Genomic DNA, 40901 nt, shown 5'->3' with positions numbered 1-40901 from the left:
AGCTGTTCCGTTCCTACGCTGCCCGTCGCTAGCTTACCGCTCGTTACGCTGCCTGCCGCCAGCTTATCGCTCGTTACGCTGCCGTCCGACAGCTGCTTGCTTCCGATTGCGCCTGGCTTAAGCTTGCTGCCTGTCATGCTTTCTTCACCGATTCGGTCGAAAGCAAGCACATCGGCGGCCAAATGGGCTAACGTAATCGAGCCTTTCCGAAGATGATAGCCCTGCAAGGTCTCAGGCTTCAGATGTTTGCCGGATAACGATTCGATCTGTACATGCTCGCTCGAAACGGAATCCATTGCCAGCTTTGATCTTGTTACCGATTCATTCTGGAGCGCAAGCTCGCTAACGCTGTTCTTCTTCAAGTGGGTCTCGCTGATTGAATCCGGCTTTAATTGTTTGGAGCCAATCGCCAGATCGGCAACTTTATCGGATGTAATTGCCCCTTCCGCTACATGGTCCGTGCTCACAGCGCCGAATTGAAGCTTTTCTCCGCTAACCGAATCTTGCTGCAAATGCTGCTCTCCAACAGCCTCTGCGGCCAGCTTCTCCGAAGTGATCGACTCATCCGCCAGATGAAAGCCGTGTATGCTGCCTTCGTTCAAATGGGTTCCGAATACGGAGTTATTCGCCAAGTGGCGTCCTTGCACCGCTTCATCCGCAATTTGCTTCGATTGAACGGAGCCGCCGCTTAGCTTGGATGAAGTGACCGCGCCGTCCTGCAGCGCCACTTCGCCTACGGATTGACTGGACAAATGACCGGCTCCGATTGCGTTTGCTTGAATATGAAGCGCCTGTATTTCCCCCTGCGGGATATGCCGGCCCGTAATGGATTGTTCGGCTATATGAAGCGCCGTTACCGAATTAGGCGCCAGCTTCTCGCTGCTGACGCTGCTGTCGGCAAGCTTGGAGGCGGATACGCTCAGATCGGCAAGCTTATCCTCCGTCACCGATTCCGGAGAAAGCTTAAGGGAATTTACGACGTGATCGGCCAAATGGTGCGTGAAGACGGCGCCCGCTCCGATATATCGCTCAGTTACAGCGCCATATTCGAGCTTGTTGCTTGTTACGGCACCGTTTTGCAGTTTATCCGTATCGATGATGCCATCCTTCAGATGGCGGTTCTCAAGGCTTTCTGACTGCAAATGATCACCGTTAACGGCATCGGCCGAAATCGCTTCCCCCGTCACGGAGCCAGCGGTGAGGTGATAGGCTCGCAGCGAACCCGGCGCAATTTTTTGAAACGTTACGGCTTCATCTTTCAAATGTTTGGTCGCTACGGCTTCAGCCGCAAGAATATGATCGTCCACCGCGCCTTCCGTCAGCTTGTATCGCGATACGGACTGATCTGCCAACTGGGCCATATTAACGGCATTAACCCCTATATGCTCTTCACGTACCGACAAAGGCGCCAGCTTATCTTCATTAATAATCCCATCCGCCAAATGCTCTCTCTCGACGGCTAGCGGGATGATTTGCTTGGATGATACGGAATTTGCCGACAAATGCGACAGAAGCACCTGCCCGTCGGCAATTTTGACAGAGGTCACGCTTCCTCTGCTGAGATGGCGATTATGCACGGAATCGTTTGTCAGCTTCTGTGCGTTAACGCTTTGGTCGGAAAGCTTCGATAGCGTAATGGAGTGATCGACCAGCTTGATTGTCGATACGGATTGATCGGCGAGCTGGGTCGAGGTTACGGCTTGATCAGCGAGATGTTCGCTTGTTATTTGCCCGGCTCCTACGTGTCCGCTTTGGACGGAGCTTTTCTGCAAATGTGAGGAAGACACCGCGCCGTCCGCCAATTGCTCGGACTTTATGGATTTTGCCCTTAGCTCCCTTGTGCCAACCGCTCCTTCCGCCAGATGCTCAGCCGTTACTTCTCCCGGGGCCAAATGCTTACCCATAATATTGCCTAGGGCAACATGCTCGGCAAGCAATATCCCTGCTTTCAAATGATTCGCGTCAATGGCTCCATCCGCAATCTTCTCGCTTGAAACAGCGCCGTCCCGCAGCTTCGACCGGGTTATGGCCCCTTCGGCCAGCTTAGAGCCGTCTATCGCTTCGTTTGCCAAATTCTCCGGTCGGATCGCGCCGCTCTTAATTTTCTCGGATACGACCGATTGGTCGGCCAGCAGCTCCGAGGTGATAAGAAGCGATCTTAGATGCCTCGAATCGATCGAACCGTCCGCAATTTTGCTGGCATGAATCGTACGGTCGGCAAGCTTCTCAGAAGTGATGCTGTTATCTTGAAGCTTACTGCCTGGAACCGAATAATCCTGGAGTTTTGCACCTGTGATTGAATTATTAATTAAATGTTCGCTGCCGACCGATTCGGGAGCTATCTTCGCCGCATGTACAGCCTCGTCGGCAATATGGATGCTTTCAATAGCGTAGTCGGCGATCGTGCTCCCCTGCACGCTGCCAGCAGCCAGCTTGCTCCCCGTGACAGCCCCTGGCGCAATTTTCTCCGAGGTAATGGACAAATCGGTCAAATCATCCGTGTAGATAAATGAAATCGGCGCAGCCGGATTTTTTCTTTCCTCTACCTTAGCAAGCTTTTCTGCAAGACTAGGCTCTTTTGCTTGTACTGCCGCCTCAATCGCTTCCTGCGGCTCTGCCTTCGGAATCGTCGCATCTTCAGCAGTAATTCTGATTGGCGGCGTCAATACAGTCGTTACAGTGTTTATACTCGCCTTTTCCTCTGTTGCTTCCTCTGCTTTTATGGATGTTTTGGCCGCCAACCTTTCGGCAGCATTTTTCTTCTTCCCTTCATCCAGCCACTTTAATTCGGAAGTATTCGGATTATCGACATAAAAAAGCGGTTTCTGCCCCTTGGAGGCCTTCCTTCTTCTGCTTTTTGCCATTGTCCTCTCCTTCTCCCACCTGAAATGTCATAGGTAATATATGCACTAACCCATGGGCTCGCTACTTGCCCAAAATAAAAAACCGCGGAAGCTTCGAACGCTTCCCGCGGTTTATCCCATTGTTATTCGATTATTTCGATTTGGACAGCAAATACAAGAAATAGGGCGCCCCGACAACGGCCACGACGATTCCCGCCGGGATCTCATTCGGCTGAAAGGCCGACCGGCCAATCGTGTCGGACACGATAACCAGAAGAGCGCCCACGAAAGCCGATGCCGGAAGCAGAAACTGATGGTGAGGACCGACCAGCCTTCTTGCCAGGTGGGGAGAGATTAATCCGACAAAACCGATTCCTCCGCCGACCGCAACGCAAGATCCGGCCAAACCGACCGCCGCGATCAACAGCCATGCCCTTTCCTTGTTCACCCGGGCACCCAGGCCAATCGCGAGCTGATCGCCAAGATGAAGCGCATTTAGCACCTTCGCCTTATAGAGGACGAATGGCAGGATTACGAGAATCCAAGGAACAAGGGCCAACACGAACTTCCAATTCGTTCCCCAAATACTGCCGGCCATCCATACCGCAAAATATTGATATTTCTCCGGACTAATCCGCAGCGTCAATATTTGCATGACAGCGTTTATACCCGCAGCTACCGCAATCCCCGCCAGTATCATCCGGTTCGGCAGCAGTCCCCGGTTCTTTTTGTAAGAGAGCATGTAGATAAGCAGCGCCGCCAAGGCCGCCCCGAGCAGGGCTAGCAATGGCATCATATAGATAGAGCCCTTCTCCGTGGTCGGATAATAAATAATAAATAAGATAACAGCTAATCCGGCTCCCGCGTTAATCCCAAGCAAACCCGGGTCAGCGAGCGGATTGCGGGACAGCCCTTGAATGATGCAGCCCGACACGGCGAAGCCCGCTCCTATTAATAGGGAGATGATGATGCGCGGCAGCCGGAAATCGAACAGAATCAGCTCCTGCTTAGCCGTACCTGCGCCGAACAGCGTCCTAAATACATCGAGGGGCGACAGCCGGATAACACCCGTGTTCATGCTTATAATAAAAGAAACCGCGATGAGCGCGAAAAGCACAGTCATTACGATAAGCGCACGTTTTATTCTGCGCTGCTCGACAGCCGAAATAGAGGTCGTATTCATGGCTATTCCTCCCTCATCTTCGTAATGAGATACAGGAAGAAGGGCACGCCGATGACGGCAATAATGATGCCGATTGAGGTCTCGGCCGGAGGATTAACGAGCCGGCCGCCAATGTCCGCCAGCACCATCAGCAAGCTGCCCATGATCGCTGAGCACGGGATAATCCACCTGTAATCCACGCCAACGAAATAACGGGCGATATGCGGAATGATCAGCCCGACAAAGCCGATTGAGCCTACAGCCGAGACGGCCGTTCCGGCAAGCAATAAGACGATAATAACGCCGATGCCTTTGATTAGGCCCGTCCGCTGCCCAAGTCCGGCAGCGACATCGTCGCCTAAGCTCAGCACCGTAATGGAACGGGAGAGCGCCAGTGCCGCAAGCAATCCGATAATGATCCATGGCGATACCGTCTGAATCTGCAGCCACTTCGTTCCCGACAAACCCCCGGCATACCAGAAAGCCAAATCTTGTCCGATATTATAGTAAATCGCGATTCCTTCCGTAATCGCAAGCAGGAGCGCGCCAACCGCCGCTCCGGCTAAAGTCAGCCGGACAGGGGTTAAGCCTCCCTTTGCCAGCGAGCCGATCCCGTAGACGAGGCCCAATCCGACGGACGCGCCTGCAAAACAAACGAGCATAAGCCCCATATACGACATAGAAGGGAAAAAAGCGAAGCAGACAGCCAGCATGAAAGCCGCTCCCGCATTAACGCCAAGCAGGCTGGAATCGGCAAGCGGGTTGCGGGTCATTCCCTGCATGATCGCGCCGGCCACGGCAAAGGCCGCTCCGACCAGAGCGCCGGCCAGAGCGCGGGGCATGCGGAGCTCCTTGATAATTTGATGATGGGACAGCTCAGGATTGAATTGAAAAACCGCCTCCCATACCGTTCGCAAATCAATATCTGCAGCTCCGACGGATATGGATAAGGCAAGCGAGAGAATTAATGCGCCAAGCCCTCCGAACAAAATCATAATGGCCAGAAACGGACGCGCGTGCAGCTTCTCGGCGGCCTGTTCCTTCGTACTGGATGGAGAATACATGTCCTAACTACCCTTCTGTATGTAAACTTAGCATGAATAACCATGATGATAAAGAATGAAGGAGCACAGATCAATCAGTCTTAATCAAGCAGAAACGCCTATCGGCGTCCTTATCTAAGGACGCAACCGTTTACTCCGTATTTTCTGAAGCAGCTCTTGAAGCAAGCTCACCCTAAAAACGGTAACGCTGTGAAATATAAGTCCATTTATGAATGCTACACTCTTAAAGTCTTATAGTATAAAAAAAATCCGCTGTAATGATAACGATTCTCGTTTTCAATATAGCAGATTTTATATTATTTTTCAATGCTGGAATTACAGAAACAAGCTTCATGCAGCCCGGGTTATCCCCATGTTCCTATCATGAGCCGTTTCAGCTCCTGGCAATATTAACCGCCGCCGTAAAGCGGCCCGGAGCAAAAGATTGAATCGGCAGCGCCGTTACCTTCTCCTCCAGCAGATCCGCGACGATCGATGCCGTAATGGGGCTTAATAAAATGCCGTTCCGGTAATGCCCCGACGCCATAATGACCGCGGGATTCCCTTCAACGTGGCCAATCAGCGGCAAGCCGTCACGGGTCGCCGGCCGCAGCCCCGCCCACCGGTGCTTCGTGTCCCGTGCTTGCAAGAACGGAAAAACACGGCTGCTGCTGCGAATCAGACGGTCGATGCCGCGGTCCGTCACCGTTGTGTCGAAGCCGGCGACATCCTCGGAAGCTCCGCATACCAGTCTCCCGTTTCTTTTGCCCACCCAATAAGCTTGACTGGAGAACACCATATGCCTGACTTCGTCCGGACCGTGATCAAACGAGCATATCTGTCCGCGAATCGGGTGTACCGGTATTGATAATCCGAACCAGCGCTCATACGAGCCTGCCCAGGCTCCGGCGCATACGACCAGTCGATCCGCAAATACGGGATGGTCTAATGCTTGAGTGCGGATGGCCGCTCCGCCGCCGGCTAAGGAACTTATCTCCTCAATAAAACCTGCATGATCCAAAATAACAACGCCTAACGTGCGGCACGCCTCTTCGAGCGCCGCCACCAGCTTCGGCGCGTACACATGGCACTCGCCGGGCGTGTATACGCCGGCGATGGCCGATGCGGACAGCATCGGCTCCAGCTTCCGAAGCCGGGCTGCGTCTACGAGCTCGGCTTTCGCTCCCCAATTATTTTGCCACTGCAGCCTGGATTCGATCGGCAGCAAATCCGCTTCATGCATGAAGACGTTGATGCTGCCGCTTTGGATGTATTCCGTCGGCATTCCCGACAGCTCCTCCACGGCAGCGATCCATTCCGGATAACGGCTCAAGCTGCTTAAGCATAGCTGAAAGAAGCTGTCCGGCTGCTCGGTATTTTCCGAGAACGGCGCCAGCATTCCCGCGGCTGCTCCGGACGCTTGACCGCCTGACCTCCCCGGCTCGACAAGCGTCACCTTCATCCCTCTGCGCGCCGCTTCGAAGGCGCAGGACAAACCAATGATACCGCCGCCCAATACCACGATTTGAGCCGGCATTACTGCTTGCCTCCCATGCCCGCAGCCGCTTCGAACAACGAACCTGCCCAATCGCTGCTCGCGGAGGCATATTTTTTCTTCGGAATTCGGCCGGCCAGCCGCGAAAGCCTTCCCGCTTCAATCGCAAGACGGAATGCGCGCGCCATCATGACGGGGTCCTGCGCTTTCGCGATCGGCGTATTCGCCAGAATACCGTCCGCTCCAAGCTCCATGGCCTGCGCCGCATCCTTCGCCGAGCCGATCCCGGCGTCTATGATGACAGGGACGCGGGCCTGCTCGACGATTAGTCCCAAATTATACGGATTTAACAATCCAAGCCCCGTTCCGATCGGCGAGCCTCCCGGCATGACGGCCGCAGCGCCGGCTTCCTCCAGCCGCTTGCACAGGATCGGATCATCCGACGTATAAGGCAGAACGGTAAAGCCTTCGCCCGCAAGCTGCTCCGTCGCGCGCAGCGTCTCGATCGGATCGGGCAGCAGCGTCCTCGCGTCGCCGCTGATTTCAACCTTGATCCATTTCCCTAAGCCTGCCTCTCTTGCGAGCCGGGCGATTCTGACTGCTTCTGCGGCCGTGCTTGCGCCGGAAGTGTTAGGCAAATAAAACGTCTGCCGGTCTTCCACATGCTGCAGCACCGAATCATCCTCTACGCTCTCCAGGTTAACCCGCCGGACAGCGAACGTAATCACTTGGGCTCCCGATTCTTCAAGCGCCATCTGAAGCACGGCGGGACTGGGAAATCGGCCCGTTCCAAACAAGAAACGCGATTTCAACGTATGACCCGCGATGACGAAAGGGTCTCTCTCCATCGATTCTCCCAACCTGCTCAACCCCCTCCGACAAATTGTACGAGCTCTACGGCGGCACCGCTCCGAAGCTCGGTCTCCGCCCAAAGCGCGCGCTGTACGATTACGCCGTCCAGCTCAACGACGAGCCTCTTATTCTGCTGTCCCAGCTGCCTGACAAGTTCCTCGATCGTTCTTGCGTTTGTTTGCTCCGCGCGTCCGTTCACCGTCAGCTGCTTCTGCCGTCCGGCTTCCTTGCCTTCAGCCGCTTCGATCCGCTGAAGGAAGGCCCGGCACGTCGCTGCCGGATCAGGGCTGCCCACGATGGCCGATACGGAACAAATACGCTTCGCGCCGGCTGCCAGCACTTCATCCACGTTAGCCGGCGTGATGCCTCCAATGGCGACGAACGGGATCGAAATACTACGCGCCGCCTCCGCCACATAGCTGGTCGATACGGCAGCGCGTCCCGGCTTCGTATCGGTCGGAAAGACGGGACCGACGCCGATATAATCGGCACCATCCCGCTCGGCGGCCAATGCCTGCCCGATATTATGCGTCGATATGCCGATGATCCGGTCCGGTCCCAGCAGGCGCCGCGCTTCGGCGATCGGCAGATCGTCCTGGCCCAAATGCACTCCGTCGGCATCCGTCTCCAGCACAATATCCGGATAATCATTGATAATAAGAGGCACGTTGTATTTTCGCGTTAATAACCGCAAAGCTTTCGCTTGCTCCAATACCTCTGCGCGCGAGCCCGTCTTATTGCGAAGCTGCACGATGTGGGCGCCGCCAATTAACGTTTGCTCCATCACATCGGCTAGCGTTTTGCCGGGATGATTAGCTTCCGCCGTAATGACGTACAATCGAAATTGATTCCAATTTGGCTTATCCATCTGCCAGCGCTCCTATTTTAGATTTTGGTCTTCCCGTACTCTGACCGGCCAAGTAGAACCTGCACAGCTGAACCGCCCGGTCCTTGTCGGCCGTCCCCTGCACAAGCGCCCTTCCGTCAGGGAACAGAACAAGCGATTCTCCGCTTGAAAGCTGGGCCCGAACCAAGTACTTGTTGACCGTCACCGCGCAATCCGATTGTTCCAGCTGTTCCGCCAGCCTCTCCAGCTCGAACGGCCTTCCCAAGGTCACCTGCACCGTATCTCTCCCGCACAAAATCGACGATTCGAGTTCCTCGGCTTCCGGCTTGATTTCCCCATCTTCCCGCGTCGCTCCCCTGCCGCTTTGCTGATCGCCGCAATAAACGCATCCCGCCTGCCCTGAAGGTATTGCCGATTCACGCATCCGGAACGGCCACAGACTAACGCTAAGCCAGGTTCTCCTTATCGCGCTCGCATTGCCGGTAAGCCATTTGACCGCTTCGACCGCCTGCATTGAAGCAATCAGCTCTATAATCGGCGACAGAACCCCGAGCGTATCGCAGGTATCCCCCCCTCCCGCCGCTTCCTGGCCGCCGATCAAGCAGCGCAGGCATGCGGTATGGCCGGGCAGGAGAACCGCGCTCATTCCTTCGGCCCCTGCGGCTCCGCCGTATATGAACGGAATGCGCTGCCGGAAACAGACGGCGCTCAGCAGCAGCCTTGTCGCGGCATTATCGGTACCGTCCAGCACAAGCTGCACGCCTTCTGCCAGCTTGCTGACATTCGCTGCGTTAACATCGGCTACCTCAGCGGTAATCATCACTTCGTTATTGATGCCGCGCAGCTTATTCGCGGCCGCGACGGCTTTCGGCAGCATGGCCAGCGCATCCGCTTCATCGAAGAGCACCTGGCGCTGCAGATTGCTCGGCTCGACGAAATCGCGGTCGACGAGTCGAACCTCGCCAACCCCGGCCCGCACCATGTGCTGGGCAAGCGAGGCGCCCAGCGCGCCAACTCCGACGATTAGCACGGAGGACCCGGCCAGCTTCCGCTGACCGGCTTCCCCGATCGGCGCGAATCTGGTCTGCCTGGAATAGCGGTCCGCCCAGATCGTTTCGTCTTGCCTAGCCATAAATCATGTTCCCGGATGCCTTGAACGCTTCCGACTTCTCCTTCATCCCGGCTTCAATCGCCTCGGTTGTCTCCATACCGTTCTGCTCCGCATATTCCCTGATATCCTGCGTAATCCGCATGCTGCAAAATTTCGGGCCGCACATCGAACAGAAATGAGCCGATTTCGCCGCTTCGGCAGGGAGCGTCTCGTCATGGTAGGACATCGCCCGCTCCGGATCCAGCGATAAATGAAATTGGTCGCGCCAGCGGAATTCGAACCGCGCCTTCGACAAAGCGTCGTCGCGCTGCTTCGCCCTCGGATGGCCTTTCGCCAAATCGGCCGCATGCGCCGCGATTTTATACGTGATAACTCCTTCCTTCACATCCTCCTTGTTCGGCAGGCCAAGATGCTCCTTCGGCGTTACATAACAAAGCATGGCCGTTCCGAACCAGCCGATCATCGCGGCGCCGATCGCCGAAGTAATATGGTCGTAGCCCGGAGCAATATCGGTCGTAAGCGGTCCAAGCGTGTAGAACGGGGCCTCGTCGCAAACCTCCAGCTGACGGTCCATGTTCTCCTTGATCAGATGCATCGGCACATGTCCCGGGCCTTCAATCATGACCTGCACGTCATGCTTCCAGGCGATCTTCGTCAATTCGCCCAGCGTATCGAGCTCGGCGAACTGCGCAGCGTCATTCGCATCGGCGATCGAGCCGGGACGCAATCCGTCGCCAAGGGAGAACGATACGTCATACGCCTTCATGATTTCGCATATTTCTTCGAAATGCGTGTACAGGAAATTTTCCTTGTGATGGGCGAGACACCAAGCGGCCATAATCGAGCCGCCCCGGGACACGATTCCCGTTACCCGCTTCGCCGTGAGCGGTATGTATCGCAGCAGCACGCCGGCATGGATCGTGAAATAATCAACGCCCTGCTCCGCCTGTTCGATAAGCGTGTCGCGGAATACTTCCCAGCTGAGCTCCTCCGCTTTGCCGTTTACTTTCTCCAGCGCCTGGTAGATCGGCACCGTTCCGACAGGCACGGGCGAGTTGCGGACAATCCACTCGCGGGTGGTGTGAATGTTTTTGCCGGTCGACAAATCCATGATCGTATCCGCGCCCCAGCGCGTCGCCCAGGTCATTTTCTCCACTTCCTCCTCGATCGAAGAGGCTACGGCGGAGTTGCCGATATTCGCATTGATTTTGACGTGAAAGTGACGGCCGATAATCATCGGCTCGCTTTCCGGATGGTTGATGTTTGCCAGAATGATGGCACGGCCTGCCGCAACCTCGCTGCGTACGAACTCCGGTGTCATCCCTTCTCGAATCGCAATATATTCCATTTCCGGCGTAATGATGCCCTTGCGCGCGTAATGAAGCTGCGTTACATTTTGTCCCGCCTTCGCCCGCAGCGGCTGCCGCATGTAGCCCGGAAATCGTTCCGCGCCCCGCTCCTGCGCCTTCTCCGCAGACAGGAAGCCGTTATCCTCGGGCTTTATCTCGCGGCCCTCGTAATGCTCCGCATCTCCCCGTTCCTGAATCCATTCGCTGCGAATGGCGGCCAAGCCGCGCTTAACGTCTGCCGTATAGCTTTCGTCCGTGTAGGGACCGCTCGAATCATAGACCCTTACCGCTTCGTTCGGGAGCACCTCTCCATTCCTGCCCGTGCTTGGTTCCAAAGCAATTTCTCTCATCGGCACCCGAATGCTGTCCTTCGATCCTTCTACATACACTTTGCGGCTGCCCGGCAGCGGCGTCGTTAAAATCGGCATAAACAAAAAACCTCCCAATGGAATAGTTAGAATTCCTCCTGGAGGCATGCAAGCGGCGTATAAGAAAAGTTCTGGAACAGCTCCTCCCCGGTTCTCGATGCTGTCGCTATCGAAAACCGGGCTCGCCTCGGCGGCATTCATCGCGTAATCGCAACAAAAAAACCGCCCCGGCGAGGGAGCGGTTGAAGTGTGTCGTTACGCGCGGGCACCCGGACACGGGCTGGCCCGTACCGATCGGCATTTCGTTCGCCTTCAAGCCGACCAAGCAGCTGTAAACGGCGGAGCAGCCTTCTCGCGCAATTGCATAAACGCACAATCCCACTTTCCTACGCTGGCATAACCCAGATCAGGTTCGAAGGGACCAAAGCTCTCGCTTTATCTCAGCCGTGAAGGCGCCCCTAGTGGATTTCCTTGTTAGACTATAACGCGCGCTCTAAAGAAGTGTCAACCCTTTTATTGCCGCCGCCGTGCAGAAAGGCATCTGCTTCCGGCCGCGCTACAGCTTAATTTTCATTTGGAACAAGCCTGCTTTGCGTGCCGCCATATATACGATGACGACAAGCGGGCCGATGAACACCCCGATCACTCCGACAAGCTTGAAGCCGACATATAGGCTGATCAGCGCGGACAAAGACCCGATACCGACCGAGTCGCCGAGAATTTTCGGCTCAACAATCCGGCGGAACACGGTAATAAACAGGAATAAGATAATAAGTCCTACACCGGCGTAAAGATCCCCTGTTACCAGCAGATAAGTACCCCAAGGCACGAGGACCGACCCCGTTCCGAGAATCGGCATAATATCAACGATAATAATAAGCAGCGCGATCGCCAGCGGATATTTCACGTCGAGCACGAGCAGGCCGATCAACGAGATGATGTATGTAAGGGCGCTCAAGATAAACTGGGAACGTAAAAATCCGAAAATCGATTTTTTCAAATTGTTTAAAACATCATCGACCTGCGGCTGCGATTTCTCGTCGAACATCGACAAGACGGTGGCCTTCATCGTATTCAGGCTGAAGCTGAACATATAGACCGCAACCAGAAATACGATAAAGAAAATGAACATGCCCGGAATGCTCGAAGCGAATGAGATAACGGTATTCGAGAGCGATCCGACCATCTTCGTAATCGTGCTCGTCAGACCTTGCAGCCACCCTTCAAGCGTCTCGACCGCGTCGGGCGGAAAATTCTGATAGAGCGATTGGGCCCTTAACATCAGATCGTCGACGAAGCCGTTGGCATTCTCGAAGTAATTCGGAACTTTTTTGAAAAAGGCGATAAGCTCGGCGGCAACCTTCACCCCTAGAAGAGCGATCAATCCAATGAGGATAATCGTGAAAATACTGCTTGACACCGTAGCCGCAACGAGCCTGTTCATTCGGAATTTCCTCATAAAAAGCTGATTGAGCGGCTCAAGAAAAATCGCCACGACGAGTGCAAGCAGGAAAGGCGCGCCGACGGTAAACAACAAATAGATCATCAATAGCCCTAATGCAATAAATACGATTGTCTTAATAGACACAAAATTGGCCTCCCTTCTCTATTTCTATATGCGTTTGCTGCCGCTGTTAAGCCTATTGACCCCGTCCTGTCCCGAACTAGTCAAGTACGGCGCGGCGCCGATGGAAATCAACGTCCTTGTAATACATATCCTTCACCAGCAAATTCGGTCCGCAGCACGCTGCCGCCGGACAATGGCAATTGACGCTGCCGGCGAGCGGATGCTCCAGCCATTTATCGAACACGTCGTCCAGCTTCGAGGACGTGATATTCCCGAAAGCCGCCACATCGGAGAAGTCGGTCACGAATACGTCGCCGGAGAACAAATTGACGTTCAATCTGTTCCGTCCGTCCGGATCGTTGCGCACCGTTACGTTCGGCTCGCCCGCTAGCCTTCTTAGCAGCTTGCGTTCATCCGCATTATCGCTGCAGTGATAGAAAGGGAGCGTTCCGAACAGCATCCATACGGACGAATCCCTCGCTCCCAGCAGACGCTCAATCGCCTGCAGCATATGCCCGCGCGGCAGCACAGGCAGATCCTTCGCGAATGCGCTCGGATACATCGGATGCACCTCATGGCGTTTGCAGCCCATCTCCACGATGAGGCGGTGAATCTCGTCGATCTTGTCATAGGTTCTGTAATTGATCATCGACTCCGCGGATACAAGCACGCCGGTCTCGCTGAGCCTTCGCGCGTTGTCGATCATTCGTTCGTAAAGCTTGGCGGCCGTATCGTACGAAACGTTGTGGCCGGCCTTGGCAAAGCCGATCTGATGAAAATCTTCGGCAGAGGTATAGTTGAATGAAATATGCATGACGTCCAAATAAGGGGCCAGCTGCTCATATCTGCTGTACGGCAGGGTAATATTGGAATTGATTTGGGAGTAAATGCCCCGGCTGCGGGCATATTGAAGCAGCGGAACCATGTACTCGCGTACCGTCCGGTCGGAGAAGGTCGGTTCTCCTCCCGTTATGCTGATCGTCCGCAGCTTCTCGACCTCGTCCAGCCGGTTCAGCATCCGCTTGAGAGGCAGCTTCGCGGGCTCTGACAACACAAGAGTATCTCCTACCGCGCAATGCTCGCATCGCATATTGCAAAGGTTGGAAACCGTCATTTCTACGCTGGTCAACCGGTGTCTCCCGTTCATCTGCAGCGAGCGGAGCGGATCCCAGGGATCATTCGCCGGCGATAGGGCTGTCATCGGTTTATCGGATTGCCGTAAATCTATCATACTCATTTTTCAACACCTGACTTCATATTCTGGGATAAAACATTATCTATTATTGTACTGTCCGACCCCGCTGGAAGCAAATCAATCTCACTCTTATTTATATTTCCAATTTGAAGCGGGATGAACCTTGAAAAAAGGAGCCTTATCGGCTCCCCTGCTCCAGTCCGTTACACACCCGCGACTTGCTGCGCTTCTCTTATATCGTCATTGACGCCGACGATCATCATAGTCAGCCGCTTGGACAAGTCGATTTCATAAGGCGTCCTCAGCTCTTCACCAGCTTCATTGTACAAAACCCGCACAACAGGCCGATGCGGATAAGAATGATTGATGTCCGATACGACGCCTTCTTCACCGGTCTGCAGCTTCACCGAAATGCCGATCGGATAGATCGCGACCTTATCGCGGAACAGCTGAAGCATCCGCTGCTCATATAAGGTACCGCTCCCGGCATAGAGCCTCTCGATGGCATGATGCGGCAGAATGGGATCGCTGTATATGCGATTTGTCGTCATCGCGTCATAGGAATCGACAAGTCCGACCCATTTCGCATAATCATGGATTTCATTTCCTTTGATTCCCCGAGGGTATCCGCTTCCGTCTATTCGTTCGTGATGCTGCAGGGCGCAGTGCGCAACGAGCAGCGGCATATTCGGTTCGTCCTTCAGCAGCTCGTAGCCGATCCGGGTATGGAGCTTCATCGACTCGAACTCCTCCCTTGAGAGGGAGCCGGGCTTCTTCAGCACATCGATTGAAATTTGTGTTTTGCCGATATCATGCAGAAGCGCCCCCATCCCGAGCGTCGCAAGCTCATCCCGGGAATAGCCGTAAGCCATGCCCAGCAGCATCGTGTACACGCAGACGTTCAATGAATGCTGGTACAAATAATGGTCGACGGAGCCCATGTCAAGCAGCATAATCATCGCATCCTGATGCCCGGATAGGTCATCTATAATCTGGTTCATCAACTGTTTAAAGGGCTGGGCGATGTACGGGTAAGTTATGCCCTTCTCGCGCTTTGGACGATCCATCATGGCGCGGAAGTTTTTTCTCACATCCTTCAACGCATGCTGCATCGTTTCCTCGGATATTAAAGACGGCAGGACAATATCCTCCGTTCTTGAATCCGCTATGTACACATACTGAATGCCGCACTGTTCCAGCCTCGAAAGAAGGCGTTCCGTCAGTTCAATATTTTCACCGAGGAGGACGAGCCCGTCCTGAGAAAATATTTTTTTGGCCAGCTTCATACCAGGCCTGCATTTCACAATCGGCAGCAATCGCATTTTCTCGATCCTCCCTATACGGTCAGTTACTTATTACATCGGAAAAAGCCGATCGTAATGTTAATGTAAGGGAAAATCGACAAAACCGCAATGATTTTCTGCTATATTTCGACATATATTCCGTGTGTTCTACAGTTAAATTGCTAAACAGACCGATCATTCCAGCGGCTTTGCCTGCATTCTTGGAGATTCGTCGAATTTTGAAGTTGGGAGGCAATGACATCCCGAATAAACTCCGGCAAATAAAAATTCATGCTTTCCGCATTGGCGAGCGTCTCGTAGCCTGCCTTGAAGCTGAACATATCGATCGTTCCTACCGTATATAGGCGATCGTCCTCGAGCATAACGCCATTCACTTCCGCCGCGGTAATTTTGTCCATCGCCGGACGCAAGGAATCATATTCGATCCTCATGCCGTCAATCGCAAGCGAGCCGAGCACTTCGCCTCGAAAGCCGAAGCCCTTGATCGGCTTATGAATGAATTCGGGGAGCAGCGACTGCTCCAGCGCTGTCTTGATGTGCCTGCCGGCAATGATCATCCGGCAAGGGTTGATCGGCGACGGACAGAGGGCGTGCAGTTCGCCCGCTGTCACGTCCCCCTGCCCGAGGCCGCCAAGCAGCTGTCCGGCGTTGACGATGCCGATCTCGGCATCGGCCCAGCCGCGCAGGCCGGCGGCCAGCAGGTTGCCGAGCGGCGATTCCCGCTCGGCCAGGGCGGGCAGCGGCGCATCGAGCCGGGCGATGACCCGGCTCAGGCGGCGCTGTCCCGCCTCGAGATAGCCGCCGATGATTGCGGCGGCTTCGGGATGCTCCGCCATTGCGGCTGTCGGCACGCAGGCTGCGCGGAACACGGGGCGGGCGGTCATCGGATCGATCCCGATTTCGACCCGCCCGACATACTCGCCGAATTTTCCGGCTGCGCAGATGGTAGTGCCGCTGATGACAAGCGGCTCCTCCAATAAATGATGGGTATGCGCACCCAGGATGAGGTCGACGCCTTCCACATTTTCCGCGATCCGCCGATCCGCCGAAATGCCGAGGTGAGACATGACAACGATCACATCCGCATGGTCCCGCAGCAAGGCCGCTTGTTCCCTTATCGCTTCGACGGGATCCGATACCTCCCACCCCAGCAAGGAATAAAAATCGTTGAACGCCGCCGTTACCCCGATTAAGCCGATGCGAAGGCCGTTCTTACGGATAACGGTGCAGGGCACGAGCCAATCCGGCTGCCCGCCGGTTTCGGAATCCCTCATATTCGCGCATACAACGGTAAACCTCGCGCGATTAACATAAGCTTCCTCTATGGTCTGGCGAGTGTAGGTAAGCCCCTCGTTATTGCCCAGCGTGATCGCTTCATAGCCTGCGGCATTCAGCAGCTCCACGTTCACAATGCCGTCGCTTCCTTCCGTCTCGATGCGCATCCGGTCCATATGATCGCCGCAGTCGACGGCAAGCACCCGGTCACATCCGGTTACCATTCGTTCCTTTGCGATGAAGGATGCTATTTTTGCGGCATTCTCCAGCCGGCTGTGGATATCGTTGCTGTGAATAAGCACAACTTGGGTACGTATACGATCCGACAACTTATTGCATGCCTCCTCATCGCTTCGTTCTATGGCGTTTTATTTTTTCATCCGCAGGTCGTCCGCCTTAAACGTCCGTTTAAACCCGTAGGACGCATCGTGGCTCCCGCTTCCGGCATTTTGCCCAATCGTCAGCTTGACGATGCTCTTCACATTCAGGCACTTGCTGCTTCCGTTCGGCACGTATAGCCGGATGGGACCCGCCGCCGTTAACGGCTCTCCGGCAACCGAATACAGCACGGCCGCCTGCTCCAGCTGCTCCCACGGAATCGCCGCCTCGAACGTATCCGCCGCTTCAACGATAAGCTGCGTCGGCGTCTCAGCCGGCGTATGAACCCCGCAGTATCTCAGCCAGGCCTTATACCATCTATGCCAATCGAAAGCCTCTCCGGCCGTCTCAGGGACTCTGTCGGCTATGGGAAAGCTCTCTCCCGCCAGTTCAGCCATCTCTACGGCATTCGTCGTTCGGCGGCCAAGCTCGAAATGCTCAATTATGATTTCACGCATAGGTCTCTATTAACCTCCGATCTGGGACATGCGCCGGTCCGTAGGCACATGCGACAGCCCTTCATTCGCCAACTTGGCGGCCATTTCATGATTCTCCGGTTTAATATCCATCGCACGGAGCAGCACACGCCGCATCGCCTCCGGATTGCCGAGAGCTTCCTTCACGTTCAGCTCATCGACCCAGTACAGGCACGGCTTAATCGAGCCGTCCGCCGTAAGACGAAGCCGGTTGCAGCTGCTGCAGAAGTGGTCGCTGATCGGATGGATAAGCCCGAATGAACCCCGTCCGCCTTCGATCTGATAATCTTCGGAAGGGCCGTTGCCGTGCACGTTCGGACCGCGGTTGAAGGAGTAACCCTCCCGCTCCGCCACTTCCAGCACGCGGGTAAGCGGCAGATAGTGCTTTCTCCAATTCTCATCCGCGTGGCCGATTGGCATATATTCAATAAATCTGACGTGCATCGGCTGCTCGTAAGCCAGCTTTAGAAACGCTGCGATCTCATCTTCATTAACTTCCTTCAGCAGGACGCAGTTCAGTTTGATGGGCTGAAACCCGACCGCCGCCGCAGCTTCAATTCCCTCCAGCACCCGCTTTAGCTCGCCGCGTCTCGCAATAAAACGGAAACGGGCGGAGTCAAGCGTATCCAAGCTTATATTCACCCGGTTAAGGCCGGCTGCACGCAGCGCCTCCGCTTGCTTCGCAAGAAAAATGCCGTTTGTCGTTAAAGCGATATCCCGAATGCCCGGTATGGCGGATAGTCTGCCGATCAGTCCGTCCAAGTCCGGACGGATGAGCGGTTCGCCGCCCGTAATGCGCAGCTTGGATATGCCCAGCTCGGCTCCCGCTTCCACGACTTCTACGATTTGATCGTAGGACAGCAGGTTCTCGGATTCCGTAAACGTCATGCCTTCTTCCGGCATGCAATATAAGCATCGCAAATTACAGCGATCGGTAACAGATATTCGCAGGTAATCGTGTACCCGTCCAAAGCGGTCCGTCAAGGCCGGCATGAGCTCCACTCCCTTTCTATGTACCTACAAGCATAACATTTTTTTACGAATTATGATATTCTATAATCAACCAATGCGAAAAAGATGAGAGGTTTTGTAACATGACATTCAAGTGGACGATTCAACTATTTGCGGGGCTTCCCGAACGGATCGGCGTTCCCTCGCTGCAGCTTCAATCCCATGATGACCATATGACCGCAAAGCAATTAAAGGATGCTGTTTCCGCCGTTTACCCGGACCATAGCCCGCTTATCCGTATTTCCTTTATTGCCTGTAACCATACTTATGCCGCTGATGATACGATTTTACGGGTTAATGACGAGCTGGCCTTGCTCCCGCCCGTTTCCGGCGGCGAAGAACAATCGGTCCCCGCCGCAGGCCGGGATGATCTCTACTTGATTACGGACGAGCCCATAAGCTCCGATGCCGTACTGGCGAAAGTGATCGTTCCCGAGCATGGCGCCGCCATCACCTTCGTAGGGACAACGCGCGAATGGACGCAAGGCAAACGGACGACAAAGCTCGAATATGAAGCCTACGCACCGATGGCCGTAGCGACGATGAGGCAGATCGGGGAGGAGATTGCCGGGAGGTGGCAGGGCGCTTTGTGTGCCATTACTCATCGGATCGGGGTAGTCGGAATTGCCGAGACGAGCGTCGTCATTGCCGTATCCTCGCCGCACCGGGACAGCTGCTATGAAGCCAGCCGGTACGCGATCGAACGTTTAAAGCAGATTGTGCCGATTTGGAAAAAGGAAATATGGGAAGACGGCTCGGAATGGAAGGGGCATCAGCTCGGCCCCTGGAATCCTACCGTCCCGTTGACGGACTTTTAATCCTTTAAAGCGAAAAACTTGAAACGGATAATAGGAGAAGGAAGGAGAATAATATATGAATCATGATAAGCTTGCGGCGAGCGCTATCGAATTAGCCGCTTCCTCCTCTGTCTCTCGTTACGCAAGACAGATTCGATTTGCCCCCGTCGGAGAGAAAGGGCAGCAAGCTCTGGGCGAAAGTCGTGCCGCAGTCGTGGGCATGGGCGCTCTAGGCTCCGTCATTGCCCAGCATCTCGTTCGTTCGGGCGTAGGTTTTGTCCGGGTCATCGACCGCGATATTATCGAGTGGAGCAATCTGCAGCGGCAAATGCTGTATACGGAGCAGGATGTTAGAGCTTTACTTCCAAAGGCCGAAGCCGCTGCCAATCATTTGCGCGAAATGAACAGCTCGGTCACCGTAGAAGCCTGTGTCGCGGACTTAACGGCGGCAAATATCGATGAACTGTTGGACGGCGTTCATGTTATCATTGACGGCAGCGATAATTTCTCCGTCAGATATTTAATAAACGACTACAGCGTCAAGCATCATATTCCATGGATTTACGGCGGGGCGGTCGGCGCTTCCGGCATGACAATGACCGTGATCCCCGGCGAGACCCCCTGCTATCGCTGCTTGTTCAATGAACCGCCGGCGCCCGGAACAACGGATACCTGCGAAACGGCCGGCGTAATATCGCCGATCGTCGATATTATCGCCTCCCTGCAATCGGCCGAAGCCATCAAGCTGTTATCGGGCAATTCGCAAGCGCTGCACCGGACCCTGTTCCAGGTCGATCTTTGGAACCATGCCTGGCTTCCTGTTTCCGTCGCGAATGCCAGACGCAATGACTGCGATTGCTGCGGGCATGCCCGCTTCGAATATTTGAACGGGCAGTCGTCCGGCCCAGCCGCTGCCGCCTTGTGCGGCCGCAATTCCGTACAAATCTCGCCAAGCTATCCCGTGTCGATCCAATTAGATGAGCTCGCGGCAAGGCTGCAGCCTGTCGGCCGCGTTACGGCGAATCGCTTCCTGCTTCGTTTAGTTCTTAAGGACGAGCTGACCTTCGTTTTATTTAGCGATGGCCGCGCTATCATTCAAGGCACGGATCAAATCACGAAAGCAAGATCCATTTATGCTGAAATATTAGGAGATTAGTCGCTTGCGAAATATCCTCTTATTGCCTTCCTATCAATTCATTGTTACTATAGTAGTAAAATTATATAACAATTTGCAATTGAGGTGTCTTGATGAGGGTTCATGTGACAGAATTAATCAATGGGGATCTTTTGAGCCATGACACGTTTAATAACTTCGGGCTTCATGTGCTCTCCAAAGGAACGATCGTAAACGACCAAGAAATATCAAGACTATTTCAACATCAAATCGAGTATGTTGATATTGAAAATAGAGCCAGCGATGAGCCGGCCGCCCGTACGCTCGAGACGACGGTGAATCCGAAATGGCTCCCGAACGTACAGCCTATTTACGAAAACGCTGTCAAGAGCTTCGAGAAATTTTTTAACCATGCGCTTGTCGACGGTAAGGTGGACGATCAGGAAGTAACCGCTGTTATTCAGCCCCTATTGAATAATTTGCAGATGGAACGCGATGTCGTCTCTATGCTTCTTCTGTTAAATACAAACGATGATTATGTCTACCAGCACTCCGTTCAAGTCGGTATGTTATCCTATTATCTTGCCACTTGGACGGGTTATTCGAATGAAGAGTCCGCAACGATCGGTAAAGCCGGCTTCCTGCACGATATCGGGAAGTGCCAAATTCCGGGCGAGGTTCTTAATAGACCGGGCAAGCTTACTGAAAGGGAATTCGAAGAAATCAAGAAGCATACCATCTACGGTCATGAGATCATTTTAAACTCCTTTGATGATCCTTTCCTGGCGATCGGCGCACTCCAGCATCATGAACGGATGAACGGCAGCGGGTATCCGAACGGCCTGGAGGCCGACGATATCCATCCCGTTTCCAAAATCATTGCCGTTGCCGATGTCTACAGCGCAATGATCTCCCAGCGGGTATATCAACAAAAAAGAGACTTGTTATTCGTACTCAAGGAGCTTTACCGGTTAAGCTTCGATGAGCTTGATCCGTTCACGACGCATACCTTCATCAAGCATATGATCCCCAATTTCATCGGCAAACGGGCGGAGCTCGTTTCAGGAGAAGTCGGTATCATCGTCATGACGCATCCGATCGAATTTTTCCAGCCGCTTGTCCAGATCGACGAGCGTTTCATCGACTTAACCATTGAACGTGATTACGAAATCAAACATGTTTATTTATAGACAAGTGCAGCATAAAAATGCCCCGCCCCCCATCCTTATATAACGAAAAAAACCCCGCCGCAGGCGCTTACCAATCGCTTGCAGGCGGGGTTTTGTTATTTTAATTAACCGATGCTGCCTTCCATCTCGAACTTGATCAGACGGTTCATCTCCACCGCATACTCCATCGGCAGTTCTTTCGTGAACGGCTCGATGAAGCCCATAACGATCATCTGCGTTGCTTCCGCTTCGCTAAGGCCGCGGCTCATCAGATAGAACAATTGATCCTCTGAAACCTTCGATACTGTCGCTTCATGCTCAAGCGTAATGTTATCGTTCAAAATCTCGTTGTAAGGAATCGTATCCGATGTCGATTCGTTATCAAGGATGAGCGTATCGCATTTGATGTTCGCTTTCGCGCCATCGGAGTTGCGTCCGAACGATGCAAGGCCGCGATACGTTACTTTACCGCCGTGCTTGCTGATCGATTTGGAAATAATCGTCGAGCTTGTATCCGGAGCAAGATGAGTCATTTTCGCGCCTGCATCCTGATGCTGCCCTTTGCCTGCAACCGCGATCGACAATACCATACCCTTCGCTCCGCGGCCGCGCAATACGACTGCCGGATATTTCATCGTCAGCTTGGAGCCGATATTCCCGTCTACCCATTCCATCGTTGCGTTCTCATCTGCAACCGCGCGTTTGGTCACGAGGTTATAAATGTTCGGCGCCCAGTTTTGAATGGTCGTGTAACGAACGCGTGCGTTCTTTTTGCATAAAATCTCAACGACCGCGCTGTGAAGCGAGTTCGTGCTGTATACCGGCGCCGTACAGCCTTCAACATAGTGAACAGAGCTGTCTTCGTCGGCGATAATAAGCGTACGCTCGAATTGTCCCATGTTCTCGGAGTTAATCCGGAAGTAGGCTTGGAGCGGAATATCGCATTTCACGCCTTTTGGAACGTAGATAAAGCTTCCACCCGACCATACCGCGCTGTTCAATGCCGCGAACTTGTTATCGTTCGGAGGAATGATCGTACCGAAATATTCCCGAAGCAGCTCCGGATGCTCGCGAAGCGCCGTATCCGTATCCGTGAAGATAACGCCTTGCTTCTCCAAGTCCTCCTGCATGCTGTGATAGACAACCTCGGATTCGTATTGAGCCGATACGCCCGCTAGAAACTTTTGCTCCGCTTCAGGGATGCCGAGCTTATCGAACGTTTCTTTAATTTCGGAAGGAACCTCTTCCCACGTCTTGCCCTGCTTCTCGGATGGCTTGACATAGTATTGAATATCCTCGAAATCGAGATCGTCCATATTGCCGCCCCAACGAGGCATAGGCATTTTGTTGAACTGTTCAAGCGACTTCAGACGGAACTCAAGCATCCATTCCGGTTCGTTTTTCATTTCTGAAATGGTCCGAACGATTTCAGGTGTCAAGCCTTTGCCCGATTGAAAAATCGACTTGTGCTCGTCGCGGAAACCATACTTATACTCTTCCATTTCCGGCATTGATTTTGCCATTTGATTCACGCTCCTTTGTTCGACTTTGAGTTATTCGTGTTGATGCTCGATTCCTTTGCGCAGTGCGTTCCAGGCTAATGTCGCGCATTTGATGCGGGCAGGAAACTTATTAACGCCGGACAATGCTTCAATATCCTCAAGCTCTTCGAACTCGACGGCTTCGCCCTTCATAAGCGAAGAGAAGCGGTCAGCCATGGAGAGAGCCTCGTCGAAACTTCTCCCTTTGACCGCCTCCGTCATCATCGATGCCGAGCTCATGCTGATGGAACAGCCTTCGCCGCTGAACTTGGCATCGGTCACTTTGCCGTCTGCCACTTGGAGCTGCAGCGAAATCCGATCCCCGCAGGTCGGATTATTGAGGTTAATCGTTACGGATTCCTCATTCATCGTCCCGCGGTTACGAGGATTTTTATAATGATCCATTATTACCCTGCGGTATAAATCATCCAATTGCATGACCGAAGAACTCCTTTGTTTGTAGTAAAGCATCGGCTAAGCGGTCAATGTCCTCTTCGGTATTATATAGATAAAAGCTTGCTCTAGCCGTAGCCGATACATTCAACCATCTCATCAGCGGCTGGCAGCAGTGATGGCCTGCCCGAATCGCGACACCTTTCGAATCCAGAACGGTCGCTACATCATGAGGATGCACATCCTCAAGATTAAAGGTGACGAGTCCAACACGGTTTTGCTTGGGTCCGTAAATGGAAATCCCGTCAAGCGATGAGAGCTTCTCGTATGCGTAGGCAGCCAAGCGGCGCTCGTGCTGATCGATCTCGTCAAATCCGATTTCATTAAGGAAATCGATTGCCGCCCCTAAGCCAACCGCACCGGCAATAATTGGAGTTCCCCCTTCGAAGCGGTAAGGAATCTCTTTCCAGGTGGACTCATATAAATCGACGAAGTCAATCATTTCCCCGCCGTATTCAATCGGCTCCATCTTGTTAAGCAGCGCCTTCTTGCCGAATAAAGCTCCGATTCCGGTAGGTCCGCACATCTTGTGACCGGAGAAGGCATAGAAGTCGACATCTAGATCCTGCAAGTCAACCTTCATATGCGGCGTGCTCTGCGCCCCGTCAACAACCATGACCGCTCCGTTCCGATGTGCGATTTGCGCGATATCCTTAATCGGATTAATAACGCCCAGCACGTTCGAAACGAACGTGACCGAAACGACCTTTGTCCGGGGGGTTATCGTTTTCTCAACATCTTCGATTGCGATTGAGCCGTCCGGCTGCAGCGGAATGTACTTGAGCGTGGCCCCTGTTGCCTTCGCGGCCTGCTGCCAAGGAATGAGATTACTGTGATGCTCCATCGGCGTAATAACGATTTCATCGCCTTCGCCGCATTCGGAGCGCGCATAACTCGAAGCAACCAAATTCAAAGCGGTCGTCGTGCCCCTCGTAAAAATAATTTGCTCCGGCGCTCCGGCGTTCAATAATTTGGCTACCTTCTCGCGCGCTCCCTCATAGGCGTCTGTCGCTCTAGAACCTAGCGTATGCACGCCGCGATGAACGTTCGCATTATCCAGCTCATAGTATCGTTTAACCGCATCAATGACGGAACGCGGCTTCTGAGAAGACGCCGCGCTATCCAGATAAACGAGCGGATGCCCGTTTATCTCTTGATGCAATATCGGGAACTGCTCCCGTATCGCATTAGTATTCATCCTTCAAGCTTCCTTTCGAGCAAACGCTGAAGCTGTACGCGGACCGCTTCTACCGGAATTTCCGATACGACCGGTGCCAAGAAGCCGTAAATAATTAAACGTTCAGCGTCCTGCTTAGAAATACCGCGGGACATCAGGTAATAGACCTGCTCCGGGTTTACTTGCCCTACGCTTGCCGCATGGCCGGCCGTTACATCGTCTTCATCGATCAATAAAATCGGATTGGCGTCGCCGCGCGCCTTAGGGCTCAGCATGAGCACCTTCTCGGTTTGCACGCCGTTCGCCTTTGTTGCGCCATGCTCGATTTTCGTTATCCCGTTAATAATCGCCGAAGCGGAATCCTTCATAACCGCACGCGTCACCATGTTGCTGTCCGAGCTCTTGCCGAAATGCACGGCCTGTGTCGTCAAGCTGTTCTGCTGTGCATTCTTGCCTACGCTGATTACCTTCGCATCCGACGTGGAGCCTTGGCCTTTCAGCACGGATTTCGTATCGGACAGCGTGTTGCCGTCGTTCAGATCGCCGATGATCCATTCCATCTGTCCGTCATTCTCGATAACAGCCCGGCGGATCGTCATATCGACGCCTGTCTCTCCCATAGAATGTATCGAACCGAAACGCACATGCGCGCCCGGCTTAACGAATACTTCCACGATGGAAGGATGAACGAACGGAGCCGCCGCTGTACCCTGTTCGGATACGACACAATCTACATAAGTTACGCGGCTGTGGCTGTCAGCTACAATCAGAATATGCGGAGCGAAAGTTGCTTCCGAATTATCGTTGTACAGAATCGCCTGCAAAGGCAGTTCTACTTCAACGTTCTTCGGTACGTATACGAATACGCCTCCGTTCCAAATCGCTGCATTCAGCGCTGTAAGCTTATCCTCATCCATAGCGACGGCCTTGAACAAATATTTTTGAACAAGATCGCCATGCTCCTTGCATGCCGTCTCCAAATCGGTAAAAATAACGCCTTTGCTCGTCAGCTCGCTTGCAATCTGTTTCCATACGGAACCGGAATTGCGCTGAATGAGCAGGTTTTCCGTACCTTCCGATACGAGTTCCCGAACGACTTCGGGAAGCTCGCTGACAGAGCCAGCCGCCGCCGGCTGCTCGTAATTGCCGACAGCCGTCAGATTCCACCGTTCAATGCGCACCTTCTCAGGCTTAGGCCATGCAATCGTTCCGGTAAGATCAGCAGCTTCACCGCGCAGCTCGACAAGCCAGTTCGGCTCTCCTTTGCTGCGGGCCAGCGCTTCTGCAGATTGACGGTTGGCCTGCGTCGATAGTTGTGTACTCATCCGTTATGCCCCCTTCTCCGCTTAAGCCTGGCCGACCGTTTCATCTACGATGCCAAGTTCTTCTTTAACCCAATCGTAACCTTCGTTCTCCAGACGCTCAGCCAGCTCAGGTCCGCCCGATTTGACGATACGTCCTTGCATCATAACATGGACGAAATCCGGCGTAATATAGTTAAGCAACCGCTGGTAGTGCGTGATGATCAGGAAGCCGCGGTCTTCGGAACGCATCGCGTTAACGCCTGTGGAGACGATGCGAAGGGCGTCGATATCAAGACCGGAGTCGATTTCGTCGAGCACGACGATCTTCGGATCAAGCAGCATCATTTGCAAAATCTCATTCCGTTTTTTCTCGCCGCCCGAGAATCCTTCATTCAAATAACGGTGCGCAAATTCAGGGTTCATTTCAAGTTCCTTCATTTTGCTTTCCATTTGGCGGATGAACTTGATCAATGAAATCTCATTGCCTTCGCCGCGGCGGGCATTAAGCGCGCTGCGGAGGAAATCCGAGTTGGTTACGCCGGGAATTTCACTCGGATACTGCATAGCAAGGAACAAACCGGCGCGGGCGCGCTCATCGACATCCATCTCCAGCAGGTCTTCTCCGTTAATCTGAGCCGAGCCTTCCGTTACTTCATATTTAGGATGCCCCATCAATGCGGAAGCAAGCGTACTTTTACCGGTTCCGTTAGGGCCCATGATCGCATGGATTTCTCCGCCTTTGATTTCAAGGTTGATGCCTTTCAAAATTTCTTTTCCTTCGATAGCCGCTTTCAGGCCGTCGATGACAAAATGCGTTGCCATAATATGCTGATCCCTCCAAAGTTGGTTTCATTCACGCAGTCACTTCTATAATAAACAAGCCTGTCTATAACAGAGTGATTCTCAATGATTCTCAATAATCATTTTAATATAGTTTTTGTTATAAATCAATGCGGGATATAGCGGCGATGCGATTTTTACGTACGATTCCGCATGATCATCGACTTAAAGCCTCCTTAATTTGCTGTACCTTCTGCCGGAAAGCCTCCTCGTCCAAAACTGGAATCAATTTCGGAGTCGGCGGCCCCTCCTCCAGTTTTACCCATGATTTGCAGCCGTTATAAGCGGGACGCATCAGAATTTCCACCGGCTCCGCCAGACGGTATACCCGCAAAAGCAAAAGATGGAGCGGCTTCGTCTTTTTCCATCGCAGCCTCTCCTCGACGAACTCATCCGTCCATATATGAAAATCGCGAAGACGGTCGAGCGTCTCCTGGTCCGTGATTTCGATATCCTCCGCCGCTTCGGCATAAGCCTCCAGCTTGATCTTCGTCATTTCCTGCGGCCAACCTGGCGGCACAGCGTCAAGACCGTCCGCAAAACCCGGCTTCAGCAGATGCGCTTTCTGATGCTCGTACGCGGGCATTAAATAAAAAGAAGGGCTTATCAGCTGGAAATCCCTCGTCTCTTCAATAATTCCGCCTTTCCGCAGCACAATGATCTGCTCGCCTTCCTTGAGCGCTTTAACGCTTACCGCCCACTCCTTCAACGCAACGGGTCCGCTCCCGTTCTGTCTTGTCATTGACATAGCCTCCCCTATCTCAATACCCATTCATCGTATTATATCAAATGTGGGTATTCCATGGCGAAATAATATCCTTTATACTATGTTGAGATGAATACTGGGCATTTCAGCCCGCAACAATATACCGGAGGTGGACGGCCATGTCTGCATATCATCCCTTAACCGAACAAGAAGCGATTCAAATAGCAGGCTCACTCGATGAATTTTTTCCTGCGGGAGCAGCGCTGCAATGCCGTGAGATCGGCGACGGCAATTTAAATCTCGTCTTCCATATTACAGATCCCGCAAGCGGCAAGAGCCTCATTATGAAGCAGGCGCTTCCCTATGCGAAGGTCGTTGGGGAGTCGTGGCCGCTGACGCTGGACAGGGCTCGGATTGAGAGCGAGAAGCTCATTTTGGAAAGCCGGTATGCGCCCGGTCTCGTGCCAATCGTCTATAAGTACGATCAGGAGCTGGCGCTGACGGTCATGGAAGATTTAAGCGACCATGTGATCATGCGCCAAGGCTTGGTTGCAGGAACGCGTTATCCGCAATTTGCCGACGATATATCGACTTTTATGGCACGAACTTTATTCTTTACCTCCGATCTCGGAATGAATCAGCAGGACAAAAAAAATCAGGTCAAGGCTTTTATTAATCCTGAATTGTGCAAAATAACGGAAGATCTTATCTTTGACGATCCGTATACGAACTCGCTTAACAACAGCTTTGATCCTGCCATTCAAGATGCCGCGGAAGCGCTCTGGAAGGACGAAGAGCTTCATCTCGAGGTCGCCATACTGCGCGAGAAGTTTCTGACCGACGGGCAGGCGCTGCTGCACGGCGATCTTCACACAGGCAGCGTATTCGTCACGCCCGCATCGACGAAGGTGATTGATCCCGAATTCGCCTTTTATGGTCCGATCGGCTTTGATATCGGAGCCGTTATCGCAAACCTGCTGTTGAACTTTGCAGGTCAGGAGCATTGGGCGGCAGGCGAAGAGCAGCGCAGCAGCTTCCGCCGCTATTTGACGGATACAGTCAGGGATGTCTGGCAGCTATTCGATAAGAAATTCCGCGCACTATGGGAAGAGCATGGGGTTGACCGGATCGCGTCTTCAACGCCCACTTACAAAGAATATTACATGAAACGGTTACTGCAGGATGCGGTCGGGTTCGCAGGATGCAAAATGGTACGCCGCATCGTAGGACTCGCGCATGTCATCGACATCGACCGTATACCGGACGCAGCCGTCCGCGAGAAAGCGCAGCGGCTTGCATTATTGATCGGCACTGCCCTTATTCGCAACAACCGAAAAACGCAATCCATTGAGGAAGTCATCGATACGGCGCTTTCGGCAGCCGAATAAACATTTTTGATTCATTGAGGAGAGATCGCCATGTCAACAGCTTCTACCGGGCTGCAGTCGGTCATATGGAATGAGGACAAGCTCGATTTATTAGATCAGCGGCTATTGCCGGAGGAAATTGTATATTTGCCTTTGAATACATCGGAAGACGTCTGGGAAGCGATACGGCATTTGAAGGTCCGGGGAGCTCCGGCTATCGGAATTTCGGCGGCATATGGCGTAGTGCTGGGCAGCCGAGATGAGGTGACCGTTGACGGTTGGCTCGCACAGGTGAACAAACAGGCCGAATACCTTGCCACGTCGAGGCCGACAGCCGTTAATTTGTTCTGGGCGCTTGACCGCATGAAAGCATCGGCCGCTTCCTATGCGGATAAAGGCCTATCCCTTGAGGACTGCAAAGCCGCGCTTCTCACAGAGGCGATTGCGATCCAAAGCGAAGACGAAGAGACGAACCGGTTGATCGGCGAGCATGCCCTGTCGTTGTTCAAAGACGATATGGGCGTACTGACGCATTGTAATGCCGGCGGCCTCGCTACCGCTAAATACGGTACGGCTCTTGCTCCGTTCTATCTAGCTCTTGAGCGCGGCATTACGCTGCGGGTGTTCGCGGATGAAACAAGGCCGGTACTGCAAGGAGCCAGGCTCACGGCTTTCGAATTGCAGCAAGCCGGCGTGGACGTTACGCTAATATGCGATAATATGGCCGGAATGGTCATGTCCAAGGGATGGATCGACGCCGTTATCGTCGGCACGGACCGCGTGGCTGCAAACGGAGATGTCGCGAATAAGATCGGCACCTACAGCGTAGCCGTTCTCGCGAAAGCTCACGGCATTCCTTTTTATGTGGCTTGTCCGATGTCGACGATCGATCTGAATACGCCGACAGGAGCGGAGATTCCGATTGAGGAGCGCAATGCGGAGGAAATAACGGAAGGGTTCGGCAAACGCACGGCTCCGCGGGGAGTGAAGGTTTACAATCCGGCCTTCGACGTGACTCCGCATGAATACGTGACCGCCATCATTACGGAGAAGGGCATTGTACAAGCGCCTTACGAAGCAAATCTGCGCAGGCTGTTCGAATAAGCGTTTACAATAAACGTTAGCTAAAACAATCAGCCCTAATCCCAGTATAAAGCTGTTCGTTGCAGCAAATACGGATTAGGGCTCTTTAAGTCCAATTACAGCATGAGCCGAAGCGCATCCGAGCCCTTCATTCCTACTGTAATGCCGAGTGATTCTGCCGTAAAAGTTACCGATTCCAGCGGTGCTTCCATCAGTTCCTCCAACGTGCGAACGCCAACCGCGCGGCCGGCTATGATTTCCCGCTCTTTAAGCCTATCATTAAGGAGAGACACATCCAGCGCTCCGCACATGATATATCCTTTGTCCGTCATGATCGCAAGTAAAGTTGTTTTGGGCAGCTTGGCTTCAATCCCAAGCACGGTTTCCCCGTTCTCGAGCGTGAAAGGGACCATTCGCATCATCTAGGATCCACCCCCTTTAGTTGGATAATAAGAGGTATTTAGCTGCAACAACATTATATGCAAAATTTTATTTGCAGTGTTGGACAAATGCTGATTTAATGAATAACATATACAATAGAATTGATGGTATATTAGTACTATAATGTGCCGTACGGAGGTTTTATGAATAAACAACCCTCAGCTTCAGAGCAAGGATCATTTATTTTTAATATCGAGGTTCTTGTCGAAGGAAACAATAACGCAGCGGCGCTAGAGAAGCTTCTTAGCACACTAAATAAGAGTCATTTTACAGACTATCGCATCCTTTCGGGTATTCGGCTAGGCGAGGAAATCGATGAACGCAAAGCAAGGGCGGCCGCCTTGGACGAAATCCCTGTGACACAGGAAACCGGCATTCAAGCCAACCTTGCGGCTGACAATAAGAATACGCAGGCCGCTCCGCCTGCCTCGGAAGCTTACAGCGGCTTTGATAAATTAAAGGATATCATGAAGAACAACACGCTCATACGACTGATCGTTAACAAAGGTCTAGGCATTAAGCTCAATATCCCTTGCCGCGTCATCAATATGGATGAGAAAGAAAATCTCATCACCGTATATCACGTGGATGAGAAGCAGGTTTATTCTTTCCGTTTAAATGAAATCGAAGATTTTTCTTCTTGAGAAATTGCATATAAACAAAACAAACACCCGTTATTGCTGCTGGTTCGGCCAGCCGCTTTAAAGGGTGTTTTTCAATTCGCTCCGGGAGCAAGCATTTCTTCGATATTGTCGCTGGTAACGGGCGGGCTCCAGTAGTAACCTTGCATTTCATCGCAATTATGCTTACGCAGAAACTGCATCTGCTCTTCGTTCTCCACGCCCTCGGCAATGACCTGAATATTCAAATTATGCGCCATAGCGATAATGGCCGCGACAATTTCCGCATCTCCTGGATCCTGCTGAATGTCGCGTACGAAAGACCGGTCAATCTTCAGTCGGTCAATTGGAAAGTTCTTCAAATAATGAAACGAGCTATAGCCGGTGCCAAAATCGTCTACGCTAATATTGACGCCCAGATCGGTTAGATCGAGCAAGCATCTGGAGACATGGCCGACATCCATCGTCATGGATTCCGTAATTTCCAAATCAAGATATTTCGCATCCAGTCCCGTCTTCTGAAGCACGCTCGATACTTTGCTCGCAAGATCGTTTTGTACGAATTGTCTGATCGACAAGTTAACCGAGACCGGCATGGCCGGCAGTCCGGCATTCTGCCATGCTTTATTCTGGCGGCAAGCCTCTTCCAGTACCCAGTCGCCGATTTGCACGATCATGCCACTCTCTTCCGCTAACGGAATAAAGCTTCCCGGCGGCATCACGCCCTTGAGCGGATGGTTCCATCGCACGAGCGCTTCAACGCCTACCATAACGCCGGATTCCAAATCATATTGCGGTTGATAATGTAAAACAAATTCATTGCGCTGGATCGCTCTGTACATTTCGTGCTGTAATGTCAGACGCTCGAGCGACGAATTGCTCCAGCTTTCCGAATGAAGAAGGCAGTCGTTCTTCCCGCTTTCCTTCACCTTCACGAGCGCCATATCCGCTTTCTTAATCAATGTATAGCCGTCATCCTCCCCGTTCCGGTTCGTCACGGAGCCGATGCTGGCTGTTATATGTAACGGGAAGCCACTTAGTTCATAAGGCTCCTCTATGACCTTCAGAAGCAGGCGGGATTGATCGAGCAGATGCAGATCCGACTCTATGCTGTAGAACAATAAAGCGAATTCGTCGCCCTCCATGCGCGCGGCAAAATCATTTTCCGTTAAGTTTCTGTTCAGACGCTCGGCGACCTGCATCAGGAGCATATCGCCAAATTCCCTGCCGAACGAAGCGTTAACGAGCTTGAAACGGTCCAAATCCAGGTAACATATTCCGACTACGCGGTCTTCCTCTTTGGCTCTTGCAAGCGTCTCCGTCAGCTTCATCTGAAATAATGTCCGATTCGGCAGTCCCGTCATATCGTCATAATAAGCCATATAACGAATCCGCTCGACGTTGCGCTTACGGTCGCTTAAGTCTTGGCTGATCATCACGGATCCGATCACCTCGTTGTCCTGCACCATCGGTGAGCATACGACTTGAAGTTCCAGCGGAAATCCGGAACGGTGTGTGATGTTGATGTTCGCCTGTTTTGTTTCCCCGAGCATCGTTTGCTCAAGCGTATCAAGCAGCAACGGGCGGCTTCCGGGCTCGACAAGACGCGAGACCGGCTCTCCGAGCAGTTCTTCGCGTTGATACCCGAGTGCGCGGCTAGACGCTTCGTTCACTTCGATAATAACCCCGCTCTGGTTCAGAACCGCTAAAGGAAGCACTTCGGACTGAAGCAGCGTTTCTACGATTGTAGTATGGTATTTTTGGAAGCTTATCGATTGATGGCGCCTGCTATAGACAATAATTGCAGTTACGACTAACGATGCGGCAATCGCCGCAGCAGTCCATCTGAACATCGGTTTCGATATCAGAAGAAATGAAATCGCGATCCACACCGACGCGAGCACGGCTAGCAGCAAGCTTATAACCGACGGTCCGTTAAACGGCCGATTCAACAGCTGCCGCTTTCGTTGTTCTGGCACACCATCCATCCGATTCGTCACGCACCAACGTCCTTCCCCTAGTCCGAGTTATGCGGGTGTTTGCTTTATTATAAACGATGTAACCTTCTCCGGATAGAAATATTTGCTAAGATTTATTGAAATTTTATTTACATAGCAAAGAAATATGTCGGTCAAACTATAAAAATCCGGTACCGAATAATGACTTTACGCTAAGCTTTTTTAAATGCCGCTGTAATGATGCATGCCCATCCCGCCAACATGGCAACGCCCCCCAGAGGCGTGATCGCCCCCAGTATGCTTTTGCTGCTCAGCGCAAGAACATACAGGCTCCCGCTGAAGATAACGGTCCCGGCACAAATCAGGCGCGCTCCGTTCCGGATAAGCTTGCTCTCGCCAAGCAGATTTCCGAGCAAGGAGACGAGCATCAGCCCCAATGCGCTGTACATATGGTATCGGACGCCTGTTTCAAATACTTCAAGATAATGATCGCTGATTCGATTCTCCAGACCGTGCGCTCCGAAGGCTCCTAACGCGATCGCCAGGGCGGCATTGATGGAGCCGATACCGAAATATTTTGGAAACATGTGGTTTTCATTCCTTTCATGATTGTGTATAATTTTAGCGAAAAGGAGACGATCATAGTGGACAATGACCAGAATAAACCCATTGATTTTCAAAAAGCGCAATCATCTTCAGAAGCAGATAACGACAGCTTTAATCCTCCCCCTGACGACCCTTACGCAGCGAGACCGATCTTCTCAGACTCCCTGCCTCCACAGGATGGACCAATGAAACAGTCGGGCCTGGGCATTGCATCTTTCGTGCTTGCCCTGCTGTCCGTCGTACTTATTATCGTGTCGATCGTATTCGGCACAATGTTCGCGGATCAGATCGTGAACAGCGACCTTGCCTTGGCTGACCCCTCCGATCCGGCTGCCTTTCAGCAAACGTTCGAAGAGCTTGGAGGAGATGTGCTTGTACCGATCATGATCGCCGGCTTATCTATTATCGCAGCGATCGGCATATCCTTCATCGGACTCATACTGGGCATTATCGGCTTATTCTCCAAAAACCGCCGGAAAGTATTTGGCATTATCGGCGTTGTATTAAACGGCTTACTTGTCGTCGGCGCTATTCTTCTCATCGTTATCGGACTTGCGATCAGCGCTTCGGGCATGGCATAACTTTTGCATAAAAGGCAGACTGTCTGCTTCAGCCCCGTTCTATCGGGAATGGAAGCAGACTTTTTTTATGCCGCTGCAGCGTTATTTTATCAAGAAATTCGTGCGGCTGAAGCCCTCTTTCGTCTTGCTCACCTCGAGGCACGCCGGGAATACGTCCTTCAACTCCTGAACATGAGAGATGACGCCGATCATTCTTCCGGCCTTCTGCAAATCTACGAGCGCCATAATTGCCTTCTGCAGCGATTCCTCGTCCAGCGAGCCAAAGCCTTCGTCGATGAACATCATTTCGATCGACACGCCGCCGTGGAACGATTGGATAACATCCGTCATGCCTAAGGCGAGGCATAATGAAGCGTTAAACTTCTCTCCCCCGGACAGCGTCTTCACATCACGGTTTTGTCCGGTATAGGCGTCGTATACATCGAGCCCCAATCCGCTTTGCTTGCCGCGATTTTCGAGACGGTCGCTGCGCTGAAGCGTAAATTGTCCGTTCGACAGCTCCTTCAACCGGGCATTGGCCGCGTATAAAATATGCTCCAAAAACTCGATAAGGATATATCGCTCGAATGAAATTTTCAGCGCATTCTCGCCCTTCAGCATCTGATAGATATCCATGACCTCTTCAAGGGAAGCTTCCAGCGTCTTCACGCGTTCTTGAGACTTTGTTATGGATCCGGCCAAACGCTGCGCTTCTTGTCCGATTCGAAGGGCCGCGTGGGCGGACTTGATCGCCTGCTCCAGCTGCTGCTTCATCGTCTCAAGCTGCAGCACGAGACCGTTAAGATCGACTCTCTCCTTACCCGCAAGCTCGACTTGAAGTTCGGAGAGCTGCTTAGCAAGCAGTGCTGCCGAGGAACGATAAACCTCAAGCTCCTCCCGAAGCGTTTCTCTTTCGGCTGCCGCCATAGCGGCGTCGCGGTATTGCCGATCGTTCGCGAAGCCCGCTTTCTGCAGTTCCTCCTGCAGCCGCCGCAGCGCTGAGGTTTGACTGCTCTCCGCTTCCTTCAGCTGCAGGACCGCTTGCTCCGCATAGGCCTTCTGCTCGGCCAGCTTCGTCATCGCTGCCTGCAGCTGTTCCTGCGCAAGCTTCCAGGCCGTCATCAGGCTGTCGGCAAGAGCCTTCTGCTCCCCCAGCCTGGCCGTCATCCGGTCGTTCGTCCGCAGCTGCTCCGGAATGCGGTCAAGCTCCTTCTGCAGCACCGACTGCTGGGAGGTGCGTTCGATAATCCTCAATTGCTGCGTCTGCTGCAGCTGCTCCTTCGCTGCCAAGTGCTTCTCGAGCGTCTCCTCCAGCCGCTCGACCTCTCTTCTCAGCTCCGGAAGCTGCCGCGCCTTCGCCTGCAGCCTGTCCGTCTCGTCCTTAAGTGCACGCCATTGCCGCAGCAGCTGCGCCCTCTGCTCCTCCAGATTCATAACTTGCAAGCCGTACTCCTCGAGCTCTCTCGCACCGTCCTCACGCGTCGCTTGCGCAGCCGCCGCTTGCGCCCTGGCTCCCAGCAGCTCCCGCTCCGCCGCGCTTAGCTGCTCCTTCGCCTGCTGCAGCCTCTCCCGTGAAGGCACCTCGGCTGCCATATCGGCCTTCGAAGGGTGACTCTCGCTCCCGCATACCGGACAGGGCTTGCCGTCATGCAAATGGGCAGCCAGCAGCGAGGCTTGTCCTTCGATCCACTTCGATTCCAACCTGTCATGCTCGTTCTTCGCCTTCTCGAACGAATGCCTGAACTCGATGTCGAGCCGCGCCATTCGCGCGAGCTCTTTCTCAATGTCTACCAGGCGCTTCAATTGCTTGCCCTGCTGTTCCACCTGTCTCAGCCGATCAAGCTTATCTGCAAGCGAAGCCGTATCCGCCTCCGTTTCTTTCAACTGTGTGCCCAACGCTTGCCTAGAGTCGCGCAGCCGGGCAAGAACTGACTCCGTAGCCGTCAGCTTGACGGCACAGCCCTGCTCCTCTTTCAACAGCCTGTCGATCTCCTGCTGCTGTCTTGCAAGCGTTCGAACGACCGGCTCAAGCTCTGCCAATCGATGCAGCTCGCGTTCGGCGCCGCGCCGTTCTTCCTCCCGCAGCTCCTCCGCCCGGTACCTCTCCGCGGCCTGCTCCGAGCTGCGTTCGGCTGCTGCCAGCTCTCCTTGCCGAAGGGTCAGCCGGCTTCGTTTCGCGGCGGTTTCGGCATTCGCCCGGTCAGCTTGCTCCTGATAAGGCTCCAGCCTGGCCGCCTTCTCCGCCAGCGCTAACCGCTGCTCCTTTGCCGCGAAATCATCCTTCTGCGCATCCAGCTTCTCCTGCTGAACCCGCTTCCGATCGTACTCCTCATGCTTGCTGTTCAATGCGGCCGCTTCGCGCAGACGGGATTCCTGGCTGGCGATTCGAGCAGCCAACTTCTCTTTGCCCTTATCCGACTGCTCTGCCAGCTCGCGGTAATAAGCAACCTCTTCCTCCAGCGCCTCAATGACCTGCGCTGGACTGTGCACCTCCTGCTTGAAGGTGCGGGCCAGTCCGCTTCCCTCCCGCTCCGGCAGCGCTTCTTCCGCTTGCTTCATATAGGCGGCGGCTGTCGCCCTCGCCTCCCTCAGCTGATCCTGCAGCTCGCGGTTTATGTGCTGAAAGCGGCTTTCGAGCCGCTCGTACAACTCCGTGCGAAAAATTTTTCGTAAAATCTCTTCCTTGTTATCCGTATCCGAAGTTAACAGCTTGCGGAATTCACCCTGCGGCAGCATTACGATCTGGCTGAACTGATCCTTCGTAAGCCCGATGATCGCTTCCAGCTTCGCATTGACGTCCGAGATGATAAACCGGTCCACGGCCGGGACCGGCTCCCCGCTGGTCGTCTCGTACAGCTCGGCCTTCCCGCCCGTTTCGCTTTTGTTTCCTCCCTTGCGATGAGCCATTTGACGCAGAACCGCAAAGCTTCTACGGCCCACCGCAAATTCGAACGCGACTGCGGTATGCGTATCTTCTTCGGCAAAATGACTGCGGAGCATGCGCGGATCCGAACGGTCTTCGCCGCTTGCCGTACCAAAGATAGCGAAGCAGATCGCATCGAAAACGGACGTTTTCCCGGCTCCCGTATTCCCCGAAATAACGAACAGCCGGCGATCCTCCAGCAGGCTAAAATCGATCGTCTCCGTATCGCGGTAAGGCCCGAATGCCGTCATCGTTAATTTAAGCGGCCTCATACGACTCCTCCTTCCTCGCGAAGCAGTCCCATATACGTTTCCTCGAACAGCCGCTTCTTGGCCGCCGTAAGAGGCTGTCCCTTGACCTCCTGGTAGAAGGCGGCAAACAGCTCGATCGGATTCGCTTCCTGCCTGCCGGGTCCGGCAGCGGCTCCGTCAACCGATGCTTCCGTCCCGCCTGCCGTAACGGTCCTACGCTCCACGTGAAGCGCATTCGGGTAAATCGCCCGCACTTTCTCCATCGGAAACAGCACGGGGTTGTCGTTAAGCAGCGTAACAAAGACATAATCGTCATTCACCGGATGCTTCTCGAGCTCTTTGAGCGATGCCTCGACCCGGCGCATATCGCGCAGCGGCTTCAACTCGCGCTTCTCGACCGCAGCCTCGCCTGACCCGTCCAGCTCGATAACGAGGTAGCCTTTCGCATGCCGTTCCTCGGATATGGAATATTTAAGCGGCGAGCCCGAATATCGAATCGTATGATCGCGAACAAAATGAGCCTGATGCAGGTGACCGAGAGCCGTATAATGGAAACGCCCGAAATGCGCCGCGCTGACATGCTCGGCGCCGCCTACGGCAAGCGGCCTTTCGGAGTCGCTCGTATTATTCCCGGGCTCGCCCGTCGCCGTGACGAAGGCATGTCCGACGAACACATGTCTGGCTTCCGGATTCATGGTAAGGGAAAGCTTCTCTATGATGGCTCGCATCGCGTCGTCATGCGTCTTGATAGATTCATCGGCATACAAATGGCGCACCGCAGCCGGGTCGGCGTATGGAATAAGATGAAAGTGCACTTCGCCGTGCATATCGCGCAGCACGACCGGTTTATTTTCCTTCTTCAGCTGCCCCGCCAAATACAAGCCGCGGCTCTCCATGAATTTGGTGCCGAAATTGATCCGGTCAGGGCTGTCATGGTTGCCGGAGATGGCTAGTACCGGCGTGTTCAATCCGATGACAATTTGGCCGAGAATCTCGTCCAGCAGCTCGACCGCTTCCGTCGGCGGTACTGCTCTGTCATAGAGATCGCCGGCTATAATGACGGCATCCGGCCGTTCGTCTTCGACCGCTTGCACCAGCTGCCGCAGCACGTACCGCTGATCCTCGGTCATATAGACGCCTTGAACAAGTTTACCTAAATGCCAGTCCGCAGTATGTAACAGCTTCATTCATTCAAACATCCTTTCCCGGAGGAGCAAAATCCTGCCGGAATATTCTTGTCTCTATTCTACCATTCGTTCCGCTGAACCGCATAGTGCGCGCATTCCGTTTCCCGGTAGATTGCTAGAATGGACGAATTTTCTTTCACATAACCGCTCGGCACTTGAATATATTGAATAACAACCAAGTAATCATGACTAACGTTAAGGAATGAGGTGAGGGAAATGGATTCAGAAAAGTTGTTTATTGTATCAAGGGAGGATTGGTCGCTTCACCGTAAGGGCTATGAGGATCAAGCCAGACACCAGGAAAAGGTACAGGAAGCAATTAAGCAAAACCTTCCCGATCTGGTTTCCGACGAAAGCATCGTCTTGTCCGATGGGCGTCGTACGATCAAAGTGCCGATCAAAAGCCTTGACGAGTCACATTTTATCTATAATTACAACAAGAAGCAGCACGTAGGACAAGGCGACGGAGATTCGCAGGTGGGCGACGTTCTAGGCGTGGATCCGCAAGCCGCAAAGGGGCCGGGCAAAGGGCAGGATGCAGGCGATCAGCCAGGGGAAGATGTCGTAGATACCGAGATCGATATCGACCAGTTGGAGGATATGCTGTTCGAGGAGCTGGAACTGCCGAATTTGGAGCAGAAGCAGAAGGATCAGATGCAGACGACGGAAATCGTATTTCATGAAATACGCAAAAAAGGCATCATGTCCAATATCGACAAGAAACGAACCCTTATTGAAAATTTAAAGCGGAACGCGAATGCCGGCAAAGCCGGGATCGGCGGCATATCTCCGGACGATCTCCGTTATAAGACATGGAACGAAGTCATTAAGCCCCAGTCCAACGCCGTCATTCTTGCGCTCATGGACACCTCCGGAAGCATGGGCTCGTTCGAAAAATATTGCGCGCGCAGCTTCTTCTTCTGGATGACCCGATTCCTGCGCCGCAAATACGAGCATGTCGAGATTGTATTCATCGCTCACCACACCGAGGCTAAGGAAGTGACGGAAGAGGAGTTTTTCAATCGCGGGGAAAGCGGCGGCACGATTTGCTCCTCGGCTTACCAGAAAGCCTTGGAGGTCATTGACTCGCGCTACCCGACCGCCAACTGGAACATTTACCCGTTCCACTTCTCGGACGGCGACAATCTCACCTCGGATAACGAGCGCTGCGTGAAGCTGATCGGACAGCTCATGGAGCGAAGCAACATGTTCGGTTACGGCGAGGTCAACCAATACAACCGCAGCAGCACGCTAATGTCGGCCTTCAAGCATATTAACCATAAGAAATTTATTTATTCGGTTATTAAGGAGAAGGGCGAAGTCTATAAAGCGCTTAAAACGTTCTTCTCCAAAAAAGCATCCGGTTCGTAACGTAAATAATCCCGCACGGCTTCCTAACTGGAGAGCCGGGCGGGATTCGAGTAAGCAGCACTTTGCAAACACACATTAAACCAGCTTTAACCAGATGTACTGCCGGCTAGGCTGATTTTTCATTTACTGCAGAAGCTCGGTCCCGCTGCTGCTATTACTTCCGGTAAGCTCGTCCAAGCTTTTGAATTCATAACCTTGACGGCGGGCTTCATCGATGATGCTGCCCAAAGCATCTGCATTATCCTTCGATACGGAATGCAGCAGCATAATGGCGCCCGGATGCAGCTGCTTCATCACCTGCTCGTACGCATATTGCGAGCCCTTCTGGGCATTAACATCCCAGTCTTTGTAGGCAAGGGACCAGAATACGTTCGTATAACCAAAGCGCTTGCTGGCCGCCAGTACCCGCTCATTAAATATCCCTCTAGGAGGCCGCAAATACTTCATTTCCTTCTGGCCGGTCAGACTGAGTACCTGCTCCTTCACTTTATCCAGCTCTGACCTGATTTGTTCTTCGGACAGCAAAGACATATCGGGATGGCTCCACGAATGATTGCCGACAATATGGCCTTCCCCAGCCATTCGTTTAATGAGCTCCGCTTGATCCTTTACATAATGACCGGTTACAAAAAAAGCGGCAGGTACTTTTTTCTCTTTCAGAACATCTAATATTCCGGGCGTATAACCGTTCTCATAACCGTTATCGAACGTCAGATAAAGCTCTTTCTTGCTTGTATCGCCAAGAAACAGCGCTCCATGCTGGGTCACGATCCCTTTGAAGCCTTCCTCATCGATCGAGGGAAGCTGGCCGTTTACGCTCTTTTTGAAGCCGAAGTGAAAAACTCCGGGCTGCTGGGCAAATGCGGCTGCAGGACTTACATGGCCGCATGCAATTACAGCAAGCATAGCAAGTATCCAAATGCACCGTTTCCTCACCAAATTACTCACTCCTTACTCCATACTCCTTATATTCTTCCCGACTAGATTTCCCATGGATGGACTTCAATACTCATTGCAAAAAAGCCGTTTACTTCCATGTCCGGCGGACAAGCAAGCAAACGGCTTTCATTTCATTTTGTATGGTCGGGACGACACGATTTGAACATGCGACCCCCTGGTCCCAAACCAGGTGCTCTACCAAGCTGAGCTACGTCCCG

Annotated in this window: 33 protein-coding genes, 1 tRNA gene, 1 pseudogene and 1 riboswitch; of the genes and pseudogenes, 8 read left to right on the top strand and 27 right to left on the bottom strand. The window is 53.2% G+C overall.

The features are described 5' to 3' along the window. The 14 genes and pseudogenes from H581_RS33645 to moaA all read right to left on the bottom strand — a co-directional run. A pseudogene (locus tag H581_RS33645) lies at positions 1 to 2864 on the bottom strand (hypothetical protein); the annotation flags it as partial. Positions 2865 to 2994: 130 nt separating this feature from the next. Continuing rightward, positions 2995 to 4026 (bottom strand): FecCD family ABC transporter permease, encoded by a 1032-nt coding sequence (locus tag H581_RS0110320; protein ID WP_028609918.1) that lies wholly within the window; start codon positions 4024 to 4026, stop codon positions 2995 to 2997. A 2-nt stretch (positions 4027 to 4028) separates the two neighbouring features. Next, on the bottom strand, positions 4029 to 5069 hold the full coding sequence (locus tag H581_RS0110315; protein ID WP_028609917.1) for a FecCD family ABC transporter permease: 1041 nt from the start codon (positions 5067 to 5069) through the stop codon (positions 4029 to 4031). A 373-nt stretch (positions 5070 to 5442) separates the two neighbouring features. Then, a complete protein-coding gene (thiO, locus tag H581_RS0110310; protein WP_028609916.1) occupies positions 5443 to 6585 on the bottom strand; it encodes a glycine oxidase ThiO in 1143 nt (380 codons plus the stop codon). Further along, positions 6585 to 7391 (bottom strand): thiazole synthase, encoded by an 807-nt coding sequence (locus H581_RS33640; RefSeq protein WP_036718884.1) that lies wholly within the window; start codon positions 7389 to 7391, stop codon positions 6585 to 6587. The genes thiO and H581_RS33640 overlap by 1 nt, the downstream gene beginning before the upstream one ends. A 17-nt stretch (positions 7392 to 7408) precedes the next feature. Next, complete coding sequence (thiE, locus tag H581_RS0110300) at positions 7409 to 8263, bottom strand: thiamine phosphate synthase (RefSeq protein ID WP_028609915.1); 855 nt, start codon at positions 8261 to 8263, stop codon at positions 7409 to 7411. Then, positions 8256 to 9374 carry a ThiF family adenylyltransferase gene (locus H581_RS33635; protein ID WP_051250644.1) on the bottom strand — a complete coding sequence of 373 codons (1119 nt, stop codon included), beginning with the start codon at positions 9372 to 9374 and terminating at the stop codon, positions 8256 to 8258. The genes thiE and H581_RS33635 overlap by 8 nt, the downstream gene beginning before the upstream one ends. Continuing rightward, positions 9367 to 11130, bottom strand: coding sequence for a phosphomethylpyrimidine synthase ThiC (gene thiC / locus H581_RS0110290; RefSeq protein WP_028609914.1), 1764 nt, complete (start codon positions 11128 to 11130; stop codon positions 9367 to 9369). Before thiC ends, H581_RS33635 begins: the two co-directional genes overlap by 8 nt. 306 nt (positions 11131 to 11436) lie before the next feature. Further along, positions 11437 to 11540: riboswitch (TPP riboswitch) on the bottom strand. Between the two features lie 86 nt (positions 11541 to 11626). Beyond that, positions 11627 to 12658: a sporulation integral membrane protein YtvI gene (ytvI, locus tag H581_RS0110280; protein ID WP_028609913.1), complete on the bottom strand. Its 1032-nt coding sequence runs from the start codon at positions 12656 to 12658 to the stop codon at positions 11627 to 11629. Between the two features lie 76 nt (positions 12659 to 12734). Further along, complete coding sequence (yfkAB, locus tag H581_RS0110275; RefSeq protein WP_028609912.1) at positions 12735 to 13874, bottom strand: radical SAM/CxCxxxxC motif protein YfkAB; 1140 nt, start codon at positions 13872 to 13874, stop codon at positions 12735 to 12737. 161 nt (positions 13875 to 14035) lie between these two features. Continuing rightward, positions 14036 to 15154: an HD-GYP domain-containing protein gene (locus tag H581_RS0110270; RefSeq protein WP_028609911.1), complete on the bottom strand. Its 1119-nt coding sequence runs from the start codon at positions 15152 to 15154 to the stop codon at positions 14036 to 14038. A 143-nt stretch (positions 15155 to 15297) separates the two neighbouring features. Next, positions 15298 to 16740, bottom strand: coding sequence for a bifunctional metallophosphatase/5'-nucleotidase (locus tag H581_RS0110265; protein ID WP_028609910.1), 1443 nt, complete (start codon positions 16738 to 16740; stop codon positions 15298 to 15300). Positions 16741 to 16779: 39 nt separating this feature from the next. Then, the gene (locus H581_RS0110260; RefSeq protein ID WP_028609909.1) at positions 16780 to 17247 is read right to left on the bottom strand and encodes a hypothetical protein; all 468 of its coding nucleotides are present in this window, start codon (positions 17245 to 17247) and stop codon (positions 16780 to 16782) included. Positions 17248 to 17256: 9 nt separating this feature from the next. Then, positions 17257 to 18258, bottom strand: a complete 1002-nt coding sequence (gene moaA / locus H581_RS0110255; protein ID WP_028609908.1) for a GTP 3',8-cyclase MoaA — start codon at positions 18256 to 18258, stop codon at positions 17257 to 17259. Positions 18259 to 18359: 101 nt separating this feature from the next. On the opposite strand from moaA, the gene H581_RS39295 reads away from it, so the two are divergent. The 3 genes from H581_RS39295 to H581_RS0110240 all read left to right on the top strand — a co-directional run bounded on the left by H581_RS39295 (position 18360) and on the right by H581_RS0110240 (position 21377). Next, on the top strand, positions 18360 to 19094 hold the full coding sequence (locus tag H581_RS39295) for a molybdenum cofactor biosynthesis protein (RefSeq protein ID WP_028609907.1): 735 nt from the start codon (positions 18360 to 18362) through the stop codon (positions 19092 to 19094). Between the two features lie 55 nt (positions 19095 to 19149). After that, positions 19150 to 20229, top strand: a complete 1080-nt coding sequence (locus H581_RS0110245) for a ThiF family adenylyltransferase (RefSeq protein ID WP_051250642.1) — start codon at positions 19150 to 19152, stop codon at positions 20227 to 20229. A gap of 104 nt (positions 20230 to 20333) precedes the next feature. Next, the gene (locus H581_RS0110240; RefSeq protein WP_342663399.1) at positions 20334 to 21377 is read left to right on the top strand and encodes an HD-GYP domain-containing protein; all 1044 of its coding nucleotides are present in this window, start codon (positions 20334 to 20336) and stop codon (positions 21375 to 21377) included. Between the two features lie 104 nt (positions 21378 to 21481). Here the strand turns inward: H581_RS0110240 and sufB are convergent, their stop codons facing one another. From sufB to H581_RS0110210, 6 genes are all read right to left on the bottom strand, one after another. Next, positions 21482 to 22879, bottom strand: a complete 1398-nt coding sequence (sufB, locus tag H581_RS0110235) for a Fe-S cluster assembly protein SufB (protein ID WP_028609904.1) — start codon at positions 22877 to 22879, stop codon at positions 21482 to 21484. Positions 22880 to 22909: 30 nt separating this feature from the next. Further along, positions 22910 to 23335, bottom strand: coding sequence for a Fe-S cluster assembly sulfur transfer protein SufU (sufU, locus tag H581_RS0110230; RefSeq protein WP_028609903.1), 426 nt, complete (start codon positions 23333 to 23335; stop codon positions 22910 to 22912). Continuing rightward, positions 23322 to 24548 carry a cysteine desulfurase gene (locus tag H581_RS0110225; protein ID WP_028609902.1) on the bottom strand — a complete coding sequence of 409 codons (1227 nt, stop codon included), beginning with the start codon at positions 24546 to 24548 and terminating at the stop codon, positions 23322 to 23324. The genes sufU and H581_RS0110225 overlap by 14 nt, the downstream gene beginning before the upstream one ends. Beyond that, positions 24545 to 25852, bottom strand: a complete 1308-nt coding sequence (sufD, locus tag H581_RS0110220; protein WP_028609901.1) for a Fe-S cluster assembly protein SufD — start codon at positions 25850 to 25852, stop codon at positions 24545 to 24547. Before sufD ends, H581_RS0110225 begins: the two co-directional genes overlap by 4 nt. Positions 25853 to 25873: 21 nt before the next feature. After that, positions 25874 to 26653, bottom strand: coding sequence for a Fe-S cluster assembly ATPase SufC (sufC, locus tag H581_RS0110215; RefSeq protein ID WP_028609900.1), 780 nt, complete (start codon positions 26651 to 26653; stop codon positions 25874 to 25876). A gap of 175 nt (positions 26654 to 26828) precedes the next feature. Further along, positions 26829 to 27413, bottom strand: a complete 585-nt coding sequence (locus H581_RS0110210) for a DUF1802 family protein (RefSeq protein ID WP_028609899.1) — start codon at positions 27411 to 27413, stop codon at positions 26829 to 26831. A gap of 143 nt (positions 27414 to 27556) precedes the next feature. Here H581_RS0110210 and mtnK point away from each other — a divergent pair, with 143 nt between their 5' ends. Both mtnK and mtnA read left to right on the top strand, forming a co-directional pair. Next, complete coding sequence (gene mtnK / locus H581_RS0110205) at positions 27557 to 28765, top strand: S-methyl-5-thioribose kinase (protein ID WP_028609898.1); 1209 nt, start codon at positions 27557 to 27559, stop codon at positions 28763 to 28765. A 30-nt stretch (positions 28766 to 28795) separates the two neighbouring features. Then, positions 28796 to 29848, top strand: coding sequence for an S-methyl-5-thioribose-1-phosphate isomerase (mtnA, locus tag H581_RS0110200; RefSeq protein ID WP_028609897.1), 1053 nt, complete (start codon positions 28796 to 28798; stop codon positions 29846 to 29848). Positions 29849 to 29943: 95 nt separating this feature from the next. On the opposite strand, the gene H581_RS0110195 is transcribed toward mtnA, so the two are convergent. Further along, positions 29944 to 30249, bottom strand: coding sequence for a YunC family protein (locus H581_RS0110195; RefSeq protein ID WP_028609896.1), 306 nt, complete (start codon positions 30247 to 30249; stop codon positions 29944 to 29946). 162 nt (positions 30250 to 30411) lie between these two features. On the opposite strand from H581_RS0110195, the gene H581_RS0110190 reads away from it, so the two are divergent. Next, positions 30412 to 30912: a hypothetical protein gene (locus tag H581_RS0110190; RefSeq protein WP_051250641.1), complete on the top strand. Its 501-nt coding sequence runs from the start codon at positions 30412 to 30414 to the stop codon at positions 30910 to 30912. A 71-nt stretch (positions 30913 to 30983) separates the two neighbouring features. On the opposite strand, the gene H581_RS0110185 is transcribed toward H581_RS0110190, so the two are convergent. Together H581_RS0110185 and H581_RS0110180 are read right to left on the bottom strand one after the other, a co-directional pair. Continuing rightward, positions 30984 to 32867, bottom strand: coding sequence for a putative bifunctional diguanylate cyclase/phosphodiesterase (locus tag H581_RS0110185; protein ID WP_051250993.1), 1884 nt, complete (start codon positions 32865 to 32867; stop codon positions 30984 to 30986). Positions 32868 to 33058: 191 nt separating this feature from the next. Continuing rightward, entirely contained in the window at positions 33059 to 33433 is a 375-nt protein-coding gene (locus tag H581_RS0110180; protein WP_028609893.1) for a DUF423 domain-containing protein, read from the bottom strand. Positions 33434 to 33637: 204 nt separating this feature from the next. On the opposite strand from H581_RS0110180, the gene H581_RS33630 reads away from it, so the two are divergent. Next, the gene (locus H581_RS33630; RefSeq protein WP_036718433.1) at positions 33638 to 34033 is read left to right on the top strand and encodes a hypothetical protein; all 396 of its coding nucleotides are present in this window, start codon (positions 33638 to 33640) and stop codon (positions 34031 to 34033) included. A gap of 81 nt (positions 34034 to 34114) precedes the next feature. Here H581_RS33630 and H581_RS0110170 read toward each other — a convergent pair whose 3' ends face one another. Together H581_RS0110170 and H581_RS0110165 are read right to left on the bottom strand one after the other, a co-directional pair. Beyond that, on the bottom strand, positions 34115 to 37207 hold the full coding sequence (locus H581_RS0110170; RefSeq protein WP_028609892.1) for an AAA family ATPase: 3093 nt from the start codon (positions 37205 to 37207) through the stop codon (positions 34115 to 34117). After that, complete coding sequence (locus tag H581_RS0110165; protein ID WP_028609891.1) at positions 37204 to 38373, bottom strand: exonuclease SbcCD subunit D; 1170 nt, start codon at positions 38371 to 38373, stop codon at positions 37204 to 37206. The genes H581_RS0110170 and H581_RS0110165 overlap by 4 nt, the downstream gene beginning before the upstream one ends. Positions 38374 to 38589: 216 nt before the next feature. Here H581_RS0110165 and yhbH point away from each other — a divergent pair, with 216 nt between their 5' ends. Further along, positions 38590 to 39744 (top strand): sporulation protein YhbH, encoded by a 1155-nt coding sequence (gene yhbH, locus H581_RS0110160; protein ID WP_028609890.1) that lies wholly within the window; start codon positions 38590 to 38592, stop codon positions 39742 to 39744. Positions 39745 to 39867: 123 nt separating this feature from the next. Here yhbH and pdaA read toward each other — a convergent pair whose 3' ends face one another. Further along, positions 39868 to 40650, bottom strand: coding sequence for a delta-lactam-biosynthetic de-N-acetylase (pdaA, locus tag H581_RS33625; protein WP_084134537.1), 783 nt, complete (start codon positions 40648 to 40650; stop codon positions 39868 to 39870). A 174-nt stretch (positions 40651 to 40824) separates the two neighbouring features. After that, positions 40825 to 40901 (bottom strand) — tRNA-Pro (locus tag H581_RS0110150).

This window comes from Paenibacillus harenae DSM 16969, from assembly GCF_000422465.1.
Lineage (GTDB): Bacteria > Bacillota > Bacilli > Paenibacillales > Paenibacillaceae > Pristimantibacillus > Pristimantibacillus harenae.
The sequence above is the reverse complement of the archived record's forward strand: the minus strand, read 5'-3'. Positions and strand labels throughout refer to the sequence as shown.

Coding starts and splice junctions, on each gene's coding strand:
- H581_RS0110320 (WP_028609918.1), bottom strand. CDS start 4,026: ATGAATACGACCTCTATTTCGGCTGTCGAGCAGCGCAGAATAAAACGT.
- H581_RS0110315 (WP_028609917.1), bottom strand. CDS start 5,069: ATGTATTCTCCATCCAGTACGAAGGAACAGGCCGCCGAGAAGCTGCAC.
- thiO (WP_028609916.1), bottom strand. CDS start 6,585: ATGCCGGCTCAAATCGTGGTATTGGGCGGCGGTATCATTGGTTTGTCC.
- H581_RS33640 (WP_036718884.1), bottom strand. CDS start 7,391: ATGGAGAGAGACCCTTTCGTCATCGCGGGTCATACGTTGAAATCGCGT.
- thiE (WP_028609915.1), bottom strand. CDS start 8,263: ATGGATAAGCCAAATTGGAATCAATTTCGATTGTACGTCATTACGGCG.
- H581_RS33635 (WP_051250644.1), bottom strand. CDS start 9,374: ATGGCTAGGCAAGACGAAACGATCTGGGCGGACCGCTATTCCAGGCAG.
- thiC (WP_028609914.1), bottom strand. CDS start 11,130: ATGCCGATTTTAACGACGCCGCTGCCGGGCAGCCGCAAAGTGTATGTA.
- yfkAB (WP_028609912.1), bottom strand. CDS start 13,874: ATGAGTATGATAGATTTACGGCAATCCGATAAACCGATGACAGCCCTA.
- H581_RS0110270 (WP_028609911.1), bottom strand. CDS start 15,154: ATGCGATTGCTGCCGATTGTGAAATGCAGGCCTGGTATGAAGCTGGCC.
- H581_RS0110260 (WP_028609909.1), bottom strand. CDS start 17,247: ATGCGTGAAATCATAATTGAGCATTTCGAGCTTGGCCGCCGAACGACG.
- moaA (WP_028609908.1), bottom strand. CDS start 18,258: ATGCCGGCCTTGACGGACCGCTTTGGACGGGTACACGATTACCTGCGA.
- H581_RS39295 (WP_028609907.1), top strand. CDS start 18,360: ATGACATTCAAGTGGACGATTCAACTATTTGCGGGGCTTCCCGAACGG.
- H581_RS0110245 (WP_051250642.1), top strand. CDS start 19,150: ATGAATCATGATAAGCTTGCGGCGAGCGCTATCGAATTAGCCGCTTCC.
- sufB (WP_028609904.1), bottom strand. CDS start 22,879: ATGGCAAAATCAATGCCGGAAATGGAAGAGTATAAGTATGGTTTCCGC.
- sufU (WP_028609903.1), bottom strand. CDS start 23,335: ATGCAATTGGATGATTTATACCGCAGGGTAATAATGGATCATTATAAA.
- H581_RS0110225 (WP_028609902.1), bottom strand. CDS start 24,548: ATGAATACTAATGCGATACGGGAGCAGTTCCCGATATTGCATCAAGAG.
- sufD (WP_028609901.1), bottom strand. CDS start 25,852: ATGAGTACACAACTATCGACGCAGGCCAACCGTCAATCTGCAGAAGCG.
- sufC (WP_028609900.1), bottom strand. CDS start 26,653: ATGGCAACGCATTTTGTCATCGACGGCCTGAAAGCGGCTATCGAAGGA.
- H581_RS0110210 (WP_028609899.1), bottom strand. CDS start 27,413: ATGACAAGACAGAACGGGAGCGGACCCGTTGCGTTGAAGGAGTGGGCG.
- mtnK (WP_028609898.1), top strand. CDS start 27,557: ATGTCTGCATATCATCCCTTAACCGAACAAGAAGCGATTCAAATAGCA.
- mtnA (WP_028609897.1), top strand. CDS start 28,796: ATGTCAACAGCTTCTACCGGGCTGCAGTCGGTCATATGGAATGAGGAC.
- H581_RS0110195 (WP_028609896.1), bottom strand. CDS start 30,249: ATGATGCGAATGGTCCCTTTCACGCTCGAGAACGGGGAAACCGTGCTT.
- H581_RS0110190 (WP_051250641.1), top strand. CDS start 30,412: ATGAATAAACAACCCTCAGCTTCAGAGCAAGGATCATTTATTTTTAAT.
- H581_RS0110180 (WP_028609893.1), bottom strand. CDS start 33,433: ATGTTTCCAAAATATTTCGGTATCGGCTCCATCAATGCCGCCCTGGCG.
- H581_RS33630 (WP_036718433.1), top strand. CDS start 33,638: ATGAAACAGTCGGGCCTGGGCATTGCATCTTTCGTGCTTGCCCTGCTG.
- H581_RS0110170 (WP_028609892.1), bottom strand. CDS start 37,207: ATGAGGCCGCTTAAATTAACGATGACGGCATTCGGGCCTTACCGCGAT.
- H581_RS0110165 (WP_028609891.1), bottom strand. CDS start 38,373: ATGAAGCTGTTACATACTGCGGACTGGCATTTAGGTAAACTTGTTCAA.
- yhbH (WP_028609890.1), top strand. CDS start 38,590: ATGGATTCAGAAAAGTTGTTTATTGTATCAAGGGAGGATTGGTCGCTT.
- pdaA (WP_084134537.1), bottom strand. CDS start 40,650: ATGCTTGCTGTAATTGCATGCGGCCATGTAAGTCCTGCAGCCGCATTT.